A 55,360-nucleotide genomic window follows, 5' to 3' on the forward strand; every position below is an offset into this window, starting at 1 on the left:
AGGGCCCAGATCGAGAAGATCGCCAGCGTATCGAGAAGATCGCCAGCGTATAGCCGAACGATGGCCACCATGGTTGCGGCGTGCCGTGTTGCCAGGCGACGAGGCTAGCCTGAAGGGACATGGCCAGCGCAGCCGCAAACCAGAGGATTAGGCTTGCAACAAGCCACCGAAGGACGAGGGTGCAGTATCTCCGGGGCAAAAGAGTGAGCGTCCTTCGCATTGGGGAACGGTCGGTCTGCAGGCTCGGACATGAGGGCGATCGAGGTCGCGATGCTATCGGTCGTGCACGCCAGTGGAAAGCGTCAACGCGTAAGAGCACCTCGCTCGCACAGGACGTGCACTCGAACATCCAGTTCTTGCCGCCGAACGCCACGCCGCGCAGGGCGGCCCGGCCGGCTGCCGCATCCTGCTGCCCCCCGCGCCGAAAATGAGGCGCCTATTTTTCTTCCGGCCATGGCCGCCCTGCCCTCGACGCCGGAGGTGCGTCACAGGCCGCCGGCGAACAGATCCACCTTGCCGATCGGCACGCCTCTGGACCGCAGGATTCCGTAGGCGGTGGACAAATGGAAATAGAGATTCGTCGTGGCGAAGACCGACAGCCAGCGCCCCGCGGGCAAGGTGGGTTCCATCCCTTCGCCGATCCGGAAGCGGATCGGAACGTCGTCGCGCGCTTCGAACCGTTCGGGCCCAAGCGTCGCCAGATAGGCCTTCGCATCGGCCATGGCGGCGCTGAGGCCGGCCGCGTCCAGCCCCGCGCCCACGCCATGGGGCACCGGCAGACCCGCGACGCGCGCCGGCCATTGCTGCGCGAAGTCGATGACGACCATAAGCTGGAAGCGAAGCGGCTGCATGTCGCCGATCAACCGCCAGTCGAGCATCTCCTCGGCATCGATGCCCTGGGCGGCGGCATGTTCCGAGCCCCTGGCGAGCAGATGCGCCGCCGTGTCCAGCGCACGGCCATAAAGATCGACAAAGCTATAAAGACTGACCTTCACTTGCCCCTCCTCTCATGTCGACCGGCAGCATCGCAGCCTCGATGCCCGTCCTGATCCGACGGAAATCCCACGCCTGGCGATCGCCCCCGCTCATCATCCCTTTCCAGCGTGGAATGTGCGAATTGGCAAGCCGCCGGCCCGATCTGCCCAAGCGTCGATGACTGCCGCCCGCTGCAGCCGCTTCATGCGATGGTGGAAGGCGGGCTTTGCTCGTCCCTGTTCGCGGCGAGGATGATCTTCGCGGGATCGGCTTGACGCTTCCGGATCAAGATATGCGCAAGCTCGGCTGCGATGAGCCCGAGAAGGATAAGGAAAGCCCCAACAAGGCCGAGAGAGTGCGCGTCCAATGTTTGAAGCGCGACTGCACCCAGCACGCCGGAAACCGAAACGGCAATGTAGATGGTGGCGGCGTTGAGCGCGATCAGTATCGGCGCGAGCGCCGGCGCAATCCCGACGAGGCGATGCTGCTGGGGAACCAGAACGCCCCAGCCGCACATGCCCCAGATGATGAGCGCTCCGATAGCGCCGGCGAGGGTCGCGCTCGTCACCGGCATCAGCGCGAAATCAGCGGCGGCAAGCGCGATCGCGACGATGAGGAGCTTGCGGCTGCCAAACCGGTCGGTAAGGCTTCCGGCAATAAGATTGCCAGCCACCGCCGCGACGCCCCAAATGGATATGAGCGCGCCGAGGACCATGCCGCTGCCGCCGGTTGCCCGATCGAAGACGATGCTGATATAGCTGTAGACCGTGTAGAGGCCGGACAGGACGAGAAGCGTCGTCAGCAACGTCGCGGCCACCCGCGCATCGCCGATCGGCGCCAGCCGTTCCCGCAGCGACAGCCGTGCAGCGCCCGGTATTGCTGGGAGCAGTGCCGCGACGCCGACAGCCGCCACCAGGCCCAAAATTGTCACGAACCACATCGTGGCCCGCCAATCGCTCATGCTGCCGATCCCCATACTGCCGATCAGCGTTCCGATCGGTGCGCCCAGGGCCGTCGCGCCGCTCAAGCCCGCCATCACTATGGCAAGGGCGCGGCCACGCCGTTCGGCTGGCACAAGGGCGACGGCCGCGGCGCTCGCGGCGGGCGTGAACATCGCCCCGCCGAGGCCCGCCACGGCGCGGCTCGCCAGGACGAGCTCGAAGCTTGGCAGGACGGCGGTCAGAATATTTCCGGCAGACAAGACCGCGAGACCGCCGAGTAGCACGTGGCGGCGTGGCCAATGCGCGGTCCAGCTGGCCATTATGGGGGTCATCACCGCATAAGCGAGCGCGTAGACCGTCATGAGCTGCCCTGCGGCGGCGACCGGGACATCGAGGCTCCGCGCCACGTCGGGCAGAATGCCGGCGACAACGAAGCTATCGGTGCCGATCGCGAACGTCCCCAACGCGAGCGCCAGCAAGCGTGCATCCATATCGTCTCTCCTCAGTATGAAGTAACCGTTTTTGTTACATTGATGCCCGCGGAAAGGCCGAACCCACCTCCGTCCGAACGGTCCTTCCAGTCAGGGCCTGCGCTTCGGCTCCTTCACCCGAGCGTATCGGCGAGCATCTCTTCTATCGTCATGCCCGCCAGATGCCGCCTGAGCAGCGCGTCGAGCGATCCGTAGACACGGCCGAGCGCGGGCCGGATACCGCGTCCGATGGGGCATGCCTGATTGGGCGTGGACGCGTGGAGAGCGAATGGCGGCCCCTCCTCAAGGGCGTTGTAGACGTCGAGCAGCGTGATGGATCCGGGATTTCTGGCGAGTGTCCATCCCGCGTTCGCACCACGATGGCTTTCGACCAGCCCAGCCTTGTGAAGAAGCCCAAGCGTGCGCCGGATGACCACGGGATTGGTGTTGACGCTCAGCGCGATCCGATCGGACGTCACCGGATCAGGCCGCTTTCTGGCGACCAGGGCCATCCATGTCAGTATATGCACCGCCACGGTCAGGCGACTATTGGCGCTCATCGAGATCCTCCTATCGTAACCGTTGTTGTTACATTTAAGAGAGCTGTCAAGCAGGGCTGCTTAGGACGACGGCATTGACGATCGTTGATACAGAAATCCCGACGGGCGGCTCTGGATCGACCGGCTCTCCGAGCATCTGTTTGATACAGGTAAGCGCCCGCTCCTGGGGCGTCCACGGCAGCCCTGCCCACGGCAACTTTCGGGCAGGCATGGCTTTTAGCAGCCGATGCCGCACGACTTTCTCGCCGACAGCCTGATCCTCGCTTTCGCCGCATCCGCAGCCGGAGCCGTGATCGTCCGGTTCCGCCTCTCCCCTATCATGGGCTATCTTGCCGCGGGCGTCGTGGTCGGGCCCACCGGCCTGGACATGCTCTCCGATACCGACGGGATCCGCCTGCTGGGGGAATTCGGCGTCACGCTTCTGATGTTTGTCGTCGGCCTTGAATTTTCCTGGCCCCGAATGGTCGCCGCGCGGGGCGTGGTCTTCGGGCTCGGCAGTCTTCAGGTCGGCTCCATGGCCCTGGCCGGGACGGTCGTCGGCATGCTCGCGGGGGCTGCGATGCTGCCGAGCATGCTGATCGGGTTCGCCGCCGCCATGTCGTCCACGGCGATCGTCCACAAGCAGCTGTTGGATCAGGACGAGGCCACCAGCCACCATGGCGTGCTCGCCACGGGTTTCCTGCTGTTCCAGGATTTCGTCGCACTGTCCCTGCTCGCGCTTGTCGGCGCGCTCGACGAACGGGCCGCTCCGGACGCGGTGCGGACGATCGCGCGCCTGGCTATGGCCATCGCGCTTTTCCTGGCGGTGGCCCTGCTCGCCCGCCGCACGCTGGGCCGGCTCCTCGAATGGGCCGCCCGATCCGGATCCAACGAGTTCTTCCTCCTGTCGACGCTCCTCCTGATCCTGGGCACGGCCTTTGCCGCCGAGCGGCTCCATCTGTCGCTGCCGGTCGGGGCGTTCATCGTCGGCATGATGGCCGGGGAAACCGATTTCCGGCACCAGCTGCAGGAAGAAATAAGGCCCTTTCGCGATCTCCTCCTCGGCCTGTTCTTCCTGACGATCGGCATGGCCGTCGACCTGACCACCGTGGCAAAGGCGCCGCTCATCACGGCCGCCCTGCTGGCCATGCTCGTCGGGGGCAAGTTCGCGGTCGTCTTCGCCCTGGCGAGACTGAGCCATGCCGACACCGTCAGCGCCGTTCGAACGGCCGTCCTGCTGGCCCATGGCGGCGAATTCGCGCTGCTGATCGTGAGCCAGGCGCTCAGGACGGGATTGCTGCCCGGCGCCTATGGGCAGCCGGTGCTGACCGCCATGGCGCTCAGCATGTTCTTCGCCCCGGCGCTGGTCCAGTGGAACGGCCATATTGCGGCGCTTTTCGCCGGCAGGACCACGTTGGAAGCTCCCCACCTCGCAGACGAGGCGCGCATGATGGAAGGATCGAAATGCTTGAGGCATCATGTCATTCTCGCGGGCTGCGGCCCGGTCGGGCGGCTGGTGGCGACGGCGCTCGAATCCGCCGGTGTGGCCTATGTGGCGATCGAACGGGATACGGATCGGCTCCGCAAGGCACGGTCGCAGGGGCATCATATCCTGTTCGGCGACGCCGCCCGGCCGGGAATCCTGAAGGCGGCCGGCCTGAACAGGGCCGCCGTCGTCGTGGCGCTCCTCAACGACAGGCGCCGGCTGGAGCAGCTCGTGCGGCAGGTACGACAGCTTAACGCGGGAATTCCGATACTCGTCAGCACGCGCGACGATAGCGCGCTGGAACCCATCATGCAGGCGGGCGCGACGCGCATCTTCCCGGAAAATCTGGCCGCCGGCCTGGCGCTCGCGATGCAGACGCTTCTGATGCTTGGCATTCCCGCGCAGGATGCCGACGCGAAGATCCATGCGCTTCGCACGGAGCTCAACCCGGAGCTCGGCACGTTCTATCTGCGGTAGAAATTCATGTCGTGACGGCCGGCCGCAGCGACGGGCCCGATATGGGGGGACTGCCCCAAATGCATCGACGCGCGGAATGTCCGCAACCGCAATAGCGGCGGCTTGCCGAGAGCGCCGCTTCCGCCCCCATTCCTGTCATTCCTGAGGAAACGGTCAGCTCTCCGAACCGGACATTGGCAGCGGTCTTACCTACGGACGGCGGGCGCTATTTTGTTCGATAGCAAGCTTGATCGCTGCCGGAAGGTGCGTCTGAATTAGCTTCGCCTTGAAGGTTGCCCCGTCACTGGCTCTCATTCCTACAAGAACATCGGGGATCACTCCCGCGACCTCGTCGGAGCCGTCTGCACGGAACCTGACGCAATCGGGCAACTCAAGCGTCGCCCCGCTATTCTCAAGGACGGTGGGTGTGCCCCCCCGCGTATGGCCACATCCAGCTCCGCCCGTTCGACTGCCGACGATTACCGCCGCGCGATTGTCTTGGAGGACCGCTGCAAACTCCTCCGCGGCGGACCACGTTTCATCATCCACCAGCACCGCCAGCGGTCCGGACCAGACGGCATCGTGATACGGAAACTGCGTGATGCTGAAGACCAGATCGGCCCAGGGCTTGCCGGCAAATTCGCCCGCCCGCGCTGCTCCCACTAATCCCGTCGCATAGCCAGCATGGCCGACAAGAGGGCACGCCCCCAGTCCAGCGCACGCCTGCTCCGCGTCCCTGCGAGCAGCTTCAGCTTCCGCCGCCCAAAATAGCAGGCGTGATCGGTCATTCGGATCGGCGCCGGCTGCGGCTCGCCGAAGCTGCTCGGCCAAAGATTTCCATTGCGCGGACCAGTGGGAGCCACGAACGAAGCCACGCCGCGCGGATAGGATAGCCCTAGAACTTAAAATCCGGGCAGCAGCTTCCGCCCATTCACTTCCCCCACCATTGTCGGTCACATCAACCAGCAGGGCCGTTGCGCCGGCCGCTTTTAATGCCCTGACTTGTTCCTCTAAAGTAGCGGTAAACCTGTTGTACGACCATGTGAGAACGGCATCCTGGCACTTATCATCACAAGACTTGTCGGCCGGGATATGGAGCGCTTGAAGGGCTGCGTGGCAGATAAATGGACTGCCCTCCGGTTCGAAGACACCAATACGGATCACGCCGACATTCTGTTTGCCAAAGGGAATGATCCCTGCCGGGAACGGACTATCTTCACCCACCTGACGGTAGCCGAGGAGATGTGAGCCGATACCGGATGTACTACGATTGGCGTCGAATCCCATATCGTCACATATGTTGGACGGTTCCGGCGATGCTGGGGCCGGCGATGGAGAAGCAGGGCGCGGCCAATCTATCGTGACATGCCCGTCGCCGACACGTTGTATCAGACGGTCAAATATGCCCTTTGCTTCTGTGTCCGACGTGGCCGAACGAATGCGGGACGCCGCTCTATCAAAAAGGGTGGATAATGTGATCTCGCGATCATGCTCCAGCCAGTCGATATTGGCATATTTCGTTTTGAACGCCTGCTGAGCTTGGGAGAGATCGGCAAGCCAAGGTTGAGGCGACCACGTTTGCGAAGGCACCGGAGCAGCCGCGGCCAACCCGATCGCGCAGCAAACCGAGATTACTGAGCGCATAGTTCCCCCTTGAAGGCGAACATGGACCCCAATGCCCAGTTGCGCAACGACCGCTTCTTGACCCGGACGACGGAAAGCAGATGAGGTGGAGGGCTCCCGCTCCCGGCATCTGAGCGCCAAAATGTGGAAGCTGTCGAAGCGACCACGAGCCAAGGGAGCCACCCGTCATGGAGATTAGCACAGGTGCAGCTAATGCCGCCAGCCTACGTCAGACCATATGCAAAGCGCGGTAACCGGCCCCCAGCGGCTAAGCGCCGAGGCGGGAACATCTGCCGATGCACTGTGCCTCACCGTCAAATACGTAACGAATCCGGGACGCGGGAACAGGTGCATCAACCGCCGCGTTTGTGCTTTGCACCATTGCGAGGTGACCACCATTGCGAGGAGACATGGCGATGGGCGAAGCGAGCGACAAATCCAAGGGCGCGATCAACGAAGCCGTGGGCAAAGCGAAACGCGCGGCCGGTGTCATAGCCGATCGGCCCGATATCGAAGCCGAGGGTGCCGCGCAGGAATCCACCGGCAAGGTGGAGCGGGCCAAGGGCGCCGTAAAGAAGGCCGTAAAGGACATTATCGATAAAAACTGACGGATCCGCCCCTGCCGATCTTCCCGAAAGCGGACGCAACCGGAGAAGCGGCTGGGGCGTAACTGTCGGTCAGCCTGGCGCGTTCAGCGTTCGCTGGAACAGGGCGAGCATCCCTCCCATCGCCTGCAGGAACAAAGCCGGATCGTAGCGGGGCCCTTCGTCGCGCAGGAAGGCATGGGCGGCATTCACCTCATGCCACTCATAGCGCGCGCCGACCTCTTCCAGCCGCGCCCTTATCGCCTCCCGCCCGGCGAAGGGAATGTGCGGGTCCTGGCGTCCCCAGACGAACAGCGTCTCGGCCTTCAGCTCGCCCATGCGCGCAAGGCTGTCGTCCGCCTTGCCCGCGCCCAGCGTCCCGCTATGAATATCGGTGGCGTAGAAGCAGGCTGCGGCGGCCACGGCCGGATTGAGCGCCGCGCGATAAGCGAGATGCCCGCCAAGGCACAGGCCCATCGTCGCAAGCCTTCCGCTGCAGGCCGGATGCTGCTGCAGGAAGGCGAGCGCGCTCATCGCATCGGCATCGAAGGCCGCGACCGGCTTGGTGAATTTGAGCGCATTGCCACGATCCGTGCCCGCCTGGTCGTAGCGCAGCACGGTGCCGGGCGCCTCATATTCGTGATAGACCTCGGGCACACCGACGCAATAGCCCTGCCCCGCCACCATCGCGGCGAGCCGCCGGATCGGGCCGGTCAGCTGATAGATTTCGGAAAAGAGCAGCACGCCCGGGAAACGGCCCGGAACGGCGGGCCGAAACAGGTGCAGGCGCATCGGCGCGCTTCCCGGGACGGGAATGTCTTCATATTCGTCACTGCGAATGATCATCGGCAATCCTTGGCTGCGAACGGGAGGGCGGGCCTCTTTCGGACAAAAGGAAAGCCTATCCGCACCGCTGTCCAGCCCCTCTAGCCCGCTTTTCCCGGGCGCGCTCCGCCGATCGGCGGCAAGATGGCGCTGCCTCCGGCGCCGGCCGGAGATCGCCGCGCGAAGCTGCAAGGCGCCGCTGTCATCAGACGGTCATCCAAATCTTGCTATCGCGCCGCCGCGAGCGTGACGGAAATATTTCCAGGGTCGGATGTGAGCGATAGGCGTGAAGTTGTCAGGTGGGTAGCGCTCCATATTCTACCCCATGAGGCCGATGTCCGGAAATGGCTGCATCGATCCATTGCCGAACCGGCGGATGTGAACGACCTCATCCAGCAGGCCTATTGCCGGCTTTCCGAGTTGGACTATGTCGGCCATATCAGAAATGGGCGTGCCTATTTCTTCGCCACCGTGCGTTCCATCCTGCTCGAGCGCATCCGGCGCGAACGCATCGTGCAGATACAGGCGGTGACGGATTTGGATGCCTTGTGCATCGTAGATGAGAGTCCCTCACCGGAAACAGTCATAGGCGCCAAACTGGAATTATGTCACGTCCTGAAACTGATCAACAGCTTGCCGGCCGCCTATCGCGACGTGCTGAAGCTGCGGCGGATAGAAGGCTTGTCGCAGAAGGAGACTGCGATGCGTCTGGGAGTGACGGAGAAGGTGGTCGAGAATAATTCGACGCGGGGGCTGAAGATGCTCCTGGCAGCGCTCACGCAAGCGCGTGCCGCCGGCATGGCCGTCGAGCCGATCGACGACGACAAGCATCTGCGTCATGCGCGATATTGAGACGATAGCCGCCGAATGGGCCCTGCGCGTCGACGCGGGCAGGCTCGAGCCGGCGGCGCGGGCCGATCTCGATTCCTGGCTCGCCAGCGATCCGCGGCACAGGGGGGCTTTCCTTCGCGCGCAAGCGGGCCTGTGCCTGATCGACGAGGCCCGGGACCTGGACCATGCGCGCGAACCGTCCGGCGTCGAGACGGTCCTGCAAGCCTCTCCGCCGCGACGCCCATGGCGTGTCGCCGCCGCGCTGGCGACGGCCGCCTGCGCGGCGGGCCTTGCCATGTTCATGGCCCCCACCCCGCCAAAGGGCGTGCACCAGACCGCGGTGGGAGAATTGAGGCAGGTCGCGATGGAGGACGGCTCACTCGCGGTGATCAATACCGACAGCATCGTTCGGGTGGCGCTTGCGGAGGATCGCCGCACGATCGACCTCAAACAGGGAGAGGCCTGGTTCGAAGTGGCGAAGGATCGCCGGAGGCCGTTCGTGGTCGATGTCGGGCAGGTTCATGTGCGGGCGACGGGCACGGCCTTTTCGGTGCGCAAATTGCCGCAGGCGATTCAGGTCGTCGTGACCGAAGGCGAAGTTCTGGCCTGGAACGATGATCGGCCCGAGCAGCGGGTCGCCATCAGCGCCGGCAATGAGGCTTCGCTTTCGCTGCTGTCGAGCAGGATGCCGATCGTGCAACCGGCGAAGGAGCAGGCCCTTGCGTGGCGCGACGGCCATATCGTGCTGGATGGCCTCACGATTGCGGAAGCGGCAGAGGAGTTCAACCGCTACAATCAGCGAAAGATCGTAATAAGAACAGCAGAGCTCGGTCGATCGAAGATGGTAGGATATTTCAAGATAAACCAGCCGGGTCTATTTGCCGGAGCCGCCGCCCGGGTCACTGGAGCAAAGGTTTCCTACTCAGACAATGATATTGTAATGTATATGTAACATTACAATATCTGAAAAAATTTCAAACGAAGTGAGGGATACGCGCTGCCCATTCATCTCAAGGGGTACCATATAGGGGGGCACCTTGGATGTTTCGGCAGAATTATCTTTTCTCAACCGCTCTTATTGCCACGGCTGCGACGCTGATCCCGGCGGGTTCGGCGCATGCCAAGACGTACAGCTTTTCCGTGCCGGCGCAGCCGGCGTCCAGCAGCATTCCGCGATTTGCGAAGCAAGCCGGCATTCAGATCCTGATATCCGCGCCCTTGACGAGCGGGGTCAGGACGAATGCGCTATTCGGCAATTATGATGCCCGGCACGGACTGGAGATGCTGTTGCGCGGCAGCGGGCTCCGCGTCTCCTCCTGGGAAGGCACCGTCGTAACGCTCGACCGCGGCCAGGCGGTGAAACGGGAAGCGCCGGCTTCCGAAGACGCCCGCAACGTCGGTTCGGAAGAGATCGTTGTGACCGGCGTGACCGCGCCGTTCCGGTCCAAGGACAATTCCACCACGATCGTCGAGACTGCCGTCTTCGACGATATCGAGACCATGGCGAGCGACGGCTCCATTGCGTCTATGCTGGTGCAATTGCCCGGAATCAGCACCGAGGAGGATGCCGACCAGCCTCGCTACATCACCGTGCGCGGCATTTCCGCGGATCTCAATCACACGACGATCGATGGCCTGACCATCGCGACGGTAGGCGAATCCGGCTCCGGAACGCGGCGCACCAATCTTCAGCTGATCCCCAGCGATCTGTCGGTGCGCACCGATCTTACCAAGACATTCACCGCCGAGCAGGATGCAGGCGCGATCGGCGGCGCGATCAACATCGTCACCCGCAGTGCGTTCGATCGCAGCCAGCGCAACTTCTTCGTCGATGCCTATGGCATTTATTCCACCTTCGGCGGCGAAAAGGGCAGCAATGCGGGCGGCGACAGCCGGCGGCACTGGGGCGCGGGCCTGAAGGCCAATTTCGCGAATCGCTTCGGCGCCGACCGCGAATTCGGAATCGTCCTGTCCGGCCGCTACGAGGATCGCGTCCGCAACGGCGCGAAGCGGTGGCAGGACAATAAGATGTTCTTCGACGGCGCGGGCAAGAATCTCAGCGCGCCCGATGCCGGATTGGGGTGGAACGGGCTCGTGGCCCCGGGCAATCATGGCTATGGAAGCTATACGAACATACTTAAATCCTATGGCGGCTCGGCCAAGCTCGAATGGCAGCCCGCGGATGGTTCCGCTTATGCGAGCATCGTCGGCTATGATTATTTTCGTCGTGAATCCTCGACGATGAACTCCAACTGGGTCGATGCCGCGAAATGGGTGGGGGATCAGACGCCGGAAGGCGGCCGCCAGCGGATCACCTATATAACCGAAAACTGGCGCCACAATCAGTGGAAGCGCGAGAATCGCGGCGTTCTGACCAATTTCAACTGGAACTTCGACAGTTCGCAACTGGCGGTACGCAGCGGGCTGACGGAAGAAACCTATGATGACTGGGAGCCCTATCTCGGCGGCAGGGCGCAACCGCGCGACCAATATCTCACCTACGCCTCGACCGATCTTCCGCAACTCGTCTCGATCGACAGGCCGGAGATCATTCACGACAGCGAATATCTGATGAGAACGCAGCGGGAGGCGTGGCATGCCGCCAAGCAGCGCATCTTCGACGCGCGGATCGACTATTCCTATAATGTAGGACGACAGGCGCGGGGATTCGGCTTCGTCACGGGCGCCGAGTGGCGCAGGTTGACCCTCGACAAGGATGTGGAGAGCCTCAACTACCGGGCATCCGGCCGGGCCAACGACTATCTCTACGATCCGGGCTTCAAGCCGATCGGCTCCAACTATAGCTTCGCCTGGTTCAACTATGAAAAATATCGCGCGCAACGGTGGGACAATGTGCCGCTGGACCCGGCCGCGAGCGCCTATAGCAGCGGGGCGGCGGATTACCGCTTCAGGGAGGACACCGCGGCGGCATATGCATCGCTGCATTACAATCTCGCCAATACGACGATCGTCGCCGGCCTGCGCTATGATGATGTGCGGTTCGTCGCGCACACGCCGCTGATCGAGGAAGGCGCGCTCACCGGCCAGATCGCCAGGAATGAAGGCGGCTATGACAACTTCCTGCCTTCGCTGAACATCGTGCAGCGCTTCGGCGAAGACACGAATCTGCGCCTCTCTTATTCCCGGACGCTGGGCCGCCCCACCCCCGGCAATCTTGCAACCGCGCAGAGCCTGTCCTGCGGCGACAATGAGGAAGGCGGCGCGGACTGCACCATCACGCGCGGCAACGCCAAGCTCCAGCCGCGCAGGTCGCGAAACCTCGATCTGACCGTCGAGCATTATTTCAACGGCAACAACGGCATGATCCTTCTGGGCTATTTCAGGAAGGACATAAAGGACGACATCTTCACGCTCCGGACCGAAGAGATCATCGACGGAGACCTGTATCTCATCCGGCAGCCGGTAAATGCGGCCAAGTCGTCGATCCAGGGCATCGAGTTCGCCTATGTCAACAGAGGGATCCCGATCGGCGATCACATAGTCGATGCCTCGTTCAACGCCGCCTACATGATGGGCGAGATGAACTATGTTTCCGATGGCGCGTCGCGCAAGCTGGACAGGCTGGTCTCGCAGCCCGACCTGATCGGCAATGCTTCGCTGACATATCGTATTCCCGAAATCGGCGGCGCAGCGCGGGTCAACGTAAATTATCGCAGCGAATTCGTCAGCTCGATCGGTGCCACCCCATGGCAGGACAGGGCGAACGACGATCTGACGATGGTAAATCTCGCCCTGTGGCACAAGGTAACGGACAACATCACGTTCAAATATGAATGGAACAATGTGTTCGATGCCCAGCCTCGCTATCTCATGGGTGAAAATCTGGAATGGACCCGGCAGATCGACGATTATGGATCGGCACTCTTCTTCCACGTCATCTTCGATCTTTGAGCCGACCTCCGGCAGATAGCAGGGCTATTCAGATGATAAGCTACGATCGTCGCAAGATCATGGCCGGCCTGCTGGGGATGGGAGGGGCCGGCCTTGTCGCCGGCCCCGCGACCCTGGGCAGCGCATTCGCGGCAGAGCGGGAGCATCCGAGGAACCTGAAGGAAAACCCCGTCTTCATCCAGTCGCCGTTCCAGCTCGGCGTGGCCTCGGGCGATCCCAGCGCGGACGGTTTCGTCATCTGGACGCGCCTGGCTCCCGAGCCGCTCGCCCCCGGGGGCGGCATGGCGATGGTGCCCATGCTCGTGAGATGGGAGATCGCATCCGACGAGCGCTTCGCCACGATCGTGGCGCGCGGCGATGCGATCGCCCATCCCGAGTTCGGCCATGCCGTTCATGTGGAACTATCCGGGCTGCAGCCGGATCGACCCTATTGGTATCGTTTCCTCTGCGGATCCGAGCGGAGCGTGCCCGGACGCGCGCGCACCTTTCCCCAGCCGGGGGCGCCGAAGGATCGGGTTCGCTTCGCCGTCGCCGGCTGCCAGCAATATGAGGAAGGCTATTATACCGCATGGCGGCGCATCGCCGAGGAACCCATCGACTTCCTGTTCCATTATGGCGACTATATCTATGAGGGCCGCGACAGCGGCGGCGGAACGCGATTGCTGGGCGACCGGCCCTTCGTTCCGCTGCGACGCCATGTCGGGCAGGAAATCTATTCGCTCGACGATTATCGGCGACGCTATGCCCAGTATAAGACCGATCCCGATCTTCAGGCGGCGCATGCGGCCGCACCCTGGTTCATAAGCTTCGACGATCATGAGATCGATAACAATTGGGCGGCGGATGCCGATCAGGACGGAACGCCTGTCGAGATCTTCCGCTTCAGGCGGGCGATCGCGATGCAGGCCTTTTACGAACATATGCCGTTGCGCCGCCGTTCCCTGCCGGTGAACGGCCATATGCAAATCTATCGCCGCGCGCAGTATGGCGACCTGCTCCAGGCGCATTTCCTGGACACGCGGCAATATCGCAGCGACCAGGCGCAGAATGATCGCGACAGCATCATCGACGCCGAGGTGCTCTCGCCGCGCCGCACGATGCTCGGCGACGCGCAGGAGGCATGGCTGTTCGACGGCCTCGACCAGAGCCGGGCACGCTGGAACCTGATCGCGCAGCAGGTGATGGTGATGGCGCTGGGCCGCAAGACGTCCGCGGCCTCTTCCGATCTTATCTACTCGATGGATCAATGGTCCGGCTATCAGCACAGCCGCAGACGATTGCTGCAGCATATTCATGATCGTCGCCTGGCCAACGTCATCATCGTCAGCGGCGATGCGCATCGGCACTTCGCCGGCGATGTCGTCATGGAGGATCAGGACAAGGTCATCGCGAGCGAATATCTCGCGACCTCGATCACGTCGGGGTCCGATGGCACCGGCGAGGGAGATGCCTTCGACCATTCCGTGCGATCGGGGGGCAACGGCTTCCTGAAGGCGATGATCGACAGGCGCGGCTATGTCCTCTGCGATGTCGATCGCGAAACCTGGCGCGGCGATCTGAAGATCCTCGACACGGTCATGGAACGCAACGGACGGCTATCGACCTTTGCAAGCTTCATCAGTGAACGCAATGAACCGGGATTGAAACGCGCATGACGCCATAGCAGCCGCAGCGGGCTTCAGGCGTGTCCAGCGGCGACAATAAGCTTGGGAAATAGACGGCCGGGCGGCACCATCATCGCACGTTCTTTAACAGCGGGTCACTGGTCAAGGGCGGAACTGTTTGGTTCCTGTTCGGGCAGGAACAGAAGCGGTTGGACCGCAAGGGACCCAGGATTTGCCCTTGGCGCGCTGCCCAGCTGGCCCCGGAAGCGGTCGATCAGGGCTCGCGCCTTATTGAATAACAATAAAAGTTGTTGACAGAAGGCGGAGCTTCCTTATTGATTATCAATAAGGAGATTGTCATGCGGAAGCGGGAAGGACTGATATGGGGCGCGTCGGTGATCGTGCGGATCGCCTGTATCTCCAACCGGCTGTTCCTCTTGGCCGTCGCCATCGGGCTGGCTGCAACATGGATTCTCGCCGGCTTTTTTGGAAGGCTGCTGGCCGAGCCCAACCCCGAAGTGAACCTTCCGGCCGCGATGACCGGCATCCGCCTCCTCATGCTCATCGGCATCGCCATGGCGGTCGCTACCGACAGGCTTCTGGTACCGCTCGCAAAGATCATCGCGACTGCCCGGGCAGGCGACCCGTTCATTCTCGCCAACGCCCAGCGGCTGCAAGCGATTGGCTGGGCTCTCCTGGCACTGCAACTGCTCGACATTCCCTGCGCACTGCTCGCGAGATTTTGGCCGAGCCTCGGCTCAGCCGCGCCGAGCGGTGATGTCTCGGTGGGAGGTTGGATCGCAACGTTGATGGTGTTCGTGCTCAGCCGCGTGTTTGCTGTCGGCTCGGTCATGCGGGACGAACTGGCAGGCACCGTCTGAGCTATGCCCATCATCGTTCATTTGGACGAGGTGCTGGCACGCCGGCGCATGTCTCTCACGGAACTTTCGGAGGCCGTCGATATCACCCTAGCCAACCTGTCGATCCTCAAGACCGGCAAGGCCAAGGCCGTTCGCTTTTCAACGCTGGAAGCAATCTGCGACGTGCTGGAGTGCCAGCCCGGCGAGATACTCTCCTACCGGCCTGACGACCGGCCCGGCAGTTGACGGAGGATGGGCCGACCGAGCCGGGAAATAGGCACCTCATTTGGAGTGACCGTCCATGGTCGAAATCGCAGCTTATCGCCTCAACCTGCTGCGCGCAGGCTACCTCCTGCTCATCATCGGTCTCGGGCTGACCGTCTGGCCCTCGATCCTCGATCCGGCCAAAAGCTGGGAGCTGACCCGCGGCGTCGTCGTGGCCATGCTTGGAGCCCTGTCGCTGCTAGCGCTCATCGGCCTTCGCCATCCGCTGCGCATGTTGCCCCTCCTATTCTGGGAGGTGACCTGGAAGACGATATGGCTTCTCAGGATGGCGCTACCGCTATGGGCTGGCCATCGGCTCGACGCAGCCACGACGGAAAACGCAGTGGAGTGCCTGATGGTGATCCTCATCGTCGCGGTCATTCCTTGGGACTTCGTGCTCCAAGTCTATGTGAAAGGATCGGGGGACCGCTCGCGTCGGCACGCATCGCAATAGCGCCACTGCCGAGGGTAATCGGCAGCTTTGCGGGTTGCTGGCTCACAAATTTGCTGGCTCTGGCCGTGACGCTTGCGGCAGCGATCCGCCTGCCGATGATCGCAACGGTGCTGATCGGGATGGGCTCGGCCGCTTTGCTGCGCTGGCTATTGGGATAGTAGCCGATCCGCCAATGATCCACCTTTTCAGATGAACGCCAGGAGGCATGATGTCCAAGCACGTTCGAGGCACCCGCGTCACGGTACCTGACATCCGCGCACGCAAGAGCGGAGAGAAGATTGTCTGTCTGACGGCGTATACGAAGCCGATGGCCGAACTGCTCGACCCACATTGCGACATCTTATTGGTCGGTGACTCGGTTGGCATGGTACTGCACGGACTTCCCAGTCCCGTGGGCGTAACCCTCGATATGATGTTGTTGCATGGGCAGGCTGTGATGCGTGGAAGCCAGCATGCTCTGGTCGTGGTCGATCTTCCCTTTGGCAGCTATGAGCGCGGCCCCGACCAGGCTTTCAAAACGGCATCCAAGGTCATGAGAAAAACGGGCTGTCAGGCTGTCAAGGTCGAGGCCGCGGAGGGCGTTGCAGAGAGCATTTCGTTTCTCGTTTCGCGAGGAATTCCGGTGATGGGACATGTCGGCCTTCGTCCCCAAGCCACCAATATCGATGGGGGATTCAAGGCAAAAGGGCGGACAGCCGATGAGAGAGAACGCGTCTTGGCTGAGGCGCGGGCTGTGGACGCTGCAGGCGCGTTCGCAATCCTGGTCGAGGGCGTTGCGCCCGACTTGGCGGATGAGATTACGGCGACTGTCAAAGCTCCGACCATTGGGATCGGCGCGTCCAAGGACTGTGATGGGCAGGTTCTTGTGACTGACGACATGCTGGGGCTGTTCGATTGGACGCCGAAATTTGTCCGGCGCTATGCCGACCTACGGGCGCTTATCGATCGGGCTGCCTCTCAATATTCGGAAGACGTGCGGACGGGCCGATTTCCTGCAGAAGCGGAGATCTACAAGTTGCGGACGGTTCGTGGCTCGTAAAGTCGATCGAGGATGATCCCTGGCGGGGCGTGTCAATCTCGCAGCTTGGGGGAGCGATGCGCGCTCTGCGGCCAGACGAGCCGGAAACGGCATGTTGCTGCTCGCGGGCCAGGCGGACCGGCCCGAGGCGGTCTTTGGCTGAGAGACGCGCGGCGCCCCCTGCCCCCCTCGCACTCGTCGCCGCGCGCATCGCAAGCTTCACCGATGATTTCGCCTGGAAGCGGAGCGACGGCTTACGGCCGGTTTCGTCAAAGCACCCTATCCGCCATGTCCGGTGTCGGTATCCAGCATGTCGCACGCCTGCCGAACAGCCTGTAGCGGTTGCGCGCTATCCATCGATATGGCGGATCGCGCAGGATCTTGGGAACGAGGCGGAGCAATCCCGCAAGGCGCCAGGGCCAGCCGAGGCCGACATAGATTGCGAGCACCGCGTCGCTGTCGCGAAGCGCCTTGCCGCCTTGGACCAGGATGATCGTGTCGGGATCATCCGGATCGATGCCGTGGCGGCGGGAGAGATCGGCCCCCACCGCGCCCTGCATCGCCGCGAGCCGGAAGCGCCGGGCCTTGTCATGGTGCAGCACGAATTGCGCGTTCGCCGAGCAGAGGACGCATTGCGCGTCGAACAGGATGATGGGGTGATCTTCCGCCATGGCCGGACCTTATATGGTGCGTTGAGATCCCGCTTGCCCACCTCCACCCCGTCCCAGCCGGCTTGCGTGGCTCGATCGAAGGCCCGTTCGACCGAGGGACCGCGGGTCATGGTCAGCGCCTTTCGATCGGGGCCAGGCGGCCGGAGTAGCGGATGATTGGACCGAGCCAAAGCAGGTCCACCGGAATGGCGAAAGCGAAGGCGCCGTCCTGCTGCGTCTCGATCGCGGCGCATGCGGGCCGCAGCGCGCGCGGCAGGGGCAGGCCGAGAAAGCGGAAACCGATCAGGTCGAGACGAAGCGCGCCGTCGGCCACGGACAAGCGGAAGATGTTGGTCGCCGGACCCATATGCTCGACGAGCAGCCCGTCCCTCGCCACGAGCCGGGTGGAGTAGCTGCGTTGGCCGAAGGTCCGATGCCAGTGCTCGCCGTCGCGAAGCCGCGAGAAGCGGATGAGGGTCGGCACATCTTTTCCGGCGGCTGGCAGGCGCATCATCCGGCAGAGCAGCCGGGCGAGCGGATGGCGGCTGACCCAGATATCGGCCCTGCCGGCGAGCGTGAGGTCCGCGTCCGCATCGTGGACCGCGCGCACGGCGGCCGGCAGCGCGTCCATCGCGGGGCCGAGCAGGCGGCGAAAGAGGGACGCGTTCACCATAGATCCGGCTTCGTGATCATGAGCCAGAAGATTGCGATCACGCCCAGGAAGGCGGGCCAGCCCAACCAGAACCAGATGCGCGACAGGCGGAAATAGCAAGGCGGCAGCGCTTCGCCGTCGCGGACCGCATCGGCCATCCGGCGCATCCGGATCTGGATCCACACCACCGGCAGCCAGCAGGCGCCGACCAGCAGATAAAGGAGGATGGACGCGAGCAGCCAGCTCGTGGTGAGGGGAAAGCCGGCGAGGTGGGCGAGCCAGACACCCGTCACCGGCTGCACGATCACCGCCGGGGTGGTGAACAGCCAATCGGCGAGCACCACGTTGCGGTTGACCACCCGGCGCGCGGCGAGATCGCCCGAGCGGTTGGCCATCCAGCCGTGAAAGGCGGTGCCGAGCCCGGTACCGAACAGCAGCGTCGAGCTCAGCACATGCACGGTCTTGAGCAGCAGATAGTCAACCACGGTCGGTCTCCAGGGCATGGACGGCGAGCGTGAGGCCGAGCACGCCCAGATTCTTGACGAGGGGACCGAAGGGATCGGCCCAGAGCGCCGGAAAGCAGATTGCGAGGATCAGGCTGTAGCCGGCCATCACGAGGATCGAGATGACCGCCGCAGCGCGCAGCCGGATCCGCAACAGCAGCGCCAGCCCGATCGCGATGTCGATCAGCGCGGCGCCGCCGAGCGCGACCGGCGCGGCGGCGCCGGTGATCCCGGCCCCGGCCAGCAGGGCAAGGCTGTGCGCCCATGATGTCAGCGTAAGCGGAACGATCCCGCCAGCAAGCCAGACAAGCGCGAGCAGGCCGCGCAGCACCGGCCGGAGGGGCGCCAGGCGGGCTCCGGCAAGGTCGGTCGATGTGGCGGGCGTGCGCGCCAGGGCGCGGTCGAGCGTCGCCGGGCGGAAACCGCAAATGGCGATGAAAGGCTCGACATCGCCGACATTGCCGGCGCGCAGCATGGCCAGGCTCTCCGGCGTTACCGCGCCGAGGCCAATGCGTTGTCCCAGCCAGGCGGTTGCCGCGATGAGCCGCACCGGAACGGGCAGGAACCGCGCCGATCCCAGTCCGAGCCAGCGGCGGAAGCCGAGGGTGATCGCATCCGTCGTCATCGGCGCGGGGCCGACGGCGTCGATCCGCGTGGCGATGCGGCCGGGACGGCCGAGCAGGCGCACGATCGCCTCGACCAGATCATCGACATGGATCGGCTGGAGCAGCCAGCGGCCGGACCCGAGCCGGAACGGCAGAGGAAGGGCAGCGAGGCTCGCGAACAGGGCGGTGCTTTGCCCACCGCGCCCGACGATCAGCGACGGGCGGACTACCGCCCAGTCCATCCGCTCACCCGTCGGATCGAGGCCGGCGAGATGATCGTCGGCGGCGCGTTTCGAGCGATGATAGCGCGTCACCGCATCCTCATTGGCCCCCAGCGCCGAGATCTGGATCACGCGCCGCACGCCCGCGGCGAGGCAGGCGTCGAACAGCGCCCGGGCGCCTTTGTCGTGAACTGCCGCATAGCGCCCACCGGCATCGCGGATCAGGCCAGCGCAGTTGACCACGGCATCCACGCCGGCGAGACGCGGCAGCCATTCCGCCATGCCATCGGTCGCGAGGTCGCAAGCGAGAAAGGACAGGCCGGGCAGCAGCCGGTCGAGCCGCCGCCGGTCGCGGCCGGCGGCGCTGACGCGCACGCCGTCCGCCGCCAGCCGGCCGGCGAGATGCCGGCCGACGAAGCCGCCCGCGCCCACGATCAGGACGTGCATCTCAGGCCTCCCTCAAGCGGCCGCGCGGGGGCTGCGGCTCCACACGGCGAAGCCCATGCCGATCAGCGCGAACAGGATGCCGGTCAGCGCGCTGGCGACGGTGCCCTTCACCAGCCGCACCGGATCGGTGGCGATCGCGCCGATCGAGACGATCAGCATCGGCGTCGCCACCATCATCGCGGTCGACCAGACCGTCCAGAAACGCGAGCGCTGCTCGGTGCCGCACATTTCGCCGAGCAACACGGACAGGGGGCGCCACAGAGTCACGGCGGCAAACAGCGCCAGCAGCGCGGTCATCGAATAGGCCAGCAGCAGGGCTGCTATCGGGGTCAGCATGGCAGGTCTCCTCGGTTCGCCACCCGGATCGGGTGGTGCGAGAAGATCAATGCGAATGGCATGCCAATTGCGAAAAGTGCCGGAAAACGGGCTTTCGCTAGGAATTGGCAAGGCCTTGCTGTTAACGTCGTGAACGGGAGCGGCGGAAGAGATGTCAACGATGGATATAGCAACAGGTGTGGAGGCCTATGTCGGCGCGCTGGCGCTGACCGCGCTCGCCAGCCTGCTCCTAGGCGCATTCGTTGCGACGCGCGCGCGGGCGCTGCCGGGCGGCGTGCTGCTCGCCATGTTTCTCGCCGGCGTGGCCGCGTGGAGCGCGGCGCAGGCGGTGCCGGCGCTGATCGGCCCGGCGGCGGCGCCCTTCACCACCATATTGATCGCGCTTTCGCCCTTGCCCGCCGCCGCCTTCGTCCACCTCGTTTTCGCCTTTGCACTATGTGGTGCGCTGCGGCCGGTGGCTCTGGTCAGTTATGCGGTCGCGACCTTCGCCACGCTGATCGGCCTGATTTTCGGTGTGGGCGAGGTGGTGCCGTGGCACGGTTTTCCTGGCATGTTCGTGCCTTCGCCGGCAGGCTGGAGCGTGCTCGGCGTAGCGGCCGCACTGTCGGTGGCGGGGCATCTCCGACTTGCCCAGACCTGGCGCGAGCAGCAGGGACTGCACAAGCGGCAGGCGGGCGCCATGTTCGTCTCCAGCCTGATCGGCCTCGTCGCGCTGACCGGTTTCGCGTTTCCCGCGCTTGGTCTCGAATGGTATCCGTGGCCCATATTGCTGCTGCCGCTCTACTCGGTGGCATTGGTCTACGGCATCTTGCGGCACCGCTTCATGGCCGTGAACCTGTGGGCACGGCGCGGGCTCGTCTGGCTGATGCTGGTGGCGCTGGCAGGCGCGGCGAGCGCCGCGATTGCCACGCTGCCCTTGGCGCTGGCGGGCCGCCCGGCGGGGCTGTTCGGCACTTGGTTCGCCATGGCGGTGGCGCTGGCGATCGGCATCCTCATTCTCGCGCCGCTCAAGCGGCTCGCCGACCGCATTGTCTTCCCGGGAGGCCGGGTAAGCGAGACCGACATCGCCATATGGCGCGACCGGCTCGCCGAGGCGATCGACGTGGAGGAACTGGAGCGGTTCGCAAACGATCTTCTGGCGCGTCGCCTGGCAATGCCGGCCGGAGAGGAAGGGCCTGCAATCACCGTGGCGGGCGACATGGCCGCACTGATCGGCTGGGATGACGCGCCGCCCGCAACCCGTCACCTCGCCGAGCGTTTCGCCGCGCTTGTAGGCGAAGCCGCGCGCCGTCTCGCGGCCGCCGCCAGGCTGGTGGATGCTGAGCGCGAACGGCAGCAGCAGGCGCGCCTTGTCGAGCTCGGGCAGCTTGCCGCGACGGTCGCGCACGATCTGCGCAACCCGCTCGGCATCGTGAAGATGGCCGCCACCGGCGCACCCGCCGACGTGCGCGCCGAGATAGGCGAGCAGGTGGCGCGCATGGACCATCTCGTCGCCGACATCCTCGATTATTCGCGCGCCTGGACAGTAAGGCCCGAGCCGGTCCGCCTCACCGAGCTCGTCGGCCATGCCGGCGTCGAGGCGGACGTGCCCGACGACCTCATGGTGATGGCGGATCGCAGGGCGATCGCGCGCGTTCTCGCCAATCTGATCGACAATGGCCGCGCGCTTGGCTCGCGGGTGGCGGTGATCGCCAAACCTGGCCCGGCCGTTACGCTCGACGTCTGTGATGACGGCCCCGGCGTCCCGCCGGAGATCGCCGACAGCCTGTTCCGTCCCTTCGTTTCGCGCCGGCAGGGTGGCACCGGGCTCGGCCTCGCCATCGTCCAGCGGATCATGGAGGCGCATGGCGGCTCGGTCACCCTCGCCCAGCGGCCCGGCTGGTCGACCTGTTTCCGGCTTACCTTTGGAGACCCCAGATGAGCGGCATTCTGCTCGCCGACGATGAACCTGCATTCCAGCGGCTGACGGGCGCATGGCTGCGCGGCCTCGGTCATGAGGTCCGCGTGGCAGGAGACGGCGATGCCGCCAAGGCCGCTTTCGCGGAGAAGCCGGCCGATCTCGTGCTGCTCGACCTGGCCATGCCTCCGCATCACGATCCGGAAGCGGGTCTCGCGCTCATTCCGGCCTTTGCGCCCGCGCCGGTCGTGGTCATGACGGGCCATGCCGATCATGCGCTCGCGCTGAAGGCGATCGACGCCGGCGCCTGGGATTTCCTCGCCAAGCCGGTCGACCCTGACCTGCTGCGCGTGGTCGTCGCGCGCGCGATGGAGCGGGCCCGGCTGGCGCGCGAGCTGGCCGAGCTGAAGGCGCAGGCAGGGACCGCTGAGGATATGGGCCTCGCCGGCGCCTCCGCGCCTATGCAGGCGCTGCGCGAGCTCATCCGCCGGGTGGCGCCAACGCGGCTGCCGGTGCTGGTGCTGGGGCCGAGCGGCACCGGCAAGGAGCTGGTCGCCCGCGCGCTTCATGAAGCCTCGCCCCGCGCTGGGAAGCCGCTGGTGCCCGTCCATTGCGGCGCGATCCCGGCCGAGCTTCTCGAAAGCGAACTGTTCGGCCATCTCAAGGGCAGCTTCACGGGCGCGGTCGCAGACCGGCCGGGCCTCGTCGAGACGGCCGAGGGCGGCACGCTGTTCCTCGACGAGATCGGCGAGATGCCGGCCGTCATGCAGGTCAAGCTGCTCCGCTTCCTCGCCGACGGAAGCTACCAGCCCGTGGGCGCCCGCACCCCGAAGACCGCCGATGTCCGCATCGTCGCCGCCACCCATCGCGATCTGGCCGCCAGGGTCGCGGACGGCAGCTTCCGGGAGGATCTTTTCTATCGCCTCAAGGGTGTCGTCCTGCGGACGCCGCCGCTTGATGAGAGGCCGGGCGATGTCGCGCTGCTCGCCGCGCTCTTCCTGCGCCGCGCGACGGACGCAGCGGCGCGCTTTACCCCCGAGGCGATGCGATGGCTGGCCAGCCGGAACTGGCCTGGCAATGTCCGTGAGCTCAGGGCGGCGGTGGAATGCGCCTCCGCTCTCGCGCCGCGATCGGCCACGGGGATCCTGGTCGACGCGGATGACCTGGCTTTCGCCGTGGGCGAAGGCTCGCTTCCCAATTCCGGGGCGCCGTCGGCAATGCGCCCGCAATCGCTCGAGGAGGAACTCGCGGCTCTCGAAAGGCTACGGATCGTGCAGGCGCTCGAGCGGACCGGGCACAACCATACGCATACTGCGCGCGAACTCGGCCTGTCTCGCGTCGGCCTGCTCAAAAAGCTCGATCGAATGGGCTTGAGATGATGTGGAGGCCGCTGCCGCTATGTCCGCTCATTGTTGTCCCGGCCGGGAAGCGGGCAGTCCGGAAACGGCCGGTTTCGCTGCGCATGGTCGAACGATAGTTGTTCGACGCCTGCCCCTCCCCTACTGGAGCCTGGAATTCTCCAAGCAACTGCTCACCCATGCCAAGGTCGCTGTCGCGGCCGGTGTCGGCTATGGCGAGAAGGGCGAAGGGTTTGTCCGCATCGCCTTGGTCGAGAACGAACACCGCATCCGTCAGGCGGCGCGAAGCGTGAAGCGCTATCTTCAGTCGATGGGTGTCAACATGCCCTCGGGTAAGGGCGATTGACATGCCGCTGTTCGAAGGCCTCGCGGCCTTCCCGATCACACCGGCTGACCGTCGGAGAACTTGGCCCCAAAGCCGCAGCAATCACCCTGATCGGCTAGCACGCGCCAGCCCATGCGCTACCAACCGGTCTATGACTTCGGGATAAGCAACGCCGCTGGCCGCCATCACCTTGGAATACATGCTGATGTCGGTAAAGCCGGGGATGGTATTGAGTTCGTTGACGAGGATGCGCATCTCCGCGGTGACGAAGAAATCGGCGCGGGCCATGCCATCGCAGCCGAGCGCGCGGAAGGCCTTTCCCGCCATATCGCGCATCCGGCTCTCCACCTCCTCGGGGAGCTCCGCCGGCACCTTCAACGCCGCGCCGTTCTCGTCGATATATTTCGCGTCATAGCTGTAGAAGCCGTGGCTCTCGGCTGGCACGATCTCGCCGGGACGGGAAATGAAGAGGCCACCTTCGGGATCTTCCAAAACGGCGCACTCGATCTCACGGCCCATGATGAATTCTTCGACGAGGAGCTTGCGGTCGTGTTTGAAGCCTTCAGCGAGCGCCGTCTCGTAATCCCGCTTCGTCGCGACCTTGCTGACGCCGACGGAAGAGCCCTGCCGCGCCGGCTTGACGAAAACAGGCAGGCCGAGCTTGCTTTCGATCTCCGCGAAGGCCGGCGCGGCGCCGTGGTGGATCGTGACTGATCGTGCGGCGGCCAAGCCGGCCTCATTGAAGAGCCGTTTGGCGATGTCCTTGTCGAGCGCTATTGCGGACCCGAGAATGCCGCAGCCGACGAGCGGCACGCCAGCCACCTCCGCGAGCCCCTGCACTGATCCGTCCTCGCCGTGGAGACCGTGCAGCACCGGAAAGAGGATACAGACCTTGGGCAGCTCATAGGGAGCACCATCGGCCGGGATTGCCATCATCCGTCCTCCTCCGCCCGGCACGAAGCAGACTTCCGTTCCGCCCGAGGGTTTTGCCAGCTTTCCATCTTCGAAGCTGCCCAACAGCCATTGTCCCTCGCGCGTGACGAAGACGGGAACGGCCTCATATTTCGCGGGGTCCAGCGCACGCATGACATTGGTTGCCGAAAGAACTGAGACGTCATGTTCGGCGGAGCGTCCCCCGAAGAGTATGACAATGCGCAGCTTGTCTGAAGAAGTTCCCACGAAATACTCCAAAGGTTCATGTTTTGACAGGGGTAGCAGCTCACAGCGATGCCGCGATTTGCGAGAAGCTTAAAGACCGCTCGACCTCCGCGTTTAGGTTAGTGCTACGGTATGTTGATTGTGATGGCTGCCCACCCTTCCGCGACGTCCTTACAACCCGCTTCTGTCAGCCCACTCCCGAGGCCAACCAAGTCTATACTGTGTTTGCTCACCGGTTCACCGCGTGGAACGACGTGTAGCTTGCGCTACGTGCAAATTGATCACCGTCTCTCCTTGTTCGAAACGCAAGGAGATCAGGATGACGATCGATCGATACCGTATTTTTATGCCTGTGCCTCCTCGATGTTCGAGGACCATCTCGTCGCCTTTGTCGACGAGATGGTCGAACTCGATCATGCGGAGAGCACGGTCAAAATCTATCTGAGCTGCATAACCGATGCCGCCAAGGCAATGCGTGCTGCAGAAGCCGCGGCATGCGATTCGACGCCCGACCCTCCCCTGCTGCCGGTCCGTCTTATGGTTATGGCCTTTGCGCCGGGGACGAGGGGGCGGACGCGCTGGTCCTCGCACCTATGTCCTACACGCCGCTGACGCAGGAGGAAGCCTATCAGCATGACCGCGCGGTGGCGGGCGCAACCGGCCTGCCGCTGTGCATCTGCAACAATCCGAGCGACCCATTTCACCTTTGGTGCGGCGCTTCTCGCCCGCCTTGCCGATATTCCGAATATCGCGGCGTTGACCGCCGGCGCGTGGCCAAAGCCTTTTGGGCTTGTTCTGATGAGCGCGCGAAGTGACTTAAGCCCCCCGATCGTGGAACCGAGGCGCCATAGCGGACAGGCTGAATCCACCCCGTCCAACCATTACTGATTCCGTGAGCCTGGCGAGCATAAAAGGACGCATGAGGGTGGCTTGCGGACCGCCGGCTTGCGGGCAAAACAATCCGAGAGCGGCCTTTAGTGCGGCACGCGATTGTTGCATTCTGCCCTACTGAGCCGCGCCGACCACCAGATGCGTTATGCGTTCATGGGCGTCCGTCAGGTGGAAGCCATGTTCGTCGATATCGTGCAGACAGCTGTTAACATCGACGCCTGCATGAGGCTCATCCCTGTGCATCTCGGTGGACTTGAACGGCGTCCAAGGGCCACGGCTTTCGGGAAGATTGGCTGCATCCTCGGCTCGTGTAAAACCGAACACGCGTCCCGGGCCTCTGAAAATATAAACTTGCATCACGTCCCTCCGCTTCAGCTTTTCAACGACGGCCTTGAACTTTACATGCTGTAAAGTCGCAATCAGATGGCCTGGAGTTTACACCGTGTCAAGTGAGGAAGTCACAACCCGATCGCGCATCTTGCAAGCGACGCTCTCTTTGATCGAGCGCGGGAACGTGGCGATCAGCATGAGCACCATCGCCAAGGAAGCCGGGCTGTCGCGTCAGGCGCTATACCTCACTTTCGCGGACAAAGCCGATCTGTTCATTGCGGCGCTCCGATTTGCCGATGGTCGGCGCGGCATAGTTCAGGAGCAGGCATGCATCCGAGCGGCAAAGACCGGCACCGACGCATTGGTGGCGATCGTCGATCTCCAGGCGCGGCTCAGCCCTGCCTACAAGCGCTTGGCCGACGCGTTCGAGTTGCTGCGCCGCCAGGATGCCGCTGCCGAAAAGGCTTGGCAGGATCGACAGCAAGACCGATTGGAGGGCTGCCGCATCGTGGCAGCCCGCATTTCTGCTGAGGGCGATCTCCGAGCCGATCTCACCGTTGAGGCTGCTGCTGATCTCATCTGGTCGACGACGTCATCGACAGTTTGGGACGATCTTGTAGTGAAGCGCGGGTGGAACGAGATGAACTACCGCACGCACTTGGTTGAGCTGCTGCTTTCCTGGCTGAAAGGAAGCAGCTGACCCGCGATGCGAACGACCGCATGTAGGCACGGGAGCAATCGAGATCTTCGTGCCTGCATTGGTCGTGAGCGGTCGGGTCGTGAGCGGTCGGGCGGCAGCAAGCTGAACGGAGGATCGCTTTCCTCGGCTTCCGCCCGAAAGCTGCCGGACCGCTATCGGCCAGTTTCGCTGGTTCGCGAATCCGCCGCTTGCGAAGCGATGGTCTCGAACAGGAGCAGTCCGCCTTCGACAAGCCTGCGATGCTCCACCCTGTTGCTCCGCAACGGCGCATGGTCGAACGATATATTTTCTATGCCCGACCCTCCCCTGCTGCCGGTCCGTCTTATGGTTATGGCCTTTGCACCGGGGACGAGGATCCGCGCTTCCCGATAGGCGGGCGTGGAAAGCACATACCAAGGCTCGCCCGGCACCAGCGGATAGAGGCCGAGCACCGAGAATACATACCAGGCGGTCATCGCGCCGGCATCGTCATCCATGCCGTCGGCAAATCCCTGGGGGGCGAGGTTGAAGCTCCGTCCGTGCCAGGGCGCCGCGCGCTTGGCGGCATTGGTGTAATGATGGTCGATCGGCTGCGTCAGTATCTGCCGCACGATCGCCTCGCTCTTGTCCGGCCGGCCGCGCCAGGCGTGGAGGAAAGGCGCATGGATATCGGGCTGGTTCGTCATGTTGAACAGGCCGCGCGCGAAGAAGGCGTCCAGCTCCGCATCGAAGCGATCGGGTCCGAGCGTCCGGGCGAGCCAGGGCAGGTCGAACACCGGCGCCCAGCGATATTGCCATAATGTGCCCTGATAGAGCCCCCGCGCCTTCACCACATCCGCGTCCGCGCCCAGATCCTCGAACACCGAGCGCCACATGCTGCGATAGCCTAACGCCTGCGCGCCGAAACGCCTTGCCGCCCCGGCATCGCCAATATCCCCTGCCAGCTGCGCGATCGCCCAATCGTCATAGGCCGCCTCGATCTGCTCGTCTGGCGTCCGGCGTGCGAGCGTCGGGCTTTCCGCGATCATATGGTCGAGCGCCGCCCGCGCATCGAAACCGTCAATGCCCTTGCGGCGAAAATCCAGCAGGGCAACGCCGGCATGTTCGGTCCGCACGCTCAGAAAAGGCTCCTGCTTCGTCGCCCAGCGTTGTTTGCCTTCCGCGTAGAGCGACACGAGCGATCGGGCGATGTCCGCTGCCCGCGCGGGATCGAGCAAGGCCAGCAAGGGCATCTGGGTACGATAATTGTCCCACAGCGCCCAGCCGGTATAGCGTTGCCGTCCGGCAGGAACATAGTGGATCCGTCCATCGCTGCCCCGGAAGCGGCCATCGGGATCGGCTATGGCGACCGGCGACTGCATCACGCGGAACAGCGCCGTGTAGAAAAGCGCCTGTTCCTCGCGCGAGGCGTCGATCCGCACGCGATGCAGCTCATGATTCCAGTTGCGCAGCGTTTCCCGCGCGACGATGTCGAACCGGCGCCCGCCAAGCTCGGCCGCCCGCACCCGCGCCGCCGCTTCGGCATCGACCGAGGAGAGGCCGGTGCGCAGCTCGATGATGTCGCCCGCGTCCACGCGCAGCTCCAATGAGGCCCGGCCGGATGCATCCAGCAGGACCGGGGCATCGACGCGACGGCCATTGCGGCTCAGCTCGCTGGCGCTGTGGATATGATATGCGCCGACATCGCAGACCGTGCCCGCCGAAAGCGAGGCCCGCAGGTCGTTCCAATTTCCGCTCTCCCACCGGGCGGAAAGGCGCTTGCTATAGGAATGGTTGGGATCTGCGCTGAGCGTCACCCTGCCCGCGCGCGGCAAGGTGAAGCGGATGATGCCCGAACCCCGCGTCGCCGTCAGCTCCGCGACGATGCCGCTGCCGTAGCGAACGCTGTAATAGCCCGCATGCGCCCGCTCGCTCCGCTTGTCGATGCGCGCCGCACGCGCCGCGCCGGCATATTCGAGCATGACCAGCATGTCGCCGCCCGCTCCGCCGCAGCCGACGCCGCCCCCCCGGCTATGGGAAAAGCCGATCAGCCTGTCCGCCGCATAATCATAGCCGGCATGATTGGCGGGACTGGTATCGGGGCCAAGCTGCACCATGCCATAGGGCGCCACCGCCGCCGGGTTGAGCTGGCCGAAATCGGCCAGCGTGCCGACGAACGGATCGACCAGCCGCCCCGGCTCCCGGGCGAGCGCCGGGCCATGCCCGGCAGCGCACACAGGCGCGGCGCATAGGGGCGCCAGCAGCCAGGCTATCCGCCTCATCATCCGCGTCATCATTCTCATGGGTCGAGCGGATCGCGTGCATCGACATGCAGCGAAACGGGATCGGGCCGGAAACGGAGCGCAAGCGGCCCCGGCCCGGGCATGACCCGCCCCGGCTGATAGCCGAGTTCCGTCATGTTCCGTTCCGCCAGTTGCTTGCCGCCGATATAGGCGATGGTCGCAGGATCGGAGAGGATCAGCGAATCCCGGTCGGCCGGAATGCCCGCCGCGAACATCATCCGCGCGATGTTGCGCAGGTTGGTGGTGGTGTGCCGGGCATGGGGCTCGATCAATATCCGGTCGGCGGGGACGCCATAATGCGCGACCAGTTCCTTCTTCATTTCCACCGCTTCGTTGAAGGGAGTGCGATTGGGATGCACATTGCCGCCCGACAGGATGATGACCGGCGCCTGTCCCCGCGCGAACTGGTCCGCCGCCAGCCGCAGCCGCAAATGGCCAAGCACGCCGGTGCGCGACTGGCCATCCTCCGGGCCATGGCCGAAGACGAGCAGCGCGGCATAGGGATAGCGGCGCCATTTGATGTCGGGGAGCGCCGACATGGTCGCCACATTGTCCCCGGCCAGCAGCGGCAGGAAAGCCGCCGCATCGGTCCGCTCGTTCATCAGCAGCAGCCCGAGCGCGTAGCGCAGCGGCGCCTCGAAAATCAGATCCTCCGCCCGGTCCTGCGACCGCGTGACCGCGCCCAGCGCCTCAACGGCATAAGCGAAGCCGGGCTGCGCGACGTCGAAGATGTTCGCATCGATCTTCGGATAGAGCGGCGCTTCGCCCTTGCCATAGACGGCGAGAATCCGGTTCATCGCCGCGGCAGCGTCGGCCCATGCCGCCGACAGCAAGGCCGCATCGTCGCGGCCGGCATGAAGCGCGAACTGGCCCGATGCGCGCATCCGCTCCGTCACCAGAGCTTTTGCCATGGCCCGATTGCGCAGCACCCGCTCCAGCGCGCGATCGACCGCCGCGATGTCGTCGGGCGTCCATGCCCATGCATCGACCAGACAGGCCGGACGCGGGGCGCAGCCCTTCGCCGCATCGACGCGCGCCTGCCGCTCCCGGCCGAGCGCCGCCAGCGCCTCGTCCGCGCGCAAGGCCTCCGCCCAGCCCAGCGCGGCGCGCATCATGGCGAGCAGGGGAAAGTCCCGGCTTTCCAGATTTTCCGACACCGGCAAGGTCCGGCTCGCGGCCTTCCTCGCCCACCCCGCCGGGGGCAGCGCCCCGGCCACGGCCAGCATCAGCACGGCCGGCATCGCATGGCGAAATATCGCTTTCATCGCTTCATCCGATGGCTTGGCTGATCTGCGGTGACAGGATTGATACGCCATCCCCCGGGAAAGGGCGCGGCATGATAGCCATTGCCGTAGATATTGGGCGCGGAGAGATAATCGGTGGAAACGACCTGTGCCCCGCTGGCCAGCGTATGGTCGCGGCGCTCCGCATCGTTGCGGCGCGCCTCGGCCGTGTCGATGTCCGCACGCGATCGGACCATATAGCCGCGCCGCGCCAGATCGGGGATCTCCGCAGCCCGAACCAGCGCATTGTCGACCAGCACGAAGGCGGTATGCGCCATGCCGGGCAGGCCCTGGACGAAAGCCGCCCGCCCTTCGAGCGAGGGGCGGCCCGCCATATAGGGCTTGAAGGCATCGAGATTGAGGCCGGGCACCAGATAGAGGAACAGAAACTTCCCCCGCGCGGCGGAAAGGCGCGGCCATGCCTTGGCAAGCGCGGCGGCTTCCAGCGTAGGATATTTCCCGCGCAGATCGTCCGGCGTGAACATCCGTTCCGCACCCAGCACGTCGCGTATCGCCGCATCCACCTCGTCAAAGGCGGCGGCGTCGAACGTCGGCACATGCGCCGCGCCCGGCAGCATCTTGTCCAGCCCGCCGAATTTCGGTTCGAGCAGGATGAAGACCGGGCTGTGGCCGGGATTGGCATCCGACCATTGCCGGAGCAGCGACAGGCACTGGCGGAAGGCCGGGCACTGGCTGCGGAAATCGACGTCCGCGACGTGCAGCACCTTCATTCCCGGCTGGCGCAGGATATCCTCATATATGGGCGCGAGATCCTTCGCCCCCGCCGCACGCAGCTCCCGATAGGGCAAGGGATCGGCATAGGCCCCGCCCGCGGGATCGGGATTGAGATCGAGTTCCAGGCTGCGCACGCCCATGCGAAGCTGCCCCTCGATCGGCATTTGCACATAATCGAGCGCCAGCGCCGGATCGGCGATGCCGCCCGGATGCTCCTCGGCAAGCTGTGCCCGCTTCTGCGCGTCGAGCCTTTGGATCGCCGCCGCGTGCAGCGCCGCCAGCCGGGGCGCCATCAGCTTCATCGCGCGCGGATCGGCAGGCAGGGCATAGCTGTTATGCGTGCCGATGACCTGGATCTGATCGATCCGGGGGTCAGCGGACTGCGCCGATCCCGCGCCGGCCGTCGCAAGGACGGCCGGCGCGAGGAGGAGCGCACCGGGGATGCGCCGCTTCATCGCCTTACCAGCGCTTGGTGAGAACGAAGCGGACGTTGCGGCCGAACACCGGACGGCCGTAGATCGCCGTCCTGGTGCCCTGCCCCGAAAGCTGGTCGGTGCGGGTATTGCCTTCGGTCAGGCCCTTCGCATTGGTGATGTTGTCGCCCACCACCTGGAACTGCCAGTCGCGATAGTTGACGGTCACGCCCGCGCCGAGCGTGTCGTAAGCGGGCAGCTCGGTCTGGTTGAAGAGGTCGACATAACGCTTGCTGACATAATTGTAGCGGGCATAGGTTTCGATCTTCGCTTCGCCCAGGCTGAAATTCACGCTCGGGCGGAAGTTGCCATATATTTTCGGCTCGCGGATGATCTGATTGCCATCGACCGCCGCTGCCGACGCGCCGAATTCGTTGACCAGGTTGGACATGGTCGGATCGCTCACCGTGACCGCGCCCGACAGCGACAGCCATTTCAGCGGCCGTATGTCGATATCCGCTTCCACGCCCTTGGTCACCGCCTCGCCGATGAAGGTCAGCGGCTGGTTGTTCTGGCCGGTCACCGGGTTGAAGGCGAGGAAGGAGGCGTTGAACGGATCATATTTGGTGTAGAAGCCGGTGAAGTAAGCGGAAACACCCGGCAGCGAGACCTTCAGGCCCGCTTCATATTGCCGCGCCTTGGGCGTCACCGGCGTCGCATTGCTGTAGACGATATTCTCGCTCGGCGTGCGGAATGCTTCCGAAGCGCGGCCATAGACGCCCAGCCAGCGGGTGATGTCGTAATTGGCGCCGACCGTCCAGGGCGTGACATTGGCCTTGATCCTGCGGTCGATCGCGATGCCGGTATAGGCGCGGGTGGCATCGTCCGCGAGCGTCTTCGCGTCGCCCAGGTTCACGGTCGTCTGGCCGATGCCATAGCCCTTGTAGATATAGCGCTCATGCCGGATGCCCGCGTCGATGCGCAGCTTGTCCGTCACCTGCCAGGTGTCGTTGAAATAGGCCGCCAGCAAGGTCACGTCGGATTCGCCGGCAGTGAGCGTCGTGGCATAGCGAAGCACGCCCTTGTCGGTCACATAGCCGAGCGCCTGCCCGCTCGCCGAATAGGCGACCAGATCGATGGTGCGCGGCTTCGACGCCAGTTCGAACAGATAGTCCTGATAGCGTTGCCCATATTCGGTGCCGTAAGCCGAACCATAGAGACCGAGCGCGATGCTGTGCTTGCCGAGCCCCGTCTCGATGTCGCGCGTGACGCGCAGATCGCCCTGCGTCGAATAGAAGTCCGACGAAATGGCGCGATACTGGGCGCTGATGACCAGGCCCGACGTCGCATTGGGATCGAAGGCGGTCGCGCCGTCCGTCCCGGCAATGGCATAGCCCATCCGCGCCACCGTTGCGGTCGGCGTGTTGAATGCCGCCTGCGCCCTGGTCAGATAGCTTGCGGCGAACGCGTTGGCGTCCTGCGGGTTGGTGGTCGAATAGAGCGCGTCGAAATCGACCCTGCCGTCGGTGTAACGGCCCTTGGCGCTGACGGTCCAGTCACCGAATTCACCGGTATAGTCGAGGCCGAGCGTGTAGAAGCGGGTATGGCGGCCATCGGCCAGATCGCGATCCTCGACGCTCTTGCCGCCCGCGCCGTCGGGATAGACGAAGCGCGCGTTGCGCAGCGCCGGGCTGTTCATCGTGCCCTTGAAATAGTCGATATAGGGGTCGAGCGACACGCCGGGCGCGCGCGGGTCGGCGATCGGGATCGGCAGGTAGAACAGATTATGGTCGTTCAGGTAAACGCCCGACAGGCGGATTTCGCCATTGTCCAGCTCATGAACGATATTGGCGCGGAACTGGCCGCCTTCGTCGCTGGGAAAGCCGTTGGGACGATAGCCGTCATGGCGGCGAAGGAAACCGCCCGCCGCATAATAGGTCCGCTCGCCGAGCGGGCCGGACGAATAGGCGTCGAGGCGATAGAGATCGGTATCGCCGACCGTCACCTGCACCGCGCCATGGGGCGTGTCGGTGCCGCGCACGGTGATCTGGTTGTAGATGGCCGATGCGTTGCTGGCGAAGATCGGCGCCGGACCGCCGCGCACGAACTCCATGCTCTGGGTCATGAGGTCGGTGCGGTTGAGCACGTCGCCCTTGAAGAAGGTGCCGTCATTGTCCTGATAGATCGGCATGCCGTCCTGCTGGAACGCCTGGAAGCTGCCTTCGTTCGGAATGCCGCGCAGGCGATAGACGTTCTGGACCTCGCCGCCCGTGGCTTCGACATGGATGCCGGGAAGCTGGCCAAGCAGGTCGGCCATGTTCAGCGGCGCCATCTTCTGGATATCCGCATTGGTCAGCGAGGTGACGGCATAGGACACGTCGAACTTGCGCTCGGCCTTTGAAGAGCCGGTTACGATGATGTCGCTCGACTGTTCGCCGGAATCCGCCGTCGCCTCTTCCGAAGCCGACGATGTTTCGGCGGCATAAGCGCCGGCCGAAGGCAGCAGCGCGGTCGAGCCGAGAAGCGCCGAAAGAATAATCCGAATCGAATATGTTTTCACCACGACCCCCTTGTTTTTCGAAATCCAGGGGCCGCTAAGGGGCAAAAATGATGGTTTGCCGACTCATCCGTAAAAGTTCGGCGGCTTTTTTATTGCGTTAATGTTGCATTGCGTAATTCTGCAAGCTTCTCAGTGACTTGTCCTTACAGGCAAGGAATGCCCTGAAAGAAATTTGTGAACAGCGCGGCGCTTTTCATCGATCCGGACACGGAAAGTCCGGCGATCGCGGCCGACATCGGGGCGATGCGAGTTCGTCGATGATCGGCAAGCCGGGGTTGGGACGGCTATTCCCTGCTCGACCGGGAGATGACGCCCGGCGAGAAGCGCCGCGTCGGGAGCGAGGCGCGCGCGACCGGTGGCGCGCAATACGCGGCTGAAGCTTTCGCGACATTGACCCGCACGGACTGGCAGCTATGCCAAGACGATGAAGCCGTTCCTTCGGATCGTCCTTATCTCCCTCGCCGCGTCAAGCGCCGCCGCCTGCTCGGAGACCTGCCGGAACAGCATCGTCGGCAGCGCGGATGCGCCATCGGGGGATTGGCGCGCCGTCCTGTTCCGGAGGGACTGCGGAGCGACGACGGGCTTCTCGACCCAGATTTCCGTCCTCAAGCGATCCGCCAGCTTGGAAGGTGCCGGGAACATGTTCGTCGGGGATGACGATCATGGGACCGCGCCGGCAGCCTCTTGGGGCGGGCCCTGGACCGAGCTTCGCTGGCTCTCGCCCACGCATCTGCTGGTGCGATACGACCGGCGCCTGCGCCTGTTCAAAGCAGTCGAAGCCGTGGGCGGCGTGCGGGGCAGCTTCGTCAAGGCCGACGCTCCGACAGCAGGAACTGAAGCTGCCCTCCAAGGCTCAACAGGCCCGAATTCTCGGCTTCGTCGATGAGCCGCGGGATGAGGTCGAGCGGCTATCCATATTCGTTGCCGCTTCGGCACGCCGCCTGCCGAAGCACGCGAGGCAATAGGACTTCAGGAGGGAGAGGCATGGGTGGAGCCTATGTTCGCCGTAGAGGCCGTGACGGATGGAAAATGCATCTATCGCGAAGCTGTGATCCGGCACCGGCCGCCTCTGACCGTCCGGAGGATAGCCGGCCTTCATAAGCCCTCGGTCTGATCTTCGGGCAGTGGCGAGTAGCCGATGGCGCAGATTGCCGGTTCACCGTCCAGCGAGACCATCGAGACGAGATTCCTTGCGCTCCCATCGCGCCACTCGAAGATTTCCATATCCTCGAGGGAACTCTCGACACTTCCATATTTAGCGAACATGGCATCCTTCAGTCGATGGCATTGCCGCGGATCGAGCCTGAGATCGACGTCGACGAGCCTGCCATCCTTGTTGAAGGAAAGATGCGCCGAGAAAGTGAAGTCCGCTGTCTTGTAAGTACCGATCAAGTCGGGCGACGAATGTAAGGGTTCGGCGCCCTGACATCCGTTAGCGGAAACGAGATCAGCTTGCGAACCGCGGCCCGGTCCATGCCCCATTCCGTCCCCTGCCAGCCGGCCTGGGCAATGCTGGGGACCACGGCAATCACAAGGGCAAGCGCAATGCGCATGATCTTTCCTGACATTGGCAAAGCGACGAGGGCGGCGTCTGGTTTTCGGGCATGGACGCGTGCGGATCCGCGCCCGTCGTTGAGGCGAGATAGCATGTCCAGTGGAGTTGGTTATAGCCTGCTTGCCGCTTCACAGATCCTCATTCCTGGGGGTGGCCAGTGCAGGCTCGATATCGGAAGTAAATTGCGGCCTGCCGGCCTGATAGAATTCCAACTCGACGACCATCTTCTTCGCTTCCTTCATCTGCTCGATGAAGCTCTGCGTATTTTGGGCATTTCTTCAGTGCCATGATGTCGTCCCCCAGCCGACGGGTAGCGCTTATTGGAAGGATGAGGCAACGATATGTTGCCACCGAAATGGCACCGGCGGCAGCAGGGCCGTTGGCGCCGAAGCCGGTCGGGCGCAGGCGCTATTTGCGCCGGAGGAAGGCCGTTACCGTCTTCACCGTCGCGGCGGGCTGCTCTTCCATCAGCCAATGTCCCGAAGCGGGGATGACGGCGCCCGTCACGTCGGTGGCGGCGGCCTCGGCGACGGTCGCCATCATCGTGCCGAAGGATTTTTCGCCGCCGACCGCCAGGACGGGCATGGCGAGCTTTCCCCGGGCGAGGAAGCCATGATTGTCGATCACGTCCCGATCGAAGGCGGCGAACTGGGCAAAGCCCGCATGCATTGCGCCCGGCCGGGCATAGAGCGCGGCATAATGCCGGCGCGAGGCTTCGTCGAAACTCTTCGGGTCGGCCGAGAATTCGTTCCAGAAGCGGTCGAGATAGATGCGCTCGCGGCCGGCGACCAGCCGTTCCATGTCGGGGCCACCGAAGCGGAAATGCCAGAGGAGCGGGCTTTTGAGGATTTCGTCCCACGGCCCGATGCCGGGCAAGGGCGCATCCATGAGCACCAATTTGGTGACGCAGCCGGGATATTGGGCGGCGAAGGCATAGGCGACCATATTGCCGATATCATGGCCGACGACATCGGCCTTCCCCACCTTCAGCGCATCGAGCAGGCGGGCCATGTCCTGGCCCTGCATCTTCTTGTCATAGCCGGCCTCGGCCCGTGCGGACAGGCCCATGCCGCGCAGGTCGGGCACGATCACCTTGTGATCGCGGGCAAGCTCGGCAGCGAGCGGCGCCCACATGTCGCCGGTTTCGCCATAGCCGTGGATCAGCAGCACGGCCGGGCCGGCCCCGCCGACACGGACATGGAGCGTCGTGCCGTTGGCGGCGACCTCCTGCGTCTCGAAGCTCGCCGGATAGGCAGGGACCTGCGCAACCGCAGGAGCGAAAACTGCCAGGGCAGCGGCGGTCAGAAGCGAACGGAACATGGCGGATCTTCCTTTCATCATGATGCGCCGGGGCGGCGCATTCGCTGGACAGGAAGATGCCCTTCGGCCATTGTTCCGACTAGCCGGCGAAGACCGAAACCGAAATCCGGAAAAACCGAACGATGATCAAGCTCGAAGGCGTCTCGGCATTCACGGCAATCGTGGATGCAGGATCGATCAGCAGCGCGGCGCGCCATCTCGGCAAGCCGAAATCGGTCGTCAGCGACCGGCTGGCCGAGCTCGAGCGCGAACTCGGCACCCGGCTGATCCAAAGGACCACCAGGAACCTATCCCTGACCGAGGATGGCGAAACCTTCCTGCCCCGTGCACGGCGCATTTTGAGAGAGACGATCGAGGCCGCGGCCGAGCTTTCCGAACGGCGCGGGACCCTAGCGGGGCCGTTGCGGATTTCGGCGCCCGTCGGCTTCGGGATTCTTCACCTCGGCAGGGCGCTCAATTCCTTTCTCGCGGCGCATCGCGAGATCGACCTGGCGCTCGACCTCAACGACAATTTCGTCGATGCCGCGGCGGACGGGTTCGACGCGGTGCTCCGGATCGGCGCCATCGCCGATAACCGGCTGGTCGCCAAGCGCCTCGCGACGACACGACGCGTCATGGTCGCCTCGCCCGACTATCTGGCTGCGAACGGCACGCCGGCCGGCATCGCCGAGCTCGAGGCGCATCATGGGATCCTCTATGCCAATCGCGAGTCCGACTGGCGCTTTGCAGGCAAAGCGGGCTGGACGGTCGCGCGCCCGCGGGCGGTCCTGCGCGTCAACAATGGCCTGGTGATGCGCGACGCGACGGTTGCCGGCCTCGGCATCAGCCTGCTCCCCTCCTTCTACGTCAATGAAGAGTTGCGGCGGGGCAGCCTGATCCTGCTCGACCTCGGGCTCGAAGCCGAGCGCGCGGAACTGTTCGTCGTCTATCCGCGCGATCGCAATGCCTCGGCCAAGGTGCTGGCCTTGATCGACAGCCTGCGAAAAAGCTTCGGCGACCCGCCTTATTGGGACTGCGCCGCAGGGCCTGTCGGGCAATTCAGCTAGACGGATGGGCAATCAGGGACGGCCCGCCTACCGATCCGGCTCGCGACCATCCACGAGTGCCGGCTCATCGATGAGTTTCCATCCGCTGCCGTCAATGGCGAGATAGGTAGCAACGCCCCTTGCTCCTCTGCGAGTAGGAGCAGACGAACTCGCTGGGTTCCTCGTCAATATCCTTGCATCTGATCCGGCGCAGGCTGGCAGGGCTGACGCGATCACCATCGAAGCGAGTGAGCGCCTGCGCCAGTTCTGCCGCCGCCGTCGTTCAACCACCCTTCGCAACGCGCGAGACCGTGGCCTACACGCGCAAGTAGGAACGCGGCGGCTAAGACCCATGCTGACCATTCGGGAGCCGCGGTTCGCTCCTCTAAAGCAGTCGCTTGTTCACGCAGCAACTCCACCCGGCCAAGGGAGCTGGGCCAGAGGCAGTCAGCTGGTCGGCGTCTTCAGCTTCGCTTTCTGTTCACGGATGTAGGCAAGCTCTGCCTTCGCTATGGAGTCGCTGGGGTCCAGCTTCAAGCACTGGCGATAAAACCTCTCCGCCTCGTCAAGCTTGCCCTGTTCGATCAGAACATAGCCCATCCCTCGCAAAGCCCGCCGCTTTTCGAAATTCTTCATATCATCGTCAGGCGCGAATTCGGCTGCATCAGAGGCTCGCTGAAAAAGCTCAAACGCCTGCGTCCACTCCTTACGCGACTTGTTCCATTCGCCAAGCTCGGCAAGATACTGGGCATTGAGTGGCGAGAGCTCGATAGCACGATCGAAGAACGGCTTGGCGTCCTCGGCTCGCCCAACATCGACTAACACAAAACCCTTTAGGAACAAGACATTAGCCCAGGTTGGACCAAGAACGAGCGTGTCCCTTTTCATCTTCGCGCCCATAGCGGCATAAACCAAGGCGTCTATCATCGCCCGCGAACAGAAGATTTGACGCTTTTCATCGGCGTGCGATTTATCCTCTGCAGCTATGGCAGCATCGAGGATCGGTAGCGCCTCGGCGGATCGCTTAGCCCGGATCAGCGCGATCGCTTCCCTCTCCAGCTTCTCGACTTCAGTATTAGCCCCCTGCTCGATCGTCGCCTTGCTGTCGTCCCTCTGTACGATGACAGTCGGATTTTCTGCGACTGCCACTGTCGAGATCACCAAGAGCGGCATAAGGCCGAAAGCTACTCGCATACCCCCTCCTATCTTTGACGGCGCAGCTTAGCATCGCAAATAGGGCTGTCACGTTGGTCCCCCTATCCTACATGTGGGGTCATCAAAGGCTGCATGCTTCCATGTTCCGGGAGCTTTAAGTTGGGCTTCGGTCGGCCAGCACTTTGCGCGGAAGGCGTCTGCTACCGCGGTCTATCGCCCAACAGCAGACCTTCCGCTTTCTACCCACTTGCGACATTAGCCCCAAATTGGCTGAGATCCTGTCGCACCGTCGCCGATCGGCCCATTGTTGCCCTTATCGCCTGCCAGCAATGCGAGCGGATGCATGGCCTTCGCACTTTTGCCTGCCTCGCCGGGCTGCTCACCGCGGCGGCTCCGGCGCGCGCGCAGCTCAGCGCCGAAGACGCGCTGGCACAGGCCAGGAGGCTCATGGCCAGTGACCGATGCAACGAGGCCAGCGACGGTGAGATCGTCATTTGCGCGCGGGATAGCGAGCGGGAGGCGGAGCGATATCGCCTCCCCCTCCCCGACGAGCGTCCGGCCGATATGCGGGGGGCGGTTCGCGGCGAGGCGCCGCGCGCCTCCGCCGAGGCATCGACCAGCGGCGGTTACGGCCTCTTCGCCGGACAAAGACGCTGCGGAAAGGCCGAGGCGCGGCAATATGGCTATGGCGGCGGCAACGATCCGCTGAGCGCGATGCTGAAGCTGGGAACGCTGCTGCTCGATCCCGATGCGGACATAGCGCCGCCTGTCGCGCTTCCGCGCCGGCTCAACGACAGCCCCGATTGAACAGAGCGGCGCAGCGTGAAGGAAAGCCTGCGGTCTCTCCCGTTACGAACATTCGGCTCGGCATCCAGACATTGTGTCATGCGCACACTGCATTCGCCCGGGGATCGCGGGCAGAGGGTATGGATCGCGTTATCAAATGCGAGCTGATCAAAGGCCGACCTGCGGCCGAATAAGGCTGGACGGCATCTGCTGGATATCCGCTTCCACCCATTGCGGACCTCCGCTCATGATGCAATCTATGGCTGTGCCTTATGCCGTTTACCTTGATCTGGACGATGCCAGCAATAAGAGGCTCGAGGCGTTATCTGCTCGCATAGAAAGCATTGCCGGCGAGGCAATCACGCCGCGAAGCATGGGTCAGCCATACCACATTACGCTCGCGGTATATTCGTCTTTGAATTTAGAAAGCGCTCTCGCCTGCCTTTCAGCCTTTTCAGCCAAGGCGTCGGCGATGCCGGTCACCTTGCTCAGCCTGGGCCTTTTTCCTGGCCTGACCAACGTAGTTTTTGCAGCGCCTGTAGCAACTTCGGCACTGCTCTCACTGCATGCCAGCTTCCACCACGCCATGCGGGATATCGGCCCAAGCCAACCCTATTACTTGCCAGATGTCTGGGTGCCTCACGTCACGCTCGGCATGAACCTCAACAGCAGTCAGCTTGGCGAAGCCGTCGCTCGTATCGCGCCGGATTGGGATCCGATCCAAGCGGAAATCTGCGCGGTTCGCCTAATTCTCGTCGATCCGGTCACAACGCTATGGCACACAAGCTTAGCCTAGCTTCGATTAGACGACAGCCTCCACCCCGTCCGGTCCTTCAAGCGAGGTGGGCAGGGACAACAGGGTAACAGGAAGATCTGCTTGTCGCCCGCCGGCCGGTACCAGCGGCCCGATCCGCTCGCCCGACGCCGCCTCCAAAAGCCCGCCCTGGGAGCCGAAGGCGTGGCGCGCAGCAATCAGCCGTGAGGCCACCCCGTCAGGCTTCGTCCACCCAGCCTGGACCGGCTGCGCCTGCGCCGTTCAGGTGCAGCGCCAAGCCGGTCGCGCCCGGATCGCCCAGGCCGGGGCGGAGCTGCATGCTCGGGATCAGATAATCCCCGCCATTCTGCCGCCGATAGGGAATGGACGGGGTGGAGCCAAGCGTCCGCATCCTCTCGCGCAACTGCTCGGCAACGGCCTCGAAGCCGGCATCGTCGAGACGATCGACCCTATAGGCTACGAACGGCGGAAGCACGTCATAGCCCGGATAATAGAGGATGCCGTGATTGATCGGGAACAGCAGGTCGTCGATCGGCCCGTTGATCCCGCGGGCGGAATAATGCTCCTCCCAGCCGCCGGCGGTCACGATCAGCATGGCGCGCTTGCCCGCCAGGGTCCCCTCGCCATAGCGGTCGCCCCATCGCCTGTCGCTATGCTCGCCCACGCCATAGGCGAAGCCATAGGCATATACCCGATCGACCCAGCCCTTGAGGATCGCCGGCATGGTGAACCACCAGAGGGGGAATTGGAGGATCAGGACATCGGCCCACAGCAGCTTCTCCTGCTCGGCCTTCACATCTTCGGTCAGCGCGTCCGCGACGAAGGCCTCGCCGGAGGCCGCGGCCGGCCTGAACCGCGCGTCCGGCGCCAGCACGGGGAAGTCGGCCCGGTCGACCTCGGATTTCCAGCCATCGGCATAAAGGTCCGACACGCGCACCTCATGGCCCTGGGCCTCGAGCTCCCGGATGGCGACGTCGCGGAGCGCGCCGTTGAGCGAGCGCGGTTCGGGATGGGCGAAGACGAGCAGGACTTTCATGGGCCAGCGCTCCGATGTTGGGAAACCGGCCCTTCAGCTAGGCGATACCGGAATGATCCGCTACATATGGCAAATGCATAATATTATGCCGTTCAATGAATAAGTCCGACGTCACGCTCGAGCGCATGCGCAGCTTCGTCCGCGTCGCCGAGCGCGGCAGCCTGTCGGCGGTCGCGCGCGAGCTCGGCGTCGGCCAGTCGACGGTCACGCGCCATTTGCGGGAGCTTGAGGCAGCCGTCGGCGTGCCCTTGCTCAGCAGGACCACCCGGCGCGTCACGATGACCGACGAAGGCAGCCGCTATTATGCCGACTGCGTCCAGATATTGCGCCTCGTCGAGCAGGCCGGCGATGAGGCACGGGGCACGCGCGGCGCGCCCGCCGGCACGATCCGGCTATCCTGCACGGCGGCCTTCGGGATCCTGCATGTCAGCCGGCTGATCTTCGCCTTTCAGGACCGCTATCCCGACATCGGGATCGACCTCAGCCTCAACGACGCGCGCGTCGATCTTGTGCGCGAGGGCGTCGATATCGCGTTGCGCCTGGGTCCGCTCAGCGACAGCTCGATGAAGCTCAGGGCGCTCGGCCTATGCAGGCGCCTGCTCGTGGCGGCACCCGCCTATCTGGCGGCGCGCGGGACGCCGGCCGTCCCGCGGGACCTGTCCGACCATGAGGGCATCCGCATGTCGAACGTGGCGGGGAGCGACATGCTCGCCCTGCAGGGGCCGGACGGCACGCGCCATGCGGTGCCCTTCGGGGGACGTTTCCGGATCGACCATGGGCTTGCCGTGCGCGAGGCGCTTGTCGCCGGGCGCGGCATCGCGCCTGCGCATCGATGGCTTGTCGACGATCTCCTGGCGGCCGGCCGGCTCGAACCGATCCTGCCGGACTATTCGCTGCCCCCCGTCCCCTTGAGCATGCTGATCGTCCCGGAGCGCGCGGGCATTGCCCGGGTCCGGCTGCTGGTCGACTTTCTCGCCGGGCGGATTGGCGCCATCCCGGGGATCGAGACGCCGCGGCCGGCGCCTTAGCGGGCGCGCCCCGGGACGCCAGCCCTGCCGGGGCACGGGAGCCCAGCCGAAGCCGGGCCTTGAGATGCGGGCATCCCGATCCCGCAAGCGCGGCATGCCCAGCATCGTGGCGGTATGAGCCGGCCGAATTCCCCGTCGGTTGCGCCGCGACGTCAGCTCGGCTTGCGGAAACGATAGAGGAAGCGGTCGGTCTTGCCCCGTATCGCGGGATCGAACACCAGCTTGCCATGATCGTCGGCCGGGTTGGCGAGAAGCGGGCTCTGCGCTTCGAGGAGGAAGCCGGCCGCCTTGAAATCCGCCTTCACGGTCTCGGGATCGATCCGGTGCAGCGTATCGACGATCGCGCGCGTGTCGCCCGGCAGGCCGACATGGTCGATGACGCCCACGACGCCGCTGGGTTTCATCGCGGCATAGAGCGCGCGCAGGAAGGCGGCGGGATCGGTGCGCGGGATCTTATATTTGGCCGATTCCCAATAGAGATCGTGATAGCTGAGGCTGATCATCGCGAAGTCGAAGCTGCGCGGCGCGGCGGCGAAGGCTTCGAACGGATAGCGCACGAAACGGATATCGGGCTGCCGCGCGCGCAGCTCGGCCCAGATCTTCTGCTCCTCGGGGCTGGCATAGAATTGCTGCGGCTCGAATGCGGTGACCGCTCCCTTCGGCCCGACCGCATTGGCCATGATCTCGGCCCAATAGCCCGATCCCGTCATGATGTCGGCCGCGGACATGCCCTGGCGGAAGCCGAGAAAGGCGAGCACCTCGGCCGGCTTGCGGCTTACATCCAGCGCGACCGCCTCGGCGGGGCGGCCGGGCATGGCGACCGCGTCCGCGAGCGTGGGCGCAGCCGGCGCGGCGCCGGCCTGAGCGCAGAGAAGAAATACCGCACCCCCAAGTGCGGGCAGAAAGGCGCGACGCATGCTGATCTCCTAATATCGATCGCCCGGACCATGCATCGCACCTGTCCAGCGCTCAATCTGCGCGCCGGACCGCTGTCGATGCCTGTATGAGGTTCGTCGAAAATAAGGATCCCGCCTCGCCCTTGCCGAAGCTGCTCCGACGGCCTTTTCGAGACGGCCGATCGGCAAGGACTTCGAACGAACCCTAAATCCGCTACCGCTTTCCTATATGCTGGGCTCTAAGCGTGCAGTCGCTCGCTTGCCGCCCTGCGCACCGCGTCCGTCAACGCGCGCAGCGATGCGGCATAGAGCCGCGCTACGTTCCAGTAGAGCCTCACCTCGATCCGCAGCGCTGGCGGCAACTCTACTAAACGGCCAGAATCCATGTGCGATCTGGCAAGCGCAACAGGCTGTAATCCCCAGGCGAGTCCGGCAAGGCAAAGGTCCAGAAAGCCTTGTGTAGAGGGAACCCAATGCGTCGGCGCACGAAGTTCAACACCATAGGCTTCCTGGGCCCAGCGAGCTTGCAATGCGTCCCGCCGATCAAAACGCATGTGCGGCGCTTTCGCCAGCGTATCGGCATTCACGCCTTCGCTGAAATGGCGTGCCATGAAATCCGGGCTGGCGCAGGCGGCATAGCGCAGCGCTCCCAGCAGGATCGTCTTGCATCCCTGCACCGGCTCAGGATCGGCGGTGACGGCGGCCTGGACCTCGCCGGAGCGGAGCCGGTCGGCGGTATGCGCCTCATCCTCCAGCATCAGGTCGAGCAACATGCCCGTGCCTTGGGCGAAGGTGGCGGCGGCTTGCGGGAACCATGTCGCCAGACTGTCCGCATTGACCGCCACCTTGAGCGTGAGTGGCGGTCCTGCCCCTTCGCCTTTGGGAGCCAGCGCCGGCGTCAGATCGGCTTCCAGCAGTTGCACCCGGTCGAAATGCGCGCAGAGTGTCCGGCCAAGATCGGTGGGCGCGCATGGCTGGCCCCGGACGATCAGGATCGTTCCCAGCCGTTCCTCATATCCGCGCACGCGCTGCGACACTGCCGAAGGGGTGATACCGAGCGTATCGGCCGCGCGCTCGAAGCTGCCCTCGCGGATCACGGCGGCGATGGCGGCCAAGGCGGGATAATCGAGCATGGATGAAGCATTGCTTCATCCAGGTTAGAAGAACAAGTTTTCCTAATCGCAGCGCCAGCGCCACAAGCGCGGCATGACAAGCAATATCTCTCCCTTCCTTGCCGGCTTCGCCCTGTCGGCGGCGCTCATCATGGCGATCGGCGCGCAGAATCTTTTCGTGCTGCGTCAGGGGTTGCGGCGCGAGCATGTCGGCCTGATCGTCCTGTTTTGCGGCAGCGCCGACGCGGTGCTGATCGGAGCGGGGGTTGGCGGCGTGGGCGCGTTCCTTGCCGCAGTGCCGCAACTGACCAAGTTTCTGGCGATTGGCGGCGCTGCATTCCTGGGCTGGTATGGCGTAAAAGCGTTGCAGCGCATGGCGTCACCCGACGCGATGTCCGTTGTCGCGGGCGGCGGATTGACGCTTGGGCGTGCGATCGCCGCCGCCGCCGGGTTCACCTTCCTCAATCCGCATGTCTATCTCGACACGGTATTGCTCATGGGTGCGGCCGGATCGGCGCAGCCCGCAGCCTTGCGTCCGATATTCGTCGCCGGGGCCGCGACCGCCAGTTTCACATGGTTCGCAGCGCTCGGCTATGGGGCGCGGATATTGGTGCCGCTGTTTGCACGGCCGATGGCATGGCGCGTGTTGGACGCGGTTGTCGGTGTCACGATGCTGTCGCTGGCGGGATCGCTGGTCTTCCGCGCCATCCTGCTTCCCGCCTGATATGCTTCGCAAGCAAGCCGAAGGATTAGCGGCATCGCCAGCCCTCAATCCGCCACCCGATACCCTTTCCAGGAGCACCAATGTACCGGCCACCTGTTTTCCGTGAAGATCGCCCGGATATTCTCCATGCCGCGATCCGGTCGCATCCACTGGCAACGCTGGTAACGCATGGAGCGGCGGGTCTCACCGCCAATCTTGTGCCCTTCACCTTGGCAATCTTGCAGGGCGATCGGGCCGTGCTGCGCGCGCATCTTGCCAGGGCAAACACCCAGCTTGCCGATCTGCGCAATGGGGCCGAAGCGCTGGTGATCTTCCAAGGCCCGCAAGCCTATATCACGCCTTCATGGTATCCGACGAAGCAGGAGCATGGGAAAGTTGTGCCGACGTGGAACTATGTCGTTGTTCAGGCGTGGGGGCGCCCGCAGGTCATTGACGATGCCGAGTGGCTGCTCGCCCAGATCGGTGATCTGACCACGCAACAGGAACAGAGGCAGAATGCGCCATGGTCCGTTGATGACGCTCCAACTGCCTACATCGCCGGCCAACTCAAAGGCATTTCCGGTCTGGAGATTCCGATCGATCGGATCGAGGGAAAGTGGAAGGCGAGCCAGAACCAACCGGCAGCCAATCGGGCTGGCGTGATCTCAGGATTGAGAGCGCAAGACCCGGCGTCACCGATGGCGACACTTATGGATCAATGGGACAAACCGGCGTAGAGAAAAACGCGCCTCATGCCGAAGGAGTCTGCAATTCATCTTCGGCTGAACCGACCGATCACTCCCATCGGGCAGGCATTCTACGTCATATGCTCCATTTGCCGAGGCCGCTGGGCAATCTATTTTTAGCAAAGCTATAAAGCGCTGCCTCGGAATGCTGACGCAATGAGGGTTGGACGATCGGGTTTGATGTGATTCCAGAGGGTTGCGACACCTGAACTGGAATGACCGATGTGGAACCCGGCCCCCCGCCCCTCGCCCGCCGCCTTCCCGGCCGCGACGCGCAAGCCATCCTCGCACAGGCCGTTCTGCCTCCTGGCCGGCGCACCGGCGGATCGGGCCATGCTTCACGAAGCGCCCCATGAGCGCTTTCCTTCGATCGGCTCACAGCCGACCGCGACCGGCAGGTCTTTCCCCGCCACCCTTAAAAATTGCGTTTAGCGTAACTTTTTGCTTGATTTTTTGTTTCGCTTTGCGTAATTTGCTTCCCGGCGACATAGCTGGGGGAGAAGCGATGAGCGCCGAGGCAGCAATCGTCCGCGGCGGCCGCCGGACCTATCGCGAAGCTGCCGAGCTATGCGCCGCGGAGCATCGGAAGATCTATTTGCCGCGCCCCGACGACGTGCCCGTGATCGAGACGCAGTTGCGCCTGATGGACCGGATGGTGCGGCGGCGACATTCTCCGAGGACAGGGAGATCTGACATGCAGCCATGGCCCGAAATTCCCGTCGTGCCGATCGTGCTGGCCGCGATCCAGATGCCCGACGACATGCTCTGGCAAGCGCTTGCCGACGAGCAGGCCGGCGTCCCCGGCGCAACCGCCCGTGTGGACCGCGCGCTCGAGGCGGCCCGGATGCGCGCAGCGATGAGGGAGGTGGAATGATATGCGCGCCTTTCCTCCTCCGCAGCGCTTGCCGTGCGGCAGGGCGAAACAGGCTGGCCTCCGGCGCTGCGCATGCATGGCCCGCTCGCCCCAATCCGCGCCCTTCTTCGCGCAACCGATCCGCACTCCTTGGATAAGGCCATGATCGCCTCTCTTTTTCCCGCGCGCGCCATCTGCACCCGCAGCAGCGATCATGCCCGGCCCGGCGATGTCATCGACGTCCGCACCGGCTTCATCCGCGTCCCCGTCGCCGCCGAATCCTCCCCTCCCCCGCAAGGCCCCTCCCCCGCAAGGCGGCGGTTGCATGGCGATCTTCATGCCGATGCGCGCGCGCCCGAAATCTCGCGAAAGGGGCCGGCGCTCGATCACTCGAAGCTTCTCGGGACGGACAGCCGCTCGACAAGGAAATCGACGAACGCACGGACGCGCGCGGGCATGTTTGCCCCACCGACGAACAGCGCATGGACATCTTCCTGATCGCCGGGATTGAACGGTTCGAGCAGCGCGACCAGCCGTCCCGCGGCTATGTCGGCCGCGACATGGAAGCTGCCGACACGGGCGATGCCGACGCCCTGCTGCGCGAGCTGGACGAGCGTCTCGCCATTATTCGCCTCGATGCTGCCCTTGACCGCCAGCGCATAGTCGCGGCCGTCGCGGCGAAAGGGCCAGCCCGGCTCGGAGCGCCGGAAGTTGAAGTTCAGGCAATTATGATCGAGCAGATCCTCGGGCAGTCGCGGCGTGCCCGCGCGGGCAAGATAGGCGGGCGACGCCACGATCGTACGGCCGTTGGCGCCCAGCCTGCGCGCCGTCAGCGGACTGTCGGGAAGCCGGCCGAAGCGGATCGCGACATCCGCCCGGCCGCCGAGCACGTCGGCCAGTTCGTCGCTCAGGCTGATGTCGACGAGAATGGCGGGATAGCGCGCGACGAATTCGCCCAGCAGCGGCACGATCGACAGGCGGCCATGCGCGAGCGCGGCGCTGACCCGGAGCCGGCCGCGCGGCGCCGCCTGCTCCGCGATCGCGCCTTCCGATTCCGCAAGATCGACGAGAATGCGCCGGGCGGCGCGATGATAGGCCTCGCCCTCGGGCGTCAGCGTCAGCGCACGGGTGGTGCGCACGATCAGCCGCACGCCGAGCCGCGCCTCGATCCGCGCGAGGATGCGGCTGACCGCCGACGGCGTCAGGCCGAGCGCGCGGCCGGCGGCGGAGATACTGCCTTCGCGCACCACCGCGTCGAACGCCTCCATCTCGCCCGAACGATCGATCATGTTCCGCGCCATCTGTGATTCCCAGGCAAAGATGCTTGTCCCGCGCCTGGGCTAGCGCAGGACGGAGCGATCGGCCATCTGCCGAGCGCAACAATCCGGAGGGCTCCCCATCATGAAGATCAATCCGGCAATCCTCGCGCTCGCCATCGGCGCCTTCGGCATCGGCGTGACCGAGTTCGCGCCGATGGGGATGCTCCCCGTGATCGCCACCGATCTCGGCGTCTCGATCCCGACCGCGGGGCTGCTCGTCAGCGCCTATGCGATCGGCGTGCTGATCGGGGCGCCGCTGATGACGCTCACCACCGGACGCATGCCGCGCCGGACGCTCCTGATCGGGCTGATGGGCATCTTCACCGCGGGCAACCTGCTCTCGGCGGTGTCGGGCGGCTATACGATGCTGCTGCTCGCGCGCATCATCACCTCCTTCAACCATGGCGCCTTTTTCGGCGTCGGATCGGTGGTCGCGGCGAGCGTCGTTCCGGCCGACAAGCGCGCGGGCGCGGTCGCCGCCATGTTCATGGGCCTCACCATCGCCAATATCGGCGGCGTTCCGCTGGCAGCCTGGGCGGGCGAGCATTTCGGATGGCGCACCGCGTTCTGGGGCATCACCGCGCTGGGCCTGCTCGCAATGGCGTCGCTGCGCCTCGCGCTGCCCGATCTTCCCGCCGACGAGGGCGCCGACATGCGCGCCGAGCTCCGCGTGCTCGGGCGTGGCCCGGTGCTCGCGGCGCTTGTCCTGACGGTGCTGGGCGCAAGCGCGATGTTCACCGTCTTCACCTATATCGCGCCCATCCTCCAGGTGGAGGCGCATGCCTCGACGCTGTTCGTGGCGGCGATGCTCGTGCTCTACGGCATCGGGCTGACGGTCGGGAACTGGCTGGGCGGCCGCTATGCCGATCGCTCGGTCGATGGAACGCTGATCGTGACGCTCGCGGGGCTGGTGCTGCTCCTCCTGCTGTTCGCCAGCGCGATGCGCTGGCCGATGCCCGCGGCCATGCTGATTTTCCTGTGGGGCATTGCCAGCTTCGCGCTGGTCCCGCCGCTGCAGATGCGGGTGATGGCGGAGGCGGCGGAGGCGCCGAACCTGGCCTCCGCCATGAATATCGGCGCCTTCAACCTCGGCAATGCGATCGGCGCGGCGCTGGGCGGCGCGGTCATCGACGCCGGCCTTGGCTATCCGGCGGTCTCGCTGGCGGGCGCCGCCATGGCGGCGGCCGGGCTGGCGATGCTCATCGCGCTGAGACATGGCGGCAGCCGCCGGGCAAGGCTTCAGCGCGCCGGCTGAAAAGACCGGGGGCGCGCCGTCACGCGGCGATCCGCCCCATTTTGCCGGCCTGGAAGTCGCGCACCGCACGCTGGATCTCGTCCACGCTATTCATCACGAACGGGCCGTAACGGACGATCGGGGCGTCGAGCCGGTTGCCGCCGATCACGACGAGCTCGGTGCCGGCCTCCGCCCGGATCAGCAGCGTGTCGCCGGGCGTCAGCCAGGCGAGCCGGCCTGCCGGAACCGCGCTCGCCGGGCTGCCCACCTCCGCCTGGCCGAGCATGACATAGAGACCGAGTTCCTCGATGCCCGCGGTCGGGAGCGTGACGACATCCCCTTGCGCGAACGAGGCATGGACGGCGAAGGGCGCACCGCCTGTTTCGATCGGCCCCGTCCGGTCGTCGATCGAGCCGGCGATCAGCCGCACCCGGGCGGCGCCCCGCGCGGAGGCAATGAGCGGGATTTCGCTTGCCAGAACATGGCGATAGCGCGGATCGACATGCTTTCCGCCCGCAGGCAGGTTCAGCCAGAGCTGAACGCCATGCGTGCGCTCGCCCGGCTGCATGGCGGATATGTCGGGCTGTTCGTCATGGACGATCCCGCGGCCGGCGCGCATCCACTGCACGTCGCCCGGCGCCATGGTGCTGGCATTGCCCAGACTGTCCTTGTGGCGCATCCGCCCTTCGAGGAGCAGCGTCATCGTCTCGATCCCGGCATGGGGATGCGACGAGGCGCCCTTCGCCTCGCCCGGCTTCCAGGCGATGGGCCCGAAATGATCGAGGAAGATAAAGGGGCCCACACTCTCATAGCCGTTGCCGGGGATGGCACGCTGCACATCGAAGCCATCGCCTTCGATCGTGTGGAACGCCTTGCTCAGCAACCGAACTTCACGAAACCGGGTCATCACGCTTCTCCATAATATGGAAGGGAGGATGGCGATCGCGCGCCCTTCGTGAAATCCGCATAATGTCGATAATTATATTCGAGCAGATCGATAAGATGCGGCAGCGTTGGGCCATGCTCGAACATCACCGGCCAGGGCGGCGTCCTTCATCCATCGCTCGATCGCGCAAATCCAGTCTATTCGAATTAATCGAACTAAAGTGTCGATTTTATTCGCCTGTTCCGACATGATCGACCGTGCCAGATATCCCCTCGCCGCGGCGCTCCATGGTGGCGTGTCGCTTCAGAAGGAATATCCCAATGTCGCACTCCGCTACCGTTCCCGCGTCGTTCAACGCCGGCAACAGCGCCGTCAGCGCCCTCGCCGATATTGCGCCGCTCGCCGGCCGCATCCTGATCGCGCCGCTCTTCCTGCTCTCGGGCCTCTCGAAGCTCGCCGCCCCCGCCGCCACGATCGGCATGATCGCGTCGTCGGGCCTGCCCTTCGCGCCGCTCGGCTTCGCGCTCGCGGTCCTTGTCGAGATTGTCGGCGGCCTGGCGCTGATCGCCGGCTATCGCACGCGCATCGTGGCGACGATCATGGCGCTCTTCACGATCGCGGCCGCGCTCGCCTTCCACAATAATCTCGCGGACCAGAACCAGTTCATCCACTTCTTCAAGAATATCTCGATCGCCGGCGGCCTGCTCCAGATCGTCGCCTTCGGCGCCGGCCGCTTCAGCCTCGACGCCCGTCGCGGCTGACGGCATCCGCCGGGGCGGCACGCCCCCTGCCCCCCGGCGGCCCAGTATCGGATCGGATGGCGCCCCTGGCGATCCCAGGGCCGAGGCGATCCGTGCCTTCGTCCGCCGGACGCGCCGCCATGGCCGCCCCGCCGAGGATATCGCCCCGGCACTTCTCGCAAACGGCTTTTCGCCCAGCCAGGTCGCCGCGCTGGCGCTCCTGTCGATCCACTGAACCCCCTTCCCTCGGAGAGCAGACATGACGCTTCAGTCCACTTCCGGCCCGGTCGAGCAGCTGCTCCTCCCGGCGGTGCGCGATCTCGGCGACTTCGATGTACGCCGCGCGCTTCCCTCGGCCCAGCGCCGCATGGTCGGCCCCTTCATCTTTCTCGACAGCTTCGGGCCCGCCGTGTTCCGCCCGGGCCAGGGCGTCGATACCCGCCCGCACCCCCATATCGGCCTTGCGACGCTCACTTACCTCATCGACGGCGAGATGGTGCATCGCGACAGCGAGCATTATGTCCAGACGATCAAGCCGGGCGAGGTCAATCTGATGACCGCGGGCCGCGGCATCGTCCATTCCGAGCGCAGCGGCCCCGAATTCCGCGCCGACGGCGGGACGATGTTCGGCTTCCAGGCCTGGCTCGCGCTGCCGCTCGCGCTCGAGGAAAGCGATCCCGGCTTCCAGCATGTCGGGGCGCCCGAAATCCCCACATTGTCCGATCGCGGCGTCGAGCTGCGCCTGCTCGCCGGCACGCTCGCTGGCCGCCAGGCGCCGACACGGATCTTCTCGGACACGCTCTATGCCGATGTCATCCTCGATGACGGCGCGCGCTTCCGGGTCGATGCCGACCATATCGAGCGCGCCGCCTATGTCGTCGGCGGCGAGATCGAGGTCGCGGGCCAGACGGGCCGCTTCGGCAGGGACCAGCTCGTCATCTTCAAGCCCGGCGCGGAGATCGTGCTGAAGGCGGTCGGCGCGACGCGGCTGATGTTGCTCGGCGGCGAGCCGCTCGAAGGCGAGCGTCACATTTACTGGAACTTCGTGTCGAGCCGTCGGGATCGGATCGAGCAGGCCGCCGAGGATTGGCGCGCGCGTCGCTTCCCCGGCATTCCGGGCGAGACCGAGTTCATTCCTCTTCCCGAGACGCCGTCGCGCCGCGCAGCGTGAATGCCAGGCACGGCCGGCTACGCCGCGGAAAGCCGATCACCCCTTATGCAAAGGATAATTTCATGACCTACGCCATCATCGGTTCCGGTGCGATCGGCACCGCGCTCGCCCGCCAGTTCGCCCGCAAGGGGATTGCGGTCAGCATCACCAACAGCCGCGGGCCCGCGTCGATCGCGCCGCTCGCCGACGAGCTTGGCCCGACCATCATCCCCTCGTCTTTGTCGGTCGCTCTCGATGCGGACGTCGTGATCCTGGCCGTGCCCTTCGCCGCCGTCGCCGAAACCGTAAAGGGTGCCGCCGACTGGCAGGGCCGGATCGTGGTCGATGCGACCAACGCGATCAACTTCACCGACTTTTCGCCGGCGGATCTCGGCGGTCGTCTTTCGACCGACATCGTCGCGGAGGCGGTTCCCGGCGCCAAGGTCGTGAAGGCCTTCAACACGCTGCCTGCCGCCGTGCTGGCGGCCAAGCCCGACGTGGATGGCGGCCGCCGCACGATTTTCGTCTCGAGCGATGACGAGCAGGCCTCGAAGACGGTCGAGAATCTGGTCGAACAGCTCGGCTTCGCACCGATCGCACTCGGCAAGCTGTCGGAAGGCGGCCGCCTTCAGCAGTTTGGCGGCCCGCTGATGGTCCACAGCCTGATCAAGCAGGGCTGAGGCGGCACCGCCCTTCCGCGCGCGCTTCCCCCCCTGCGCGCAGCAATGCTTCGCCGGGAGAACCCCCTTGCTCCCGGCGAAGCGCCACCCCCGCCACGGCAGGCCGATCCCGTCCGTGACCCCAACGCAATTGGATGTGAAGGAGAAGACAGATGCGTATTTCCGACGTCCTTCGGGACAAGAGCCACAAGCTCGTGACCATTTCGCCGGTCGCGACGATCCGCCGTGCCGCCACTGTGATGAAGGCCGAGAATGTCGGCGCCCTCCTGGTGCAGAATCCCGAAGGCCGGCTGCTCGGCGTCCTGTCCGAACGCGATATCCTCCTGGGCCTGGCAAGCTATGGCAGCGACGTGCTGGGCCTGTCGGTGCACGAACTGATGACGACCGACGGTCCCGTGGCGGCTCCCGCAGACGCCATCGTCGAGACGATGAAGGTCATGACGGATCGACGCATGCGCCATGTTCCCGTCGTCGAAGCCGGCGCCGTGATCGGTCTTATCAGCATCGGCGACATCATGAAGTACCGCCTCGTCGAGAAGACCGAGGAGAATAATGTGCTCCAGGATCTCGCCCGGTTCAGCCTGGCCGCCGCCTGACCGGATTCACCCGTGGCAGCTCCTGGCTGCCGGGGTGCGGACAAGATGGCCGATCAGCCTGAAGCGCGCGCCCGATGCGCGTGAACATGTCGAAATTATCGAACCTATCGGTCGATCTTATTCGGATGCCCATGCCGCCATTTGCGCGGCAAACACCAGTTCAGCCTGCGGCGCTGGCCGCGGCAGCAACATCAAGGGAGGCTCATATGGCCAAGGTTCTGGTTCTTTATTATTCGTCCTACGGCCATATCGAGACGATGGCCGAGGCCATTGCCGAGGGCGCGCGCTCGGCCGGCGCCACGGTGGACATCAAGCGCGTTCCGGAAACCGTCCCCGAAGAGATTGCGCGCAACGCCTATTTCAAGCTCGACCAGGCCGCGCCGATCGCGACCGTCGCCGAGCTCGAACATTATGACGCGATCATCGTCGGCACGGGCACGCGCTATGGCCGCATGTCCTCGCAAATGGCGAGCTTCCTCGACCAGACCGGCGGCCTGTGGATGCGCGGCGCGCTCAACGGCAAGGTCGGCGCCGCCTTCGCCTCCACTGGCAGCCAGCATGGCGGGCAGGAAACGACGCTCTTCTCGATCATCACCAATTTGCTGCATCTCGGCATGACGATCGTCGGCCTGCCCTACAGCCATCAGGGGCAGCTCAGCGTCGACGAGATTGTCGGCGGCGCGCCCTATGGCGCCACCACCATCGCCGGCGGCGACGGCGCGCGCACGCCCAGCGAGATCGACCTTGCCGGCGCCCGCCACCAGGGCGAGCTCGTCGCGCGGACCGCGGCCAAGCTGTTCGGCTGAGGATTTTCCGGCGCGGGCGCCCCCCGCGCCCGCGCCGGCCCCTGCAGCCCCCCGTCCAATCAGCCTGGAGAATGGCGATGAGCGACAATGCATTGAGCGAGGCCGCCAAGGCGGTCGTCCGCCGCAACACCGAGGAGGTGCAGGGCGGTGGCAATTTCGAGCTGTTCGAGCAGCTTTTCGCCGACGACTTTCTCGATCACACGCCACAGCCCGGCGGCAAGCCGGACAAGGCTGGTGTCCGCGAACTTTACAAGCGCCTGCGCGAGGCTTTTCCGGACTTCCATGCCGAGATCCATTGGCAGCGCGCCGATGGCGATGTCGTGACTACCTACAAGACCTATCATGGCACGCATCGGGGCGATTTCCTAGGCGTGCCGGCGACGGGCAAGAAGGTGCGCTTCGAAACCGTCGATGCCATGCGCGTGGTGGACGGCAAGATCGCCGAGCATTGGGGCGTCGCCAATCTCTACTCGGTCATGCAGCAACTGGGCGTGATCGCGCCCTTGCCGCAGGCCTGAGGCTCCGCCCGCGAGGTCCGATCCCGCGCAGATCCGCGACGCGCCACGGCGTCCCATGCGCGGCGAGATAGGCAGGCGCGGCGCACAGCGTCATTTGCGCGCCGGCCAGCTTACGCGCGATCATGCGCGTCTCGGAAAGACCGCCGCCTACTCCTACGGCACGCGCCGCGCGCTTATGATGCGGATGGGCGAGACGATCGACTGGCCCATTGTGTTGGCCGACCAGCCGCCGGGATAGGTCGGAGCTGCCAATATTTTGCGGACGACCGCCATG

Annotated in this window: 55 protein-coding genes and 1 pseudogene (2 of these 56 only partly in view); 29 read left to right on the top strand and 27 right to left on the bottom strand. The window is 64.7% G+C overall.

Annotated features, from left to right (window positions below; translation table 11 throughout):
* From CLG96_RS06485 to CLG96_RS06500, 4 genes are all read right to left on the bottom strand, one after another.
* Positions 1 to 71, bottom strand: the 5' portion of a protein-coding gene (locus CLG96_RS06485) for a LytTR family DNA-binding domain-containing protein (protein WP_107967054.1). Its footprint begins 706 nt before the window's first position; only the first 71 of its 777 coding nucleotides appear in the window; it begins with the start codon at positions 69 to 71; its stop codon lies off the left edge, out of view.
* A 414-nt stretch (positions 72 to 485) separates the two neighbouring features.
* Positions 486 to 995, bottom strand: coding sequence for a DUF1993 domain-containing protein (locus tag CLG96_RS06490; protein ID WP_107967055.1), 510 nt, complete (start codon positions 993 to 995; stop codon positions 486 to 488).
* 182 nt (positions 996 to 1,177) lie between these two features.
* A complete protein-coding gene (locus CLG96_RS06495; RefSeq protein WP_107967056.1) occupies positions 1,178 to 2,407 on the bottom strand; it encodes an MFS transporter in 1,230 nt (409 codons plus the stop codon).
* A gap of 113 nt (positions 2,408 to 2,520) precedes the next feature.
* Entirely contained in the window at positions 2,521 to 2,946 is a 426-nt protein-coding gene (locus CLG96_RS06500) for an Rrf2 family transcriptional regulator (RefSeq protein WP_107967057.1), read from the bottom strand.
* 226 nt (positions 2,947 to 3,172) lie between these two features.
* Between CLG96_RS06500 and CLG96_RS06510 the strand changes: the two genes are divergently transcribed.
* Positions 3,173 to 4,888: a cation:proton antiporter domain-containing protein gene (locus tag CLG96_RS06510; RefSeq protein WP_107967058.1), complete on the top strand. Its 1,716-nt coding sequence runs from the start codon at positions 3,173 to 3,175 to the stop codon at positions 4,886 to 4,888.
* Positions 4,889 to 5,077: 189 nt separating this feature from the next.
* On the opposite strand, the gene CLG96_RS06515 is transcribed toward CLG96_RS06510, so the two are convergent.
* Positions 5,078 to 6,457 (bottom strand): S41 family peptidase, encoded by a 1,380-nt coding sequence (locus tag CLG96_RS06515; protein WP_165799564.1) that lies wholly within the window; start codon positions 6,455 to 6,457, stop codon positions 5,078 to 5,080.
* Positions 6,458 to 6,906: 449 nt separating this feature from the next.
* Here CLG96_RS06515 and CLG96_RS06520 point away from each other — a divergent pair, with 449 nt between their 5' ends.
* Positions 6,907 to 7,098 (top strand): CsbD family protein, encoded by a 192-nt coding sequence (locus CLG96_RS06520; RefSeq protein ID WP_107967271.1) that lies wholly within the window; start codon positions 6,907 to 6,909, stop codon positions 7,096 to 7,098.
* A 69-nt stretch (positions 7,099 to 7,167) separates the two neighbouring features.
* Here the strand turns inward: CLG96_RS06520 and CLG96_RS06525 are convergent, their stop codons facing one another.
* Positions 7,168 to 7,920 (bottom strand): dienelactone hydrolase family protein, encoded by a 753-nt coding sequence (locus CLG96_RS06525; RefSeq protein ID WP_107967060.1) that lies wholly within the window; start codon positions 7,918 to 7,920, stop codon positions 7,168 to 7,170.
* A gap of 123 nt (positions 7,921 to 8,043) precedes the next feature.
* On the opposite strand from CLG96_RS06525, the gene CLG96_RS06530 reads away from it, so the two are divergent.
* From CLG96_RS06530 to panB, 8 genes are all read left to right on the top strand, one after another.
* The gene (locus CLG96_RS06530; RefSeq protein ID WP_107967061.1) at positions 8,044 to 8,751 is read left to right on the top strand and encodes an RNA polymerase sigma factor; all 708 of its coding nucleotides are present in this window, start codon (positions 8,044 to 8,046) and stop codon (positions 8,749 to 8,751) included.
* Positions 8,738 to 9,682: a FecR family protein gene (locus tag CLG96_RS06535; protein ID WP_107967062.1), complete on the top strand. Its 945-nt coding sequence runs from the start codon at positions 8,738 to 8,740 to the stop codon at positions 9,680 to 9,682. The genes CLG96_RS06530 and CLG96_RS06535 overlap by 14 nt, the downstream gene beginning before the upstream one ends.
* A gap of 89 nt (positions 9,683 to 9,771) precedes the next feature.
* Positions 9,772 to 12,642 (top strand): TonB-dependent receptor, encoded by a 2,871-nt coding sequence (locus CLG96_RS06540; RefSeq protein ID WP_107967063.1) that lies wholly within the window; start codon positions 9,772 to 9,774, stop codon positions 12,640 to 12,642.
* Between the two features lie 32 nt (positions 12,643 to 12,674).
* A complete protein-coding gene (locus tag CLG96_RS06545) occupies positions 12,675 to 14,297 on the top strand; it encodes an alkaline phosphatase D family protein (RefSeq protein ID WP_107967064.1) in 1,623 nt (540 codons plus the stop codon).
* Positions 14,298 to 14,605: 308 nt separating this feature from the next.
* A complete protein-coding gene (locus CLG96_RS06550) occupies positions 14,606 to 15,127 on the top strand; it encodes a DUF2975 domain-containing protein (RefSeq protein ID WP_107967065.1) in 522 nt (173 codons plus the stop codon).
* 3 nt (positions 15,128 to 15,130) lie between these two features.
* Positions 15,131 to 15,352, top strand: coding sequence for a helix-turn-helix domain-containing protein (locus CLG96_RS06555; RefSeq protein WP_107967066.1), 222 nt, complete (start codon positions 15,131 to 15,133; stop codon positions 15,350 to 15,352).
* 55 nt (positions 15,353 to 15,407) lie between these two features.
* Positions 15,408 to 15,824, top strand: a complete 417-nt coding sequence (locus CLG96_RS06560) for a hypothetical protein (protein ID WP_107967067.1) — start codon at positions 15,408 to 15,410, stop codon at positions 15,822 to 15,824.
* 205 nt (positions 15,825 to 16,029) lie between these two features.
* Complete coding sequence (gene panB, locus CLG96_RS06565) at positions 16,030 to 16,863, top strand: 3-methyl-2-oxobutanoate hydroxymethyltransferase (RefSeq protein ID WP_243395657.1); 834 nt, start codon at positions 16,030 to 16,032, stop codon at positions 16,861 to 16,863.
* A 248-nt stretch (positions 16,864 to 17,111) separates the two neighbouring features.
* Here panB and CLG96_RS06570 read toward each other — a convergent pair whose 3' ends face one another.
* The 5 genes from CLG96_RS06570 to CLG96_RS06590 all read right to left on the bottom strand — a co-directional run bounded on the left by CLG96_RS06570 (position 17,112) and on the right by CLG96_RS06590 (position 20,256).
* Positions 17,112 to 17,513 carry a thiol-disulfide oxidoreductase DCC family protein gene (locus CLG96_RS06570; protein ID WP_107967068.1) on the bottom strand — a complete coding sequence of 134 codons (402 nt, stop codon included), beginning with the start codon at positions 17,511 to 17,513 and terminating at the stop codon, positions 17,112 to 17,114.
* A gap of 112 nt (positions 17,514 to 17,625) precedes the next feature.
* Positions 17,626 to 18,165, bottom strand: a complete 540-nt coding sequence (locus tag CLG96_RS06575) for a DUF4166 domain-containing protein (RefSeq protein WP_107967069.1) — start codon at positions 18,163 to 18,165, stop codon at positions 17,626 to 17,628.
* On the bottom strand, positions 18,159 to 18,629 hold the full coding sequence (locus CLG96_RS06580) for a DUF2269 family protein (protein ID WP_107967273.1): 471 nt from the start codon (positions 18,627 to 18,629) through the stop codon (positions 18,159 to 18,161). The genes CLG96_RS06575 and CLG96_RS06580 overlap by 7 nt, the downstream gene beginning before the upstream one ends.
* On the bottom strand, positions 18,622 to 19,920 hold the full coding sequence (locus CLG96_RS06585; protein ID WP_107967070.1) for an SDR family oxidoreductase: 1,299 nt from the start codon (positions 19,918 to 19,920) through the stop codon (positions 18,622 to 18,624). Before CLG96_RS06585 ends, CLG96_RS06580 begins: the two co-directional genes overlap by 8 nt.
* Before the next feature lie 12 nt (positions 19,921 to 19,932).
* The gene (locus CLG96_RS06590; RefSeq protein WP_107967071.1) at positions 19,933 to 20,256 is read right to left on the bottom strand and encodes a hypothetical protein; all 324 of its coding nucleotides are present in this window, start codon (positions 20,254 to 20,256) and stop codon (positions 19,933 to 19,935) included.
* A gap of 160 nt (positions 20,257 to 20,416) precedes the next feature.
* Between CLG96_RS06590 and CLG96_RS06595 the strand changes: the two genes are divergently transcribed.
* From CLG96_RS06595 to CLG96_RS06605, 3 genes and pseudogenes are all read left to right on the top strand, one after another.
* Positions 20,417 to 22,177, top strand: coding sequence for a sensor histidine kinase (locus CLG96_RS06595; RefSeq protein WP_107967072.1), 1,761 nt, complete (start codon positions 20,417 to 20,419; stop codon positions 22,175 to 22,177).
* Positions 22,174 to 23,532, top strand: a complete 1,359-nt coding sequence (locus tag CLG96_RS06600; RefSeq protein ID WP_107967073.1) for a sigma-54-dependent transcriptional regulator — start codon at positions 22,174 to 22,176, stop codon at positions 23,530 to 23,532. Before CLG96_RS06595 ends, CLG96_RS06600 begins: the two co-directional genes overlap by 4 nt.
* Positions 23,533 to 23,659: 127 nt before the next feature.
* A pseudogene (locus tag CLG96_RS06605) lies at positions 23,660 to 23,857 on the top strand (aminotransferase); the annotation flags it as partial.
* Between the two features lie 81 nt (positions 23,858 to 23,938).
* Here CLG96_RS06605 and CLG96_RS06610 read toward each other — a convergent pair.
* Positions 23,939 to 25,027: a D-alanine--D-alanine ligase family protein gene (locus CLG96_RS06610; protein WP_207796616.1), complete on the bottom strand. Its 1,089-nt coding sequence runs from the start codon at positions 25,025 to 25,027 to the stop codon at positions 23,939 to 23,941.
* A 228-nt stretch (positions 25,028 to 25,255) separates the two neighbouring features.
* On the opposite strand from CLG96_RS06610, the gene CLG96_RS18680 reads away from it, so the two are divergent.
* Positions 25,256 to 25,606: a hypothetical protein gene (locus CLG96_RS18680; RefSeq protein WP_165799566.1), complete on the top strand. Its 351-nt coding sequence runs from the start codon at positions 25,256 to 25,258 to the stop codon at positions 25,604 to 25,606.
* A 393-nt stretch (positions 25,607 to 25,999) separates the two neighbouring features.
* Here the strand turns inward: CLG96_RS18680 and CLG96_RS18490 are convergent, their stop codons facing one another.
* Positions 26,000 to 26,242 carry a hypothetical protein gene (locus CLG96_RS18490; protein WP_133175370.1) on the bottom strand — a complete coding sequence of 81 codons (243 nt, stop codon included), beginning with the start codon at positions 26,240 to 26,242 and terminating at the stop codon, positions 26,000 to 26,002.
* An 85-nt stretch (positions 26,243 to 26,327) separates the two neighbouring features.
* Here CLG96_RS18490 and CLG96_RS06630 point away from each other — a divergent pair, with 85 nt between their 5' ends.
* Positions 26,328 to 26,915: a TetR/AcrR family transcriptional regulator gene (locus tag CLG96_RS06630; protein ID WP_279330559.1), complete on the top strand. Its 588-nt coding sequence runs from the start codon at positions 26,328 to 26,330 to the stop codon at positions 26,913 to 26,915.
* A 152-nt stretch (positions 26,916 to 27,067) separates the two neighbouring features.
* Here CLG96_RS06630 and CLG96_RS06635 read toward each other — a convergent pair whose 3' ends face one another.
* The 7 genes from CLG96_RS06635 to CLG96_RS06665 all read right to left on the bottom strand — a co-directional run bounded on the left by CLG96_RS06635 (position 27,068) and on the right by CLG96_RS06665 (position 37,042).
* Positions 27,068 to 29,158, bottom strand: coding sequence for a glycoside hydrolase domain-containing protein (locus CLG96_RS06635; protein WP_243395659.1), 2,091 nt, complete (start codon positions 29,156 to 29,158; stop codon positions 27,068 to 27,070).
* Between the two features lie 14 nt (positions 29,159 to 29,172).
* Complete coding sequence (locus CLG96_RS06640; protein ID WP_107967077.1) at positions 29,173 to 30,441, bottom strand: YdcF family protein; 1,269 nt, start codon at positions 30,439 to 30,441, stop codon at positions 29,173 to 29,175.
* Positions 30,438 to 31,649, bottom strand: a complete 1,212-nt coding sequence (locus CLG96_RS06645; RefSeq protein WP_107967078.1) for a Ca2+-dependent phosphoinositide-specific phospholipase C — start codon at positions 31,647 to 31,649, stop codon at positions 30,438 to 30,440. Before CLG96_RS06645 ends, CLG96_RS06640 begins: the two co-directional genes overlap by 4 nt.
* Positions 31,650 to 31,653: 4 nt before the next feature.
* Positions 31,654 to 34,170 carry a TonB-dependent receptor gene (locus CLG96_RS06650; protein ID WP_423828189.1) on the bottom strand — a complete coding sequence of 839 codons (2,517 nt, stop codon included), beginning with the start codon at positions 34,168 to 34,170 and terminating at the stop codon, positions 31,654 to 31,656.
* Positions 34,171 to 35,262: 1,092 nt separating this feature from the next.
* A complete protein-coding gene (locus CLG96_RS06660; RefSeq protein ID WP_107967080.1) occupies positions 35,263 to 35,559 on the bottom strand; it encodes a hypothetical protein in 297 nt (98 codons plus the stop codon).
* Complete coding sequence (locus tag CLG96_RS18685) at positions 35,556 to 35,720, bottom strand: hypothetical protein (protein ID WP_165799568.1); 165 nt, start codon at positions 35,718 to 35,720, stop codon at positions 35,556 to 35,558. The genes CLG96_RS06660 and CLG96_RS18685 overlap by 4 nt, the downstream gene beginning before the upstream one ends.
* 410 nt (positions 35,721 to 36,130) lie before the next feature.
* Positions 36,131 to 37,042 carry an alpha/beta fold hydrolase gene (locus CLG96_RS06665; protein ID WP_107967081.1) on the bottom strand — a complete coding sequence of 304 codons (912 nt, stop codon included), beginning with the start codon at positions 37,040 to 37,042 and terminating at the stop codon, positions 36,131 to 36,133.
* 122 nt (positions 37,043 to 37,164) lie between these two features.
* Between CLG96_RS06665 and CLG96_RS06670 the strand changes: the two genes are divergently transcribed.
* Positions 37,165 to 38,088 (top strand): LysR family transcriptional regulator, encoded by a 924-nt coding sequence (locus CLG96_RS06670; RefSeq protein WP_107967082.1) that lies wholly within the window; start codon positions 37,165 to 37,167, stop codon positions 38,086 to 38,088.
* Positions 38,089 to 38,514: 426 nt separating this feature from the next.
* On the opposite strand, the gene CLG96_RS06675 is transcribed toward CLG96_RS06670, so the two are convergent.
* On the bottom strand, positions 38,515 to 39,261 hold the full coding sequence (locus tag CLG96_RS06675) for a tetratricopeptide repeat protein (RefSeq protein WP_107967083.1): 747 nt from the start codon (positions 39,259 to 39,261) through the stop codon (positions 38,515 to 38,517).
* A gap of 300 nt (positions 39,262 to 39,561) precedes the next feature.
* On the opposite strand from CLG96_RS06675, the gene CLG96_RS06680 reads away from it, so the two are divergent.
* Together CLG96_RS06680 and CLG96_RS06685 are read left to right on the top strand one after the other, a co-directional pair.
* Positions 39,562 to 40,029, top strand: coding sequence for a hypothetical protein (locus CLG96_RS06680; protein WP_107967084.1), 468 nt, complete (start codon positions 39,562 to 39,564; stop codon positions 40,027 to 40,029).
* A 238-nt stretch (positions 40,030 to 40,267) separates the two neighbouring features.
* Positions 40,268 to 40,804, top strand: a complete 537-nt coding sequence (locus CLG96_RS06685; RefSeq protein WP_165799569.1) for a 2'-5' RNA ligase family protein — start codon at positions 40,268 to 40,270, stop codon at positions 40,802 to 40,804.
* A 196-nt stretch (positions 40,805 to 41,000) separates the two neighbouring features.
* Here CLG96_RS06685 and CLG96_RS06690 read toward each other — a convergent pair whose 3' ends face one another.
* Positions 41,001 to 41,819, bottom strand: a complete 819-nt coding sequence (locus CLG96_RS06690; protein WP_107967086.1) for an NAD(P)H-dependent oxidoreductase — start codon at positions 41,817 to 41,819, stop codon at positions 41,001 to 41,003.
* A 95-nt stretch (positions 41,820 to 41,914) separates the two neighbouring features.
* On the opposite strand from CLG96_RS06690, the gene CLG96_RS06695 reads away from it, so the two are divergent.
* On the top strand, positions 41,915 to 42,847 hold the full coding sequence (locus CLG96_RS06695; RefSeq protein WP_107967087.1) for a LysR family transcriptional regulator: 933 nt from the start codon (positions 41,915 to 41,917) through the stop codon (positions 42,845 to 42,847).
* 152 nt (positions 42,848 to 42,999) lie between these two features.
* Here the strand turns inward: CLG96_RS06695 and CLG96_RS06700 are convergent, their stop codons facing one another.
* Both CLG96_RS06700 and CLG96_RS06705 read right to left on the bottom strand, forming a co-directional pair.
* Positions 43,000 to 43,764: a class I SAM-dependent methyltransferase gene (locus CLG96_RS06700; RefSeq protein WP_107967088.1), complete on the bottom strand. Its 765-nt coding sequence runs from the start codon at positions 43,762 to 43,764 to the stop codon at positions 43,000 to 43,002.
* Between the two features lie 218 nt (positions 43,765 to 43,982).
* Positions 43,983 to 44,876, bottom strand: coding sequence for a LysR family transcriptional regulator ArgP (locus CLG96_RS06705; RefSeq protein ID WP_107967089.1), 894 nt, complete (start codon positions 44,874 to 44,876; stop codon positions 43,983 to 43,985).
* Positions 44,877 to 45,006: 130 nt separating this feature from the next.
* Here CLG96_RS06705 and CLG96_RS06710 point away from each other — a divergent pair, with 130 nt between their 5' ends.
* The 3 genes from CLG96_RS06710 (at position 45,007) to CLG96_RS06720 (ending at position 47,178) form a co-directional block, all read left to right on the top strand.
* Positions 45,007 to 45,579 (top strand): LysE/ArgO family amino acid transporter, encoded by a 573-nt coding sequence (locus CLG96_RS06710; protein ID WP_243395661.1) that lies wholly within the window; start codon positions 45,007 to 45,009, stop codon positions 45,577 to 45,579.
* 80 nt (positions 45,580 to 45,659) lie between these two features.
* The gene (locus CLG96_RS06715; protein WP_107967091.1) at positions 45,660 to 46,295 is read left to right on the top strand and encodes an FMN-binding negative transcriptional regulator; all 636 of its coding nucleotides are present in this window, start codon (positions 45,660 to 45,662) and stop codon (positions 46,293 to 46,295) included.
* A gap of 514 nt (positions 46,296 to 46,809) precedes the next feature.
* Complete coding sequence (locus CLG96_RS06720; RefSeq protein ID WP_107967092.1) at positions 46,810 to 47,178, top strand: hypothetical protein; 369 nt, start codon at positions 46,810 to 46,812, stop codon at positions 47,176 to 47,178.
* Positions 47,179 to 47,543: 365 nt separating this feature from the next.
* Here the strand turns inward: CLG96_RS06720 and CLG96_RS06725 are convergent, their stop codons facing one another.
* On the bottom strand, positions 47,544 to 48,446 hold the full coding sequence (locus tag CLG96_RS06725; protein WP_243395662.1) for a LysR family transcriptional regulator: 903 nt from the start codon (positions 48,444 to 48,446) through the stop codon (positions 47,544 to 47,546).
* A 112-nt stretch (positions 48,447 to 48,558) separates the two neighbouring features.
* Between CLG96_RS06725 and CLG96_RS06730 the strand changes: the two genes are divergently transcribed.
* Positions 48,559 to 49,731: an MFS transporter gene (locus CLG96_RS06730; protein WP_107967094.1), complete on the top strand. Its 1,173-nt coding sequence runs from the start codon at positions 48,559 to 48,561 to the stop codon at positions 49,729 to 49,731.
* Between the two features lie 19 nt (positions 49,732 to 49,750).
* Here CLG96_RS06730 and CLG96_RS06735 read toward each other — a convergent pair whose 3' ends face one another.
* Positions 49,751 to 50,617, bottom strand: a complete 867-nt coding sequence (locus CLG96_RS06735) for a pirin family protein (protein ID WP_107967095.1) — start codon at positions 50,615 to 50,617, stop codon at positions 49,751 to 49,753.
* Between the two features lie 299 nt (positions 50,618 to 50,916).
* Here CLG96_RS06735 and CLG96_RS06740 point away from each other — a divergent pair, with 299 nt between their 5' ends.
* The 6 genes from CLG96_RS06740 (at position 50,917) to CLG96_RS06765 (ending at position 55,086) form a co-directional block, all read left to right on the top strand.
* Positions 50,917 to 51,357 (top strand): DoxX family protein, encoded by a 441-nt coding sequence (locus CLG96_RS06740; protein ID WP_107967096.1) that lies wholly within the window; start codon positions 50,917 to 50,919, stop codon positions 51,355 to 51,357.
* A 238-nt stretch (positions 51,358 to 51,595) separates the two neighbouring features.
* Complete coding sequence (locus CLG96_RS06745) at positions 51,596 to 52,507, top strand: pirin family protein (RefSeq protein ID WP_107967097.1); 912 nt, start codon at positions 51,596 to 51,598, stop codon at positions 52,505 to 52,507.
* 62 nt (positions 52,508 to 52,569) lie between these two features.
* Positions 52,570 to 53,166 (top strand): NADPH-dependent F420 reductase, encoded by a 597-nt coding sequence (locus tag CLG96_RS06750; RefSeq protein WP_107967277.1) that lies wholly within the window; start codon positions 52,570 to 52,572, stop codon positions 53,164 to 53,166.
* Positions 53,167 to 53,318: 152 nt separating this feature from the next.
* Positions 53,319 to 53,762: a CBS domain-containing protein gene (locus CLG96_RS06755; protein WP_107967098.1), complete on the top strand. Its 444-nt coding sequence runs from the start codon at positions 53,319 to 53,321 to the stop codon at positions 53,760 to 53,762.
* A 206-nt stretch (positions 53,763 to 53,968) separates the two neighbouring features.
* Positions 53,969 to 54,568, top strand: a complete 600-nt coding sequence (gene wrbA, locus CLG96_RS06760; protein WP_107967099.1) for an NAD(P)H:quinone oxidoreductase — start codon at positions 53,969 to 53,971, stop codon at positions 54,566 to 54,568.
* A 77-nt stretch (positions 54,569 to 54,645) separates the two neighbouring features.
* Positions 54,646 to 55,086, top strand: a complete 441-nt coding sequence (locus tag CLG96_RS06765) for an ester cyclase (protein ID WP_107967278.1) — start codon at positions 54,646 to 54,648, stop codon at positions 55,084 to 55,086.
* Positions 55,087 to 55,239: 153 nt separating this feature from the next.
* On the opposite strand, the gene CLG96_RS06770 is transcribed toward CLG96_RS06765, so the two are convergent.
* Positions 55,240 to 55,360: the end of a peptidylprolyl isomerase gene (locus CLG96_RS06770; protein ID WP_107967100.1), read on the bottom strand. The gene runs 512 nt beyond the window's last position; 121 of the gene's 633 nt are visible here — the last part of the coding sequence; its start codon lies beyond the right edge, outside the window — the gene reads right to left on this strand; it ends in the stop codon at positions 55,240 to 55,242.

This window comes from Sphingomonas oleivorans (assembly GCF_003050615.1).
Classification (GTDB): domain Bacteria; phylum Pseudomonadota; class Alphaproteobacteria; order Sphingomonadales; family Sphingomonadaceae; genus Sphingomonas_H; species Sphingomonas_H oleivorans.

Excerpts from the sequence above, each read along its gene's own strand:
- CLG96_RS06735 (WP_107967095.1), bottom strand. The coding sequence starts at position 50,617 with ATGACCCGGTTTCGTGAAGTTCGGTTGCTGAGCAAGGCGTTCCACACG.
- CLG96_RS06520 (WP_107967271.1), top strand. The coding sequence starts at position 6,907 with ATGGGCGAAGCGAGCGACAAATCCAAGGGCGCGATCAACGAAGCCGTG.
- CLG96_RS06685 (WP_165799569.1), top strand. The coding sequence starts at position 40,268 with ATGGCTGTGCCTTATGCCGTTTACCTTGATCTGGACGATGCCAGCAAT.
- CLG96_RS06495 (WP_107967056.1), bottom strand. The coding sequence starts at position 2,407 with ATGGATGCACGCTTGCTGGCGCTCGCGTTGGGGACGTTCGCGATCGGC.
- CLG96_RS06690 (WP_107967086.1), bottom strand. The coding sequence starts at position 41,819 with ATGAAAGTCCTGCTCGTCTTCGCCCATCCCGAACCGCGCTCGCTCAAC.
- CLG96_RS06585 (WP_107967070.1), bottom strand. The coding sequence starts at position 19,920 with ATGCACGTCCTGATCGTGGGCGCGGGCGGCTTCGTCGGCCGGCATCTC.
- CLG96_RS06640 (WP_107967077.1), bottom strand. The coding sequence starts at position 30,441 with ATGAAAGCGATATTTCGCCATGCGATGCCGGCCGTGCTGATGCTGGCC.
- CLG96_RS06500 (WP_107967057.1), bottom strand. The coding sequence starts at position 2,946 with ATGAGCGCCAATAGTCGCCTGACCGTGGCGGTGCATATACTGACATGG.
- CLG96_RS06510 (WP_107967058.1), top strand. The coding sequence starts at position 3,173 with ATGCCGCACGACTTTCTCGCCGACAGCCTGATCCTCGCTTTCGCCGCA.
- CLG96_RS06555 (WP_107967066.1), top strand. The coding sequence starts at position 15,131 with ATGCCCATCATCGTTCATTTGGACGAGGTGCTGGCACGCCGGCGCATG.
- wrbA (WP_107967099.1), top strand. The coding sequence starts at position 53,969 with ATGGCCAAGGTTCTGGTTCTTTATTATTCGTCCTACGGCCATATCGAG.
- CLG96_RS06645 (WP_107967078.1), bottom strand. The coding sequence starts at position 31,649 with ATGAAGCGGCGCATCCCCGGTGCGCTCCTCCTCGCGCCGGCCGTCCTT.
- CLG96_RS06745 (WP_107967097.1), top strand. The coding sequence starts at position 51,596 with ATGACGCTTCAGTCCACTTCCGGCCCGGTCGAGCAGCTGCTCCTCCCG.
- CLG96_RS06550 (WP_107967065.1), top strand. The coding sequence starts at position 14,606 with ATGCGGAAGCGGGAAGGACTGATATGGGGCGCGTCGGTGATCGTGCGG.
- CLG96_RS06635 (WP_243395659.1), bottom strand. The coding sequence starts at position 29,158 with ATGATGAGGCGGATAGCCTGGCTGCTGGCGCCCCTATGCGCCGCGCCT.
- CLG96_RS06675 (WP_107967083.1), bottom strand. The coding sequence starts at position 39,261 with ATGCGAGTAGCTTTCGGCCTTATGCCGCTCTTGGTGATCTCGACAGTG.
- CLG96_RS06720 (WP_107967092.1), top strand. The coding sequence starts at position 46,810 with ATGAGCGCCGAGGCAGCAATCGTCCGCGGCGGCCGCCGGACCTATCGC.
- CLG96_RS18490 (WP_133175370.1), bottom strand. The coding sequence starts at position 26,242 with ATGCAAGTTTATATTTTCAGAGGCCCGGGACGCGTGTTCGGTTTTACA.
- CLG96_RS06755 (WP_107967098.1), top strand. The coding sequence starts at position 53,319 with ATGCGTATTTCCGACGTCCTTCGGGACAAGAGCCACAAGCTCGTGACC.
- CLG96_RS06740 (WP_107967096.1), top strand. The coding sequence starts at position 50,917 with ATGTCGCACTCCGCTACCGTTCCCGCGTCGTTCAACGCCGGCAACAGC.
- CLG96_RS06535 (WP_107967062.1), top strand. The coding sequence starts at position 8,738 with ATGCGCGATATTGAGACGATAGCCGCCGAATGGGCCCTGCGCGTCGAC.
- CLG96_RS06705 (WP_107967089.1), bottom strand. The coding sequence starts at position 44,876 with ATGCTCGATTATCCCGCCTTGGCCGCCATCGCCGCCGTGATCCGCGAG.
- CLG96_RS06545 (WP_107967064.1), top strand. The coding sequence starts at position 12,675 with ATGATAAGCTACGATCGTCGCAAGATCATGGCCGGCCTGCTGGGGATG.
- CLG96_RS06700 (WP_107967088.1), bottom strand. The coding sequence starts at position 43,764 with ATGCGTCGCGCCTTTCTGCCCGCACTTGGGGGTGCGGTATTTCTTCTC.
- CLG96_RS06670 (WP_107967082.1), top strand. The coding sequence starts at position 37,165 with ATGATCAAGCTCGAAGGCGTCTCGGCATTCACGGCAATCGTGGATGCA.
- CLG96_RS06560 (WP_107967067.1), top strand. The coding sequence starts at position 15,408 with ATGGTCGAAATCGCAGCTTATCGCCTCAACCTGCTGCGCGCAGGCTAC.
- CLG96_RS06765 (WP_107967278.1), top strand. The coding sequence starts at position 54,646 with ATGAGCGACAATGCATTGAGCGAGGCCGCCAAGGCGGTCGTCCGCCGC.
- panB (WP_243395657.1), top strand. The coding sequence starts at position 16,030 with ATGATGTCCAAGCACGTTCGAGGCACCCGCGTCACGGTACCTGACATC.
- CLG96_RS06665 (WP_107967081.1), bottom strand. The coding sequence starts at position 37,042 with ATGTTCCGTTCGCTTCTGACCGCCGCTGCCCTGGCAGTTTTCGCTCCT.
- CLG96_RS06600 (WP_107967073.1), top strand. The coding sequence starts at position 22,174 with ATGAGCGGCATTCTGCTCGCCGACGATGAACCTGCATTCCAGCGGCTG.
- CLG96_RS06710 (WP_243395661.1), top strand. The coding sequence starts at position 45,007 with ATGGCGATCGGCGCGCAGAATCTTTTCGTGCTGCGTCAGGGGTTGCGG.
- CLG96_RS06540 (WP_107967063.1), top strand. The coding sequence starts at position 9,772 with ATGTTTCGGCAGAATTATCTTTTCTCAACCGCTCTTATTGCCACGGCT.
- CLG96_RS06750 (WP_107967277.1), top strand. The coding sequence starts at position 52,570 with ATGACCTACGCCATCATCGGTTCCGGTGCGATCGGCACCGCGCTCGCC.
- CLG96_RS06730 (WP_107967094.1), top strand. The coding sequence starts at position 48,559 with ATGAAGATCAATCCGGCAATCCTCGCGCTCGCCATCGGCGCCTTCGGC.
- CLG96_RS06570 (WP_107967068.1), bottom strand. The coding sequence starts at position 17,513 with ATGGCGGAAGATCACCCCATCATCCTGTTCGACGCGCAATGCGTCCTC.
- CLG96_RS06590 (WP_107967071.1), bottom strand. The coding sequence starts at position 20,256 with ATGCTGACCCCGATAGCAGCCCTGCTGCTGGCCTATTCGATGACCGCG.
- CLG96_RS06725 (WP_243395662.1), bottom strand. The coding sequence starts at position 48,446 with ATGATCGATCGTTCGGGCGAGATGGAGGCGTTCGACGCGGTGGTGCGC.
- CLG96_RS06525 (WP_107967060.1), bottom strand. The coding sequence starts at position 7,920 with ATGATCATTCGCAGTGACGAATATGAAGACATTCCCGTCCCGGGAAGC.
- CLG96_RS06680 (WP_107967084.1), top strand. The coding sequence starts at position 39,562 with ATGCATGGCCTTCGCACTTTTGCCTGCCTCGCCGGGCTGCTCACCGCG.
- CLG96_RS06715 (WP_107967091.1), top strand. The coding sequence starts at position 45,660 with ATGTACCGGCCACCTGTTTTCCGTGAAGATCGCCCGGATATTCTCCAT.
- CLG96_RS06595 (WP_107967072.1), top strand. The coding sequence starts at position 20,417 with ATGGATATAGCAACAGGTGTGGAGGCCTATGTCGGCGCGCTGGCGCTG.
- CLG96_RS06575 (WP_107967069.1), bottom strand. The coding sequence starts at position 18,165 with ATGGTGAACGCGTCCCTCTTTCGCCGCCTGCTCGGCCCCGCGATGGAC.
- CLG96_RS06695 (WP_107967087.1), top strand. The coding sequence starts at position 41,915 with ATGAATAAGTCCGACGTCACGCTCGAGCGCATGCGCAGCTTCGTCCGC.
- CLG96_RS06530 (WP_107967061.1), top strand. The coding sequence starts at position 8,044 with ATGGCGCTGCCTCCGGCGCCGGCCGGAGATCGCCGCGCGAAGCTGCAA.
- CLG96_RS18685 (WP_165799568.1), bottom strand. The coding sequence starts at position 35,720 with ATGCGCATTGCGCTTGCCCTTGTGATTGCCGTGGTCCCCAGCATTGCC.